Source organism: Corynebacterium halotolerans, from assembly GCF_050107895.1.
GTDB classification, from domain to species: domain Bacteria; phylum Actinomycetota; class Actinomycetes; order Mycobacteriales; family Mycobacteriaceae; genus Corynebacterium; species Corynebacterium halotolerans_B.
Genome location: NZ_JBNILW010000016.1, coordinates 1 through 56,284, shown reverse-complemented (window position 1 = coordinate 56,284; position 56,284 = coordinate 1). Strand labels below are relative to the sequence as shown.

Annotated in this window: 52 protein-coding genes, 1 rRNA gene and 2 pseudogenes (1 of these 55 cut by a window edge); 26 read left to right on the top strand and 29 right to left on the bottom strand. The window is 66.6% G+C overall.

Annotated elements, in window-relative coordinates:
- Positions 1–641, bottom strand: the 5' portion of a protein-coding gene (gene serS / locus ACQCVD_RS13645; RefSeq protein WP_426824325.1) for a serine--tRNA ligase. It extends 619 nt beyond the left edge of the window; the window shows 641 of its 1,260 coding nt (coding positions 1–641); its start codon is at positions 639–641; its stop codon lies beyond the left edge, outside the window.
- Between the two features lie 463 nt (positions 642–1,104).
- On the opposite strand from serS, the gene ACQCVD_RS13640 reads away from it, so the two are divergent.
- The 3 genes from ACQCVD_RS13640 to ACQCVD_RS13630 all read left to right on the top strand — a co-directional run bounded on the left by ACQCVD_RS13640 (position 1,105) and on the right by ACQCVD_RS13630 (position 3,520).
- Entirely contained in the window at positions 1,105–1,947 is an 843-nt protein-coding gene (locus tag ACQCVD_RS13640) for a GntR family transcriptional regulator (RefSeq protein ID WP_426824324.1), read from the top strand.
- 143 nt (positions 1,948–2,090) lie between these two features.
- The gene (locus ACQCVD_RS13635; protein WP_426824323.1) at positions 2,091–3,149 is read left to right on the top strand and encodes a septum formation family protein; all 1,059 of its coding nucleotides are present in this window, start codon (positions 2,091–2,093) and stop codon (positions 3,147–3,149) included.
- A gap of 23 nt (positions 3,150–3,172) precedes the next feature.
- Positions 3,173–3,520 carry a metallopeptidase family protein gene (locus ACQCVD_RS13630; protein ID WP_426824322.1) on the top strand — a complete coding sequence of 116 codons (348 nt, stop codon included), beginning with the start codon at positions 3,173–3,175 and terminating at the stop codon, positions 3,518–3,520.
- 57 nt (positions 3,521–3,577) lie between these two features.
- Here ACQCVD_RS13630 and ACQCVD_RS13625 read toward each other — a convergent pair whose 3' ends face one another.
- The 3 genes from ACQCVD_RS13625 to pheA all read right to left on the bottom strand — a co-directional run bounded on the left by ACQCVD_RS13625 (position 3,578) and on the right by pheA (position 6,448).
- On the bottom strand, positions 3,578–4,672 hold the full coding sequence (locus ACQCVD_RS13625) for an alpha/beta hydrolase (protein ID WP_426824321.1): 1,095 nt from the start codon (positions 4,670–4,672) through the stop codon (positions 3,578–3,580).
- Positions 4,673–4,820: 148 nt separating this feature from the next.
- On the bottom strand, positions 4,821–5,501 hold the full coding sequence (locus ACQCVD_RS13620) for a histidine phosphatase family protein (protein WP_426824320.1): 681 nt from the start codon (positions 5,499–5,501) through the stop codon (positions 4,821–4,823).
- A gap of 5 nt (positions 5,502–5,506) precedes the next feature.
- Positions 5,507–6,448 (bottom strand): prephenate dehydratase, encoded by a 942-nt coding sequence (pheA, locus tag ACQCVD_RS13615; RefSeq protein WP_426824319.1) that lies wholly within the window; start codon positions 6,446–6,448, stop codon positions 5,507–5,509.
- Positions 6,449–6,505: 57 nt separating this feature from the next.
- Between pheA and ACQCVD_RS13610 the strand changes: the two genes are divergently transcribed.
- From ACQCVD_RS13610 to ACQCVD_RS13595, 4 genes are all read left to right on the top strand, one after another.
- Positions 6,506–7,753, top strand: coding sequence for an amidase (locus ACQCVD_RS13610; RefSeq protein ID WP_426824318.1), 1,248 nt, complete (start codon positions 6,506–6,508; stop codon positions 7,751–7,753).
- Positions 7,750–8,508, top strand: coding sequence for a CPBP family intramembrane glutamic endopeptidase (locus ACQCVD_RS13605; RefSeq protein ID WP_426824317.1), 759 nt, complete (start codon positions 7,750–7,752; stop codon positions 8,506–8,508). The genes ACQCVD_RS13610 and ACQCVD_RS13605 overlap by 4 nt, the downstream gene beginning before the upstream one ends.
- Before the next feature lie 81 nt (positions 8,509–8,589).
- Complete coding sequence (locus tag ACQCVD_RS13600) at positions 8,590–10,020, top strand: LCP family protein (RefSeq protein WP_426824316.1); 1,431 nt, start codon at positions 8,590–8,592, stop codon at positions 10,018–10,020.
- Between the two features lie 824 nt (positions 10,021–10,844).
- Positions 10,845–11,780, top strand: a complete 936-nt coding sequence (locus tag ACQCVD_RS13595) for a cation diffusion facilitator family transporter (RefSeq protein WP_426824315.1) — start codon at positions 10,845–10,847, stop codon at positions 11,778–11,780.
- An 8-nt stretch (positions 11,781–11,788) separates the two neighbouring features.
- Here the strand turns inward: ACQCVD_RS13595 and ACQCVD_RS13590 are convergent, their stop codons facing one another.
- From ACQCVD_RS13590 to ACQCVD_RS13570, 5 genes are all read right to left on the bottom strand, one after another.
- Positions 11,789–11,974, bottom strand: coding sequence for a hypothetical protein (locus tag ACQCVD_RS13590; protein WP_426824314.1), 186 nt, complete (start codon positions 11,972–11,974; stop codon positions 11,789–11,791).
- Positions 11,975–12,100: 126 nt separating this feature from the next.
- Entirely contained in the window at positions 12,101–13,021 is a 921-nt protein-coding gene (locus ACQCVD_RS13585) for a DUF5926 family protein (protein WP_426824313.1), read from the bottom strand.
- 25 nt (positions 13,022–13,046) lie between these two features.
- Complete coding sequence (locus ACQCVD_RS13580; RefSeq protein ID WP_426824312.1) at positions 13,047–13,766, bottom strand: glycerophosphodiester phosphodiesterase; 720 nt, start codon at positions 13,764–13,766, stop codon at positions 13,047–13,049.
- A complete protein-coding gene (locus ACQCVD_RS13575) occupies positions 13,763–15,613 on the bottom strand; it encodes a pyruvate kinase (protein WP_426824311.1) in 1,851 nt (616 codons plus the stop codon). The genes ACQCVD_RS13580 and ACQCVD_RS13575 overlap by 4 nt, the downstream gene beginning before the upstream one ends.
- 131 nt (positions 15,614–15,744) lie before the next feature.
- Positions 15,745–16,701: an L-lactate dehydrogenase gene (locus ACQCVD_RS13570; RefSeq protein ID WP_426824310.1), complete on the bottom strand. Its 957-nt coding sequence runs from the start codon at positions 16,699–16,701 to the stop codon at positions 15,745–15,747.
- Positions 16,702–16,813: 112 nt separating this feature from the next.
- Here ACQCVD_RS13570 and ACQCVD_RS13565 point away from each other — a divergent pair, with 112 nt between their 5' ends.
- The 4 genes from ACQCVD_RS13565 (at position 16,814) to ACQCVD_RS13550 (ending at position 22,030) form a co-directional block, all read left to right on the top strand.
- On the top strand, positions 16,814–17,551 hold the full coding sequence (locus ACQCVD_RS13565; protein ID WP_426824309.1) for a Crp/Fnr family transcriptional regulator: 738 nt from the start codon (positions 16,814–16,816) through the stop codon (positions 17,549–17,551).
- A gap of 113 nt (positions 17,552–17,664) precedes the next feature.
- Positions 17,665–17,901 (top strand): heavy-metal-associated domain-containing protein, encoded by a 237-nt coding sequence (locus tag ACQCVD_RS13560; protein WP_426824308.1) that lies wholly within the window; start codon positions 17,665–17,667, stop codon positions 17,899–17,901.
- 299 nt (positions 17,902–18,200) lie between these two features.
- Positions 18,201–20,066 (top strand): heavy metal translocating P-type ATPase, encoded by a 1,866-nt coding sequence (locus tag ACQCVD_RS13555; protein ID WP_426824307.1) that lies wholly within the window; start codon positions 18,201–18,203, stop codon positions 20,064–20,066.
- A 110-nt stretch (positions 20,067–20,176) separates the two neighbouring features.
- Complete coding sequence (locus ACQCVD_RS13550) at positions 20,177–22,030, top strand: alpha/beta-hydrolase family protein (RefSeq protein ID WP_426824306.1); 1,854 nt, start codon at positions 20,177–20,179, stop codon at positions 22,028–22,030.
- A 106-nt stretch (positions 22,031–22,136) separates the two neighbouring features.
- Here the strand turns inward: ACQCVD_RS13550 and ACQCVD_RS13545 are convergent, their stop codons facing one another.
- Together ACQCVD_RS13545 and ACQCVD_RS13540 are read right to left on the bottom strand one after the other, a co-directional pair.
- On the bottom strand, positions 22,137–22,490 hold the full coding sequence (locus ACQCVD_RS13545) for a WhiB family transcriptional regulator (RefSeq protein ID WP_426824305.1): 354 nt from the start codon (positions 22,488–22,490) through the stop codon (positions 22,137–22,139).
- A 126-nt stretch (positions 22,491–22,616) separates the two neighbouring features.
- Positions 22,617–23,006: a hypothetical protein gene (locus ACQCVD_RS13540; protein WP_426824304.1), complete on the bottom strand. Its 390-nt coding sequence runs from the start codon at positions 23,004–23,006 to the stop codon at positions 22,617–22,619.
- Positions 23,007–23,537: 531 nt separating this feature from the next.
- On the opposite strand from ACQCVD_RS13540, the gene ACQCVD_RS13535 reads away from it, so the two are divergent.
- Positions 23,538–24,782, top strand: coding sequence for a glutaminase (locus ACQCVD_RS13535; protein ID WP_426824303.1), 1,245 nt, complete (start codon positions 23,538–23,540; stop codon positions 24,780–24,782).
- A gap of 160 nt (positions 24,783–24,942) precedes the next feature.
- Here the strand turns inward: ACQCVD_RS13535 and ACQCVD_RS13530 are convergent, their stop codons facing one another.
- Positions 24,943–25,533 (bottom strand): TetR/AcrR family transcriptional regulator, encoded by a 591-nt coding sequence (locus ACQCVD_RS13530; protein ID WP_426824302.1) that lies wholly within the window; start codon positions 25,531–25,533, stop codon positions 24,943–24,945.
- A 283-nt stretch (positions 25,534–25,816) separates the two neighbouring features.
- Here ACQCVD_RS13530 and ACQCVD_RS13525 point away from each other — a divergent pair, with 283 nt between their 5' ends.
- From ACQCVD_RS13525 to ACQCVD_RS13510, 4 genes are all read left to right on the top strand, one after another.
- Positions 25,817–27,235 (top strand): APC family permease, encoded by a 1,419-nt coding sequence (locus tag ACQCVD_RS13525; protein ID WP_426824301.1) that lies wholly within the window; start codon positions 25,817–25,819, stop codon positions 27,233–27,235.
- A gap of 38 nt (positions 27,236–27,273) precedes the next feature.
- Positions 27,274–28,608, top strand: coding sequence for a flavin monoamine oxidase family protein (locus ACQCVD_RS13520; protein WP_426824299.1), 1,335 nt, complete (start codon positions 27,274–27,276; stop codon positions 28,606–28,608).
- Positions 28,609–28,705: 97 nt separating this feature from the next.
- Entirely contained in the window at positions 28,706–29,440 is a 735-nt protein-coding gene (locus ACQCVD_RS13515; protein ID WP_426824298.1) for an AAA family ATPase, read from the top strand.
- A complete protein-coding gene (locus ACQCVD_RS13510; RefSeq protein WP_426824297.1) occupies positions 29,437–30,177 on the top strand; it encodes an AAA family ATPase in 741 nt (246 codons plus the stop codon). Before ACQCVD_RS13515 ends, ACQCVD_RS13510 begins: the two co-directional genes overlap by 4 nt.
- A 113-nt stretch (positions 30,178–30,290) precedes the next feature.
- Here the strand turns inward: ACQCVD_RS13510 and ACQCVD_RS13505 are convergent, their stop codons facing one another.
- The 3 genes from ACQCVD_RS13505 to msrA all read right to left on the bottom strand — a co-directional run bounded on the left by ACQCVD_RS13505 (position 30,291) and on the right by msrA (position 33,869).
- Positions 30,291–31,280 carry an LLM class flavin-dependent oxidoreductase gene (locus ACQCVD_RS13505; RefSeq protein ID WP_426824296.1) on the bottom strand — a complete coding sequence of 330 codons (990 nt, stop codon included), beginning with the start codon at positions 31,278–31,280 and terminating at the stop codon, positions 30,291–30,293.
- Between the two features lie 82 nt (positions 31,281–31,362).
- Positions 31,363–33,057 (bottom strand): alkaline phosphatase D family protein, encoded by a 1,695-nt coding sequence (locus ACQCVD_RS13500; RefSeq protein WP_426824295.1) that lies wholly within the window; start codon positions 33,055–33,057, stop codon positions 31,363–31,365.
- 137 nt (positions 33,058–33,194) lie between these two features.
- Entirely contained in the window at positions 33,195–33,869 is a 675-nt protein-coding gene (gene msrA, locus ACQCVD_RS13495) for a peptide-methionine (S)-S-oxide reductase MsrA (RefSeq protein WP_426824294.1), read from the bottom strand.
- 257 nt (positions 33,870–34,126) lie between these two features.
- Here msrA and ACQCVD_RS13490 point away from each other — a divergent pair, with 257 nt between their 5' ends.
- The 3 genes from ACQCVD_RS13490 to ACQCVD_RS13480 all read left to right on the top strand — a co-directional run bounded on the left by ACQCVD_RS13490 (position 34,127) and on the right by ACQCVD_RS13480 (position 36,847).
- Positions 34,127–34,732: a superoxide dismutase gene (locus ACQCVD_RS13490; RefSeq protein WP_426824293.1), complete on the top strand. Its 606-nt coding sequence runs from the start codon at positions 34,127–34,129 to the stop codon at positions 34,730–34,732.
- Positions 34,733–35,277: 545 nt separating this feature from the next.
- Entirely contained in the window at positions 35,278–35,937 is a 660-nt protein-coding gene (locus ACQCVD_RS13485) for a M23 family metallopeptidase (protein WP_426824292.1), read from the top strand.
- Between the two features lie 172 nt (positions 35,938–36,109).
- Complete coding sequence (locus tag ACQCVD_RS13480) at positions 36,110–36,847, top strand: M23 family metallopeptidase (protein ID WP_426824291.1); 738 nt, start codon at positions 36,110–36,112, stop codon at positions 36,845–36,847.
- Positions 36,848–36,862: 15 nt separating this feature from the next.
- Here the strand turns inward: ACQCVD_RS13480 and ACQCVD_RS13475 are convergent, their stop codons facing one another.
- Positions 36,863–37,459 (bottom strand): LURP-one-related/scramblase family protein, encoded by a 597-nt coding sequence (locus tag ACQCVD_RS13475; RefSeq protein ID WP_426824290.1) that lies wholly within the window; start codon positions 37,457–37,459, stop codon positions 36,863–36,865.
- A 64-nt stretch (positions 37,460–37,523) separates the two neighbouring features.
- The gene (locus ACQCVD_RS13470) at positions 37,524–38,486 is read right to left on the bottom strand and encodes a LysR family transcriptional regulator (RefSeq protein ID WP_426824289.1); all 963 of its coding nucleotides are present in this window, start codon (positions 38,484–38,486) and stop codon (positions 37,524–37,526) included.
- 70 nt (positions 38,487–38,556) lie between these two features.
- Between ACQCVD_RS13470 and ACQCVD_RS13465 the strand changes: the two genes are divergently transcribed.
- Complete coding sequence (locus ACQCVD_RS13465; protein ID WP_426824287.1) at positions 38,557–39,840, top strand: MFS transporter; 1,284 nt, start codon at positions 38,557–38,559, stop codon at positions 39,838–39,840.
- A 65-nt stretch (positions 39,841–39,905) separates the two neighbouring features.
- Positions 39,906–41,684, top strand: coding sequence for a cupredoxin domain-containing protein (locus ACQCVD_RS13460; protein WP_426824286.1), 1,779 nt, complete (start codon positions 39,906–39,908; stop codon positions 41,682–41,684).
- A gap of 13 nt (positions 41,685–41,697) precedes the next feature.
- Here ACQCVD_RS13460 and ACQCVD_RS13455 read toward each other — a convergent pair whose 3' ends face one another.
- The gene (locus tag ACQCVD_RS13455; RefSeq protein ID WP_426824285.1) at positions 41,698–43,209 is read right to left on the bottom strand and encodes a TM0106 family RecB-like putative nuclease; all 1,512 of its coding nucleotides are present in this window, start codon (positions 43,207–43,209) and stop codon (positions 41,698–41,700) included.
- A 138-nt stretch (positions 43,210–43,347) separates the two neighbouring features.
- Here ACQCVD_RS13455 and ACQCVD_RS13450 point away from each other — a divergent pair, with 138 nt between their 5' ends.
- On the top strand, positions 43,348–43,986 hold the full coding sequence (locus ACQCVD_RS13450) for a DUF6474 family protein (RefSeq protein WP_426824284.1): 639 nt from the start codon (positions 43,348–43,350) through the stop codon (positions 43,984–43,986).
- 662 nt (positions 43,987–44,648) lie between these two features.
- Here ACQCVD_RS13450 and ACQCVD_RS13445 read toward each other — a convergent pair.
- Positions 44,649–44,879, bottom strand: a pseudogene (locus ACQCVD_RS13445) (transposase family protein); the annotation flags it as partial.
- Between the two features lie 135 nt (positions 44,880–45,014).
- On the opposite strand from ACQCVD_RS13445, the pseudogene ACQCVD_RS13440 reads away from it, so the two are divergent.
- Positions 45,015–46,351 (top strand): annotated as a pseudogene (locus ACQCVD_RS13440) (ISL3 family transposase).
- Here ACQCVD_RS13440 and ACQCVD_RS13435 read toward each other — a convergent pair.
- On the bottom strand, positions 46,304–46,924 hold the full coding sequence (locus tag ACQCVD_RS13435) for a transposase family protein (RefSeq protein WP_426824283.1): 621 nt from the start codon (positions 46,922–46,924) through the stop codon (positions 46,304–46,306). The pseudogene ACQCVD_RS13440 and the gene ACQCVD_RS13435 sit on opposite strands and share 48 nt — an antisense overlap.
- A gap of 449 nt (positions 46,925–47,373) precedes the next feature.
- Between ACQCVD_RS13435 and ACQCVD_RS13430 the strand changes: the two genes are divergently transcribed.
- A complete protein-coding gene (locus ACQCVD_RS13430) occupies positions 47,374–47,709 on the top strand; it encodes a histone-like nucleoid-structuring protein Lsr2 (RefSeq protein ID WP_426824282.1) in 336 nt (111 codons plus the stop codon).
- Positions 47,710–47,781: 72 nt separating this feature from the next.
- Here ACQCVD_RS13430 and ACQCVD_RS13425 read toward each other — a convergent pair whose 3' ends face one another.
- The 4 genes from ACQCVD_RS13425 to ACQCVD_RS13410 all read right to left on the bottom strand — a co-directional run bounded on the left by ACQCVD_RS13425 (position 47,782) and on the right by ACQCVD_RS13410 (position 50,936).
- Complete coding sequence (locus ACQCVD_RS13425) at positions 47,782–48,420, bottom strand: response regulator (protein WP_426824281.1); 639 nt, start codon at positions 48,418–48,420, stop codon at positions 47,782–47,784.
- 135 nt (positions 48,421–48,555) lie between these two features.
- On the bottom strand, positions 48,556–49,845 hold the full coding sequence (locus ACQCVD_RS13420; protein ID WP_426824280.1) for a sensor histidine kinase: 1,290 nt from the start codon (positions 49,843–49,845) through the stop codon (positions 48,556–48,558).
- Positions 49,846–49,934: 89 nt separating this feature from the next.
- A complete protein-coding gene (locus tag ACQCVD_RS13415) occupies positions 49,935–50,087 on the bottom strand; it encodes a hypothetical protein (RefSeq protein WP_426824279.1) in 153 nt (50 codons plus the stop codon).
- Positions 50,088–50,936, bottom strand: coding sequence for a class E sortase (locus tag ACQCVD_RS13410; protein WP_426824278.1), 849 nt, complete (start codon positions 50,934–50,936; stop codon positions 50,088–50,090). It lies immediately after the preceding gene.
- A gap of 178 nt (positions 50,937–51,114) precedes the next feature.
- On the opposite strand from ACQCVD_RS13410, the gene yidC reads away from it, so the two are divergent.
- Complete coding sequence (gene yidC / locus ACQCVD_RS13405) at positions 51,115–52,380, top strand: membrane protein insertase YidC (protein WP_426824277.1); 1,266 nt, start codon at positions 51,115–51,117, stop codon at positions 52,378–52,380.
- On the opposite strand, the gene ACQCVD_RS13400 is transcribed toward yidC, so the two are convergent.
- From ACQCVD_RS13400 to ACQCVD_RS13385, 4 genes are all read right to left on the bottom strand, one after another.
- A complete protein-coding gene (locus ACQCVD_RS13400; RefSeq protein WP_426824276.1) occupies positions 52,368–52,994 on the bottom strand; it encodes a TetR/AcrR family transcriptional regulator in 627 nt (208 codons plus the stop codon). The genes yidC and ACQCVD_RS13400 overlap by 13 nt on opposite strands.
- A gap of 216 nt (positions 52,995–53,210) precedes the next feature.
- Positions 53,211–53,471, bottom strand: a complete 261-nt coding sequence (locus ACQCVD_RS13395; protein WP_426824275.1) for a GlsB/YeaQ/YmgE family stress response membrane protein — start codon at positions 53,469–53,471, stop codon at positions 53,211–53,213.
- Positions 53,472–53,668: 197 nt separating this feature from the next.
- Positions 53,669–54,571, bottom strand: coding sequence for a universal stress protein (locus ACQCVD_RS13390; RefSeq protein ID WP_426824274.1), 903 nt, complete (start codon positions 54,569–54,571; stop codon positions 53,669–53,671).
- A gap of 299 nt (positions 54,572–54,870) precedes the next feature.
- Positions 54,871–55,017 (bottom strand): hypothetical protein, encoded by a 147-nt coding sequence (locus ACQCVD_RS13385; RefSeq protein WP_426824273.1) that lies wholly within the window; start codon positions 55,015–55,017, stop codon positions 54,871–54,873.
- On the opposite strand from ACQCVD_RS13385, the gene ACQCVD_RS13380 reads away from it, so the two are divergent.
- Positions 55,016–56,005 carry a pseudouridine synthase gene (locus ACQCVD_RS13380; protein ID WP_426824272.1) on the top strand — a complete coding sequence of 330 codons (990 nt, stop codon included), beginning with the start codon at positions 55,016–55,018 and terminating at the stop codon, positions 56,003–56,005. The two genes, ACQCVD_RS13385 and ACQCVD_RS13380, sit on opposite strands and share 2 nt — an antisense overlap.
- Positions 56,006–56,173: 168 nt before the next feature.
- Here the strand turns inward: ACQCVD_RS13380 and rrf are convergent.
- Positions 56,174–56,284 (bottom strand): 5S ribosomal RNA (gene rrf / locus ACQCVD_RS13375); the annotation flags it as partial.

Sequence of the window (56,284 nt, the reverse complement as noted above, 5' to 3'; positions counted from 1 at the left end):
TAGATCTCCTCGGAGTGCTCGCCCAGGAAGCCGGTGCCCTGCATGACCTCCGGTCGTACCAGCACCGGCGGGATCATCAGCTGGAAGCCGGCGGCACGCGCCTTCTGGGCGGCCAGGGTCAGCATGCCCAGCTGCAGGAAGGCACCGTCACCGGTGAGGTAGTAGAACCGCGCGCCGGAGACCTTCGTGCCGCGCTTCATGTCGATCAGGCCGAGGGATTCACCGAGTTCGAGGTGGTCCTTGGGCTCGAAGTCGAAGGTGGTGGGCTCGCCGACGTGCTCGAGGACCACGAAGTCATCCTCGCCACCGGCGGGCGCCCCCGCCACGACGTTGCTGAGCTTCATCTGCAGCTCATTGACCCGCTGTTCGGCCTCGTCCTGGGCTGCCTCAGCGGCCTTGACCTTGGCCTTGAGCTCATTGGACCCCTCCAGCAGAACGGGACGCTCCTCCGGCGAGGCCTGCCCGATCTTCTTGCCGAAGGCCTTCTGCTCGGCACGTAGGTCATCGGCAGACTTGATCGCCCCGCGACGGGACTCGTCGGCGGACAACAGCTGATCGACCAGCTGCGGATCCTCGCCACGGGTTTCCTGGGAGGCGCGGACTACGTCGGGGTTTTCGCGGAGGAATTTCAGATCAATCACACATGCAGCCTACCGCGCGGCATATGACGCTGTCCCGCTGACGGGGGATTATCCGCGGCGTGTCGCGGATGGGCCGGGGCGCTCGCCCACTCCGGCAGAATCACGGTTGTCGGGTAGGTAGCGGCTACTGCCGGTTTGTAGGCTCAGGCAGGGGACAATTGTCCGGTTTCCGCTACCTGCCCGACAAAGCCCCAGAAAACCGCTCCCCCGCAGCTGACAAGGACCACAAAGAGCTGACCCCACGGCCGGCAAGATCACGGTTGTCGGGTAGGTAGCGGCTACTGCCGGTTTGTGGGCTCAGGCAGGGGACAATTGCCCGGTTTCCGCTACCTACCCGACAAAGCCGCCGAAAACCGCTCCCCCGCAGCCAACAAGGCCACACAGAACCCACTCCCCCACAGCCGACAGAATCGAAAGCCCCACACCCTGGTGTGGTCATAACCAGCCCGGTAAAGTCCGGGGTATGCCTGTCCCCGCCTCATCACCCCAGTCCACCGGAAGGCCCGGGAATTCCAGCAGGCCCGGACCGGTCACCGCCGCGGTTCCGGAGGATGATCCCGAGCGTCCGCCGCTGCCCGTCGCAGAGCTGTCCGCCGGGCCGAAGCCGAAGCACCAGCAGTTGCGGGAGATCCTGGACGAGTACTGCGCCACCCAACTGGTCCCCGGTGACCTGCTGCCCGGGGAGCGGGTCCTGGAGGAGGCCTACGGAGTCAGCCGGATCACGGTGCGCCGGGCCATCGGGGACCTGGTGGCCAGTGGGCGACTGACCAGGGCCCGGGGCAAGGGCACCTTCGTGGCGCCCAACCCGTTGGTGTCCCGGCTGCACCTGGCGTCCTTCAGCTCCGAGATGCAGGCCCAGGACGTCTCCGCCAGCAGCCAGATCCTGCTCTCGGAACGGGCTCCCACTCCGGAGGCGGTCCAGGAGTTCTTCGGCTGCGGCCCGCAGGACCAGCACATTCACCTGCGTCGGCTCCGATTGGGGGACGGCAGCCCCTATTCCATCGATGACGCCTGGTACAACGCGGAGTTCGCGCCCGGACTCCTGGAAAATGACGTCTACAACTCGGTGTACTCCATTCTGGAGGAGGACTATGAGCTGCCGATCACGGACGCCGACCAGACCGTCACGGCCATCGCCGCGGATGCGGTCAGCGCTGAGTTGCTGGGGGTTCCCGTCGGTTATCCGCTGTTGCGCATCGTCCGGCACTCCCGTTCCCGGGACCGGGCCATTGAGTGGTGCAACTCGATCTACCGGACGGACCGGTACCATCTCGAGACGAAGGTGACGCGCGCCCTCGATACTTAGGCCGCATCGTTTAACGTCATAACCACGTAACCGTCACACCACTGAAGCAGTTCCGTCACGACTCCGGCGTTCACCTCTGCCCGCGCCCACTCCCGCCCGGGCAGGTGGCAATCCGGATTCTGTCGCGGCAAGATGGGTTCATCATGACAACCTCACAGTCCTGGCGCTCCGCCGTCGCCATCCGCACCAGCCTGGTCGCCGCCCTCGCTGCGACGGTGGCGCTCGGCGCGTACTCCTTCTTCTCGGACGCCACCGAAGGAAGCAACGGCGCCAACGGCACGTCGACGAGCACCACCAGCTCGACGGCCACCGAGGTCGCCCCTTTCACCACCGCGGACGTCGGCTCCTGCCTGACCTGGGACGTCGCCGGGGACGGCACGGTGAGCAATTTCGAGCAGACGGACTGCAACAACGAGCACCGCTTCGAGGTCTCCGCCCGGGAGGACCTGGCCACCTACCCCGGCTCCGAGTTCGGTCCGGAGGCGGAGGCCCCGGACCTGACCCGGCAGGCGCAGCTGCGGGAGGAACTGTGCCAGACGGCGACGGTCCGCTACCTGGACGGCAGCTTCGACCCGCTGGGCAAGTACTCCATCGCCCCGATCCTGCCGCCGGCGGAAGCCTGGGCCGCCGGCGACCGCACGATGCTGTGCGGGGTGCAGGCCACCGACGGCACCGGCAACCCGGTACTCACCGTCGGCCATGCCGCGGAGCAGGACCAGGCCCGCGTCGCCGAGGCCGGGCAGTGCGTGTTCTTCGACACCGCCCGCGCCCCGCACATCGTGGACTGTGCCGAGGACCACCACCTGGAGACCACACGCATCGTGGATGTGCGTGAGAACTTCCCCGATACCTACCCCAGCGTGGAGGAGCAGGACGAGCACCTCAGTGAGGTGTGCACCACCGCCGCGATCGAGTACCTGGGTGATGAGGACGCCCTGTCCCGTTCGACGCTGCAGCCCTACTGGTCCACCCTGTCGGAGTCCTCCTGGAACGCCGGCAGCCATTCCGTGAACTGTTCGCTGATGTCGCCGCACCCCGAGGGTGGTTTCTCGGTGTTGTCGGGTTCCGCCACCGGGGAGTTCACCATTGACGGTGCCCCGCCGGCGGAGCCGGAGGACCGCGAGCCCCAGAGCGCACCGGGTGTCCCGGGCAACGACGGCGCTCTCCCGGGTGCCACCGAGGCCCCCATCCCCCAGCTGTAGAAGGAGGCCCGAGACTTCCCGCCATGGTCCACGTCAGTGAGGAGCGCTTCGACGAGATGGTCGACGACGCCCTCGATGAGATTCCCGACGAGTTTCTCCCGCACATGCGCAATATCGTCATCCTGGTGCGCGACCGCAACGAGGAGGAGCCCAGCCTGCTGGGATTGTACGAGGGGGTCTCGTTGACCACCCGCACCTTCGACCACTCCGGGTTCCTGCCGGACGCGATCTCCATCTACAAGGGCGCGCTCGAGGAGTTCTGCCAGACGGAGGAGCAGCTGGCCGCCGAGGTCCGCGTCACCGTCCTCCATGAGGTCGGGCACTATTTCGGCATGTCGGAGGAGCATCTCCACCGCCTCGGCTGGGGTTAGGGCCCCGCTTGACGACGCCCCGACGGCCCCGGCTGGTCAGCCGGGGCCGGCTGTGCGCTACTCCAGGCCCAGGCCCAGGCCACGGGCGAGGGTGGGCCAGGACTGGTCCAGATCCTCGAGCCAGTAGCTCCAGGAGTGGGTGCCGGTTTCGCGGAAGTTCCACTCGGCGGGGATGCCCTCAGCATCCAGCTTCGCCTTCAGGTTGTGGGTGCACCAGTTGGTGGCGGCCTCGATGATGCCACCCTCGATCTGCAGCTGGGCGGTGCCCACGGAGGCGGCCAGCGGGTCCATGCCGTTACGGATGTAGTAGCCCGGCATGTCGTACTCGCCGGCCATACCGGAGGCGTTGGAGATGTACAGCTCGGTGCCGCGCAGCCCCGCGGCGTGCACCAGGGCGTCGTTGTCGCGGTTGTGCTGGCTACCCAGCGGGCCGAGCATCTGCGCGGCGGTGGCGCCACCGCGGTTGACGGTGATGTCGGCGAACTTGTAGGACGCCGGGTCGGAGGTGGCGGCGCAGCCGGAGAAGGAGCCGACGGCGTCATAGAAGCCGGGGTTGTGGCCGGCGAACAGCAGCGAGGAGGTCGCGGACATGGAGAAGCCCACGACGGCGCGGCGGTCATTGGCCTGCAGGTGCTCCTCGATGGGGCCGGGCAGTTCCTGGGTCAGGAAGGTCTCCCACTTCTGCGGGCCCTTCAGGTAGCTGCCGTTGGGATCTTCGGCCCAGTCCATGTAGTAGCTGAAGGCACCGGCCTGCGGGATGACCACGTTCACGCCCCTGCCGGCGTAGAAGTCCACGACGTCACCGGAGGTGATCCAGTCCATGTTCTGCTCGGCGCCGCCGGCGCCGTTGAGCAGGTAGAGAGTCGGGGCGTTCGGCTCGCCCGCGGGGATCACGGCCAGCGGGATCTCCCGGTCCATGGCCGGCGAGAAGGCACTCAGCTGCTGCACCCGGTCATCGTTTTCCGTCAACTGCAGCCACTTCCGGGAGTTCTCGGTGATGGTGGCGTTGAGCTCGCTGATCGTCGCCTGATCAGCACCATCCGCCACCTCGGCGGGGGTGACCTCAGCGGCGACGGCCGCGGCGGGAGCGAGGAGAGTACTGACGGCGAGAGTGAGAGCAGCGATGGCGGTGCTGCGACGGCGACGATTCATGAGCGGATCCTGATTCCTGGTCAACTGGCCTAAGCACTGCCCTGGGTGGGGCACAGATGCTTTTCATTCCATGCTCATGCTAACGGTTCCCGCCGCGTTTTACCCTGCCGACCTTGTTTCCGCTGGGTAACCACCCCAAATGGGGATGTCAAATCTGCTGACGGTCCAGATCCGACCAGCGCACCATCTCCCACTGCCCGAAATCCGCCTCCCCCGGCTTGAGCACGATGTAGCGGCAGTTGGCCAGGTAACCGGCGAACGCGAAGTCCCCGTCCACCCCGGTGGCGTAGGTGGCGATCGTGCGGATCGCGGTGCCGTGGCTGACCACCACCACGTCCCGGTCCCCCGCGATGGCCGGGCGAAGCTCCTCCAGCACGGGCCGGAAGCGGTCAATGACGTTCTGCGTGGTCTCCCCGCCGGGCAGCTGGGCGTCGAGTTCGCGTTCCAGCTGCCGACGCAGCACCTGGGCGTAGATGCGGTGGGCGGTCTCGTCGTTCTGCCCCTCATAGTCCCCGGCGAAGGCCTCGTGGATGCCGGAGCGGACGTCGATCCGCACGGTGCCCGGGGTCAGCCCCGCGGCACGTTCGAAGCCGGCGGTGGCCAGCAGGGCGGTCTGCTGGGCGCGCAAGGCGATCGAGCTGACCACCCCGGCCAGCCGTCCCGTGTGGCCGTTGCCGGCGCCCAGGTACTCGGCGAGCTCCGCGCCGACTTCACTGGCCTGCTGCCGGCCGAGGTTGGTCAGTTCCGCGCCGGGCGGCCGGGTGTCAAAGACGTGGTCGACGTTGCTGAAGGTCTGTCCGTGCCGGAGAAGAATGATTCTGCCGCTCATGGAAGCTACTGGTTGTCCTTTCCCTCGCGGGCGTTGTTCACCCACTGCGAGGCCTGTTCGAGGCGGGCGAGGTCAGTGGCCAGTCTATCCTCGCCACCGTCGCCCGTCGCGGCGGGCCAGGAGCCCAGGAACTCCAGGTGATCGGTGCGCAGCCACAGGGCGCGCAGGGCCTCGGCGAGGGGGAGGTCCTCGATGTGGCCGAGCAGGTCCACGTGGAACTTGTAGGTGCCGAAGACCCGGCGCGTGGGGCGGGATTCGATGCGGGTCAGGTCCACCCCGCGGTGGGCGAACTCGGTGAGCGCGCCGACCAGGGTGCCGGGCTCGTGGGGCAGCGTGAAGACCACGGAGGTGCGGTCATTGCCCGTGCGCTGCGTGGGCACGCCGCGCGGCCCGACGGCCACGAAGCGGGTACGGGCCCCGTCGAAGTCGGCGATATTGGTGGCGATGGTCTCCAGCCCGAAGATCTCGGCGGCGCGGTGCGGGGCGGCGGCGGCGTCGACCTCACCTGCGGCCACGGCCTCCGCAGCGGCCGCGTTGGAGGAGGCGGACACGTACCCCGCCTGCGGGATATTCTCCTCCGCCCAGCTCTTGACCTGCTGGTAGCCGACCGGGTGCGTGGACAGGGTCCGCACGTCAGCGGCCCGGGTGCCGGGCCGGACCATGATGGAAAACGCGATGTCCAAGTCCACCTCACGGTAGATCTGGACGCCGGGGGCGGAGGTCAACGCATCGAAGGTGGGGGTCACGGGGCCGTCGACGGAGTTCTCGATGGCCACGCAGGCGAAGTCCGCGCTGCCGTCCCGCACGGCGTCGAGCGCCGCCGCCGGGCTGGCCACGGGCAGCGGAGTGACCTCCCCGCTGCCGTAGACGCCGGTCATGGCCAGCTTCAGCAGGGCGTCCTCGGTGAAGGTCCCGGCAGGCCCCAGGAAGGCGACGGTCGTAGTCATGGGCTCAGCATATCGGGCACCGGTGACACTGCGCCGGGGAAGGTTAGGGTGGTGGCCATGACCCACGCCCCCGACAGCGCGGTGGACACCGTGCGTGCCTTCGCGGAACGGATCGCCGGGCTTTCCCCGGAAGAACACGGCTTCACCCATCTGGCCCTGGATCAGGCGATGGCACGGGCGGAGCAACTGGATACCGTGCCGGTAGAGCGCCGCGGGCGGCTGCACGGGCTGCTGCTGCCGATCAAGGACCTCACGGAGGTCGCCGGCATGCCCACCAGCTACGGCTCCGCGCACCGGGTGACCATGTCCACCGAATCCGCTCCGGTGGTGACCAAGCTGCTCGCGCAGGGGGTGATCATCCCCGGCAAGACCGCCGCCCCGGAACTGGGGATGACCGGTTACACCGAGCCGGTGGGCCTGCCCGCCCCGGAGAACCCCCGCTACCCCGGGCAGCGCCGGACCCCGGGTGGTTCCTCGGGCGGGGCGGCGGTGGCGGTGGGCCGCGGGCTGGTCGACGTCGCGCACGCCTCCGATGGCGGCGGCTCCATCCGGATCCCGGCGGCGGCCTGCGGCCTGGTCGGCTTCAAGCAGTCGCATGCGGCCGTCGGTGGCGCGCTCAGCGTGCAGGGCGTGCTCACCCGTTCGGTAGCCACCACCGCCGCGCTGCACCAGATCGACCCGGCAGCACCGGCGGCTCTGGCCGACCTGCGGATCGGGGTGTTGCGTGAGCCGCTGCTCGCGGACACCACCGTGGCACCGGAGCGGCGGGCGGTACTCGACCGGGCCGCCGATCTGTTGTCCGACGCCGGTTACCGTCTCAGCACGCTCAGCGCCGCAGACCTGGACGCGGCGGGACTGTTCCACTGCTTCCGGAAGGTCTTCTCCGCCAAGGTGGCGAACGTGGCCGACCCGGTCAGCCCGATCGTGGGCTGGTGCCGCGAGTTCGGCCGGGGCGAGCCCCCGTACGCGGAGATCGCCCGGCTGGAGGGATCGGCCCGGGAGGTGGCCCGCGCCTTCGACGTGGACGTGCTGCTCAGCCCCTACCTGGCCTGGGATCCACCCCGGGTCGGATTCTTCTCCGGACATCCGCCCGCCGAGGACTTCGAGTGGCAGACGAAGTGGTCCCCCTGGGGGTCGCTGTGCAACATGACGGGCGCGCCGGCGATCAGCCTGCCGGCGACGAGCGCCGGCGGAAACACGGTGGACCTGCAGCTCGCGGGCGTCCAGGTGGGCAACTCCCGCATCCTGGGCCTGGCCACCCAGCTCGAGCAGCTGCTGACCCCGGCGCGGGCGGACGCGCGATGAGTACGGCGGCGTCGATAAGCGCGGTGACCCCCAAACGGCGGCTGTGGCAGGAGATCCTCATCGTCCTGGTGGTCACCTTCGGGGTCTCCGGGGTGCGTGCGCTGCTGCGGCTGATCGACGGGCTGCTGGCGGAGCCGGCGCTCAATGAACAGCAGGTGGTGCTCAACGCCCCGCAGTCGGAGCTTCCCTGGCTGGACCTCTCCCTGCAGTTGTGCTCGGCGGCGGTGCTGTTCGGCTACGGCGCGCTGGCGCTGTTCCTGCTGGCCGGCGACGGGATCCGCATGCGCGCATTCGGGTGGCGGGACATGGCCTGGGGTGCTGGTCTGGCGGCGCTGATCGGGTTGCCCGGCCTGGGGCTGTACGTCACGGCGGTGCAGCTGGGCTGGTCGCGGCAGGTGGTGCCCACCACCTTCGAGCACCTCTGGTTCGAGGTGCCGATCCTGCTGTTGTGGTCGCTGGCCAACGCCTTCGGCGAGGAGATCGTGGTGGTGGCCTGGCTGATGACCCGGTTGCGGCAGGTCGGGTGGGCGTTGCCCGCGGTCATCCTGTTCTCGTCGGTGCTGCGCGGCAGTTACCATCTCTACCAGGGGGTTTCGGCCGGGTTCGGCAATATCGTAATGGGGCTCGTGTTCTGCTGGTTCCACCACCGCACCGGCCGGGTCTGGCCCCTGGTGATCGCGCACTTCCTCATCGACGCGGTGGCCTTCGTGGGCTACTCCGCGATCGGCGGCGACTTGAGTTTCCTCGGGCTATAACCCCACGGGTGGGGCAGGTACACCTAACACGCGCCAGAAGCTCTCACTCCGGCCACAGTTCCAGGGTCTAATGTGTGACGCATGGATTCACCAGGACGCGACGAACGCCGCACCGGAAAACCGCCGCGGGACCCACGGTCCCCAGGGGGTTTCCGGGCGTCCCCGACCGGCGGCCAGGACGACATCGCCCGCGATTCCCAGGGCCGGCCGATCGTCGACCGGTTCGGCCGACCCGTCCGCAACCGGCCCCGGCAGGCTCCCGGCGTACCGCAGAAACCGGCCCGACCACGTCGGGTGGACAGTCCCACCCGCACCGGTTCTTTCCGACGGGCCCGGCGGGAGCAGCGCCCGGACGGAGCAGCTGGTGCCGCCGCAGGAGGTGCCGGCGCTGGTTCGACGCCGCAGCACACGCGTTTCGAAGCCGCTGGTGCGCAGGCCCCGCCCCCACAGCCGGAGCGCCCGCGGCAGTACTTTCCGCCGCAGCAGCCACCACGGCAGCAGCCTCCCCAGCAGCCGGGCGAGCCTGCTCCGGTCCCGCCGGGGCGTCGGCGGGGCAGTTCCATTCCGTCGCGGCGCTCCGGCCCGCGCGAACCCCGGCCCCCGCGGCCGCGGCGCCGGTTCGGGTGTTTCCGGCCCGTGCTGTGGGTACTGGCCATCTTCCTGGTGTTCACCCTCGTCCTCACGCTGTGGGCCGATTCGAAGCTCAACCGCGTGGAGGCCACGCCGGAGGAGCAGATCTCCGATACCGCCGGCACCAACTGGCTGCTCGTCGGTTCCGACTCCCGACAGGGACTGAGTGAGGAGGAGATCGCCGAACTGGGCGTGGGCGGAGACATCGGTGTGGGCCGCACGGACACGGTGATGCTGCTGCACATCCCGCTGACCGGTTCCGCACGCCTGGTGTCCCTGCCGCGTGACTCGTACGTGGAGGTCCCCGGCTATGGCATGGACAAACTCAACTCCGCCTTCACCTACGGGGGGCCACAGCTGCTGACCGAGACGGTGGAGGGCGCCACCGGTCTGCAGGTCGACCACTACGCGGAGATCGGAATGGGAGGTCTAGCCAGCATCGTCAATTCCACCGGCGGGATCGAGATGTGCGTGGACGAGCCGATCAACGACCCCCTGGCGGGCCTGGACGTGCAGGCCGGATGCCAGGAGTTCGACGGCGCGACCGCCCTGGGCTACGTGCGCACCCGCGCCACGGCGCTGGGTGACCTGGACCGGGTGGAGCGCCAGCGCGAGTTCTTCGCGGCCCTGCTGGACAAGGTGACCAGCCCCAGCACGCTACTCAACCCGTTCCGCCTGGTGCCGCTGATCTCTGACACGGCGTCCACCTTCACCGTGGGCAAGGGCGACCACGTGTGGCATCTGGCGCGGGTGGCCCTGGCGATGCGCTCCGGAGTGGAGACCGAAACCGTGCCCTTCTCCGGATTCGCGGACTACGCCGTAGGCAACGTGGTGATCTGGGACGATGCCGCTGCCGAGGAGCTGTTCAGCTCCATGCGGTGAGACCGGGGTTGTGCGGAGAGTCGTTCGGGATTGTGCGGAGCTGTCGTTTAGGTAGCGGCTACTGCCGGATTGAGCTCTCCCCGGCGGGACAATTGCCCGATACCCGCTACCTACCCGACACGGCATTTATCCTAGGGCCGGAATCGGCCCTACCCGACAGGAGCTATGCCGCCCTTGAAGATCAAGAGACCGTGCCCTTCTCCGGAATCGCGGACTACGCCGCGGGCAACGTGGTGATCCGGGACGACGCAGCGGCCGAAGAACCGTTCAGCTCCATGCGGTGAGGCCGGGGTTGTTCGGAGGGTTGTGCGGAGGGTTGTTCGGGGTTGTCGTTTAGGTAGCGGCTACTGCCAGATTGAGCTCTCCCCGGCGAGACAATTGCCCGATACCCGCTACCTACCCGACACCGCTTTTAACCTACTGCCGGAATCCGCCCTACCCGACAGGAGCTATGCCGCCCCTGAAGATCAGGGGCACGGCCTGGCTACCCAGCGTCATGATCGCTGCCAGCGAGCTCAGCAGAAACGCGGGTGAGCTGACGAAGCAGACCGGAACTCGACATGATGATGCGCACTTAGGGCGATGTCCGGACAGGAATATTCGAATCCACAAGCGTTACTGGGTAACCGACCTGCACGCTGGGCAAATGCCCATGGCCTCCTATCTTGGGGAAGTCGCTCCTGACAGTTGCGCGCTTTGCATCTATGCTCGCGGTAACAGCTGATTCAGCTCTCAAACCATGACTTTTCCTGATGATGGGAGCCCTGGTGAACTCCCCGCGAGCGACACACCAAGAAAACCTGCCGGAGGCACAACGGAAGGCGTTGAAAGCAGCGGTCCTGCTCTCCTGGCTGACCATTGCCTATCTACTCATTGACGTTGTGGTGCTGTTCCTGATCAAGGGCAATTCGCAGGCGATGCAGGCGGCGTGGGTGCAGGATGTTCTCGCCCTCGTGCCACCGGTGGTGTTTCTGATCGGCAGCCGGGTCTCCGCCCGGCGGGCCACCACCAAGCACCCGTACGGCTTCCACCAGTTCATGGATGTCGCCCATTTCCTGGCCGCGGCCTCACTGCTGGCGTTCGGTGGTTTCCTCCTGGGCCAATCCGCCATGTCTCTGCTGAGCGGACAGCCACCCGGCATCGGTTTGTTCTCCCTCTTCGGCTTCGAGCTCTGGCAGGGCTGGGTGATGATCGCGGTCATGGCCATCGGTGTCGTCCCGCCGCTGATCCTCGGCCGGAAGAAGATGAGGCCCGCACAGCTGCTGCACAACCAGGTGCTCTACACCGACAGCAAGATGAACAAGGCCGACTGGCTGTCCTCGCTCGCGACCATCGTGGGTGTGTCCGGCGTGGGGCTCGGAATCTGGTGGGCTGATGCCGTGGCTGCCATCATCATTTCGCTGGATATTCTGTGGGACGGTCTCCGGAATCTCCGGGCGTCCCTTTCCGCGCTGACCGATTCCATCCCCGTCAAGATGGACACCGGTGACCGGCATCCGCTCCCGCAGCAGATCAACCGCACCCTCAGCGAACTGGACTGGGTGAAGGAGGCCGGCTGCCGGGTCCGGGGAGAAGGCCAGGTTTTCCACATCGAGGCCTTCATCATCCCGGAGGATCCCCAGGAAACCCCCATCCACGATCTCATCGAGGCCCGCAAGCGGTGCCTGGCCCTGGACTGGAAGATCAACGACGTCGTGGTGGTGCCGGTGGAGGAGCTGCCCTCGACGCTGCAGACCGATGTGGCGCCCGCTTCCTGGTAGCGGCAACGTCAGCTGCTGGGCTGTTCCCCCAGCAACCGGTCCAGAATCCCCCGCTCGTCCCGCCACCATCTGGCGATCTCGAGTTCCCCGCCCCGTGGAATAATCACGTCGCAGCCCAGACCCGCGGGGTGCACGCGCTCCATCGAGTAGGCCATGTCGCAGGCGGAGTGCACCTTTCCCAGGGCCTCTGTCACCCCACCTACCCGGCAAGCGCCCCTCAGCCCACGCACAACGGGCGGAGATCCAACATAAAACCCCGTCCGGCACGCACCAGCAGGCACGCGCCGAACGGGGTCGAAACCAACCACGCCGGCAGAGAATTACCGGATGGTCACCTGACGGGACTTGATGTTCTCCAGCTGCTTGCGCTCGTCGGCGCTCAGCTGTGCATCATTGTCCAGCTCGGTCACCAGCGCCTGGTTGACGCGGGCCAGTTCCTCGCCGTAGGAATCATGGGAGACTTCCGGGTCCAGGTCGAAGACGGGGACCACGGTGCCGTGGGTACGGAACACACCGGCGAACTTGGTGTCCCCGCCGAGGTTCAGTTCGCCGCGGGCGGCCACCCGTGCCAGGGCCTCGAGCAGGGCAGGTTCGTCAGTTTCGGGGCGGACCCACCGGAGGTGAGCCTTGCCACCGCCCGGGTTCACCCACCACAGGGAACCGGGGACGTCGGCGGTGACCCGGCGCGAGGGCACCACGGCGTCGTTGGCGGCCTGCAGGCTCGCGGTGACCTGCGGGTCCACGGTCGTGCCCTCCGGGATCCACCAGGCGAAGTCATCGGCCTCGGTGACCTCCAGGGTGGCCTCGGTGTCCAGCAGCTCCTTGAGCTCCGGCTGGCTGCCGTCGGCGGCGGTGGAACCCAGCGAATCGCCGGGACCGGCCTGCTTCACCCAGTCGAGGGCGTAGGCCAGATCGCGGCCGGGATTCTGGGAGTGGTTGTTGACCTGGAGGGCGACGAAGGCGGCGCCACCGTCGGCGTCGTCACGCACCAGGGCGGCACCGGCGCCGGGCAGCACGGTGGCCACGTAGACGTCGCGGTCAAATCCCGTCACCGGCAGCTTCGCGTACGCCGAGGGAACGAATTCCTGCAACGCGATGAGGTCAGTCTCCATCGCGAACCCGGCGTAGGGACGCGGATCCTTCTCCAGGGCGGCGCGCTCGGCGGCACGGGCGGCGAGCTTGGCCTGGCGGCGGCTCATGCCCTCGGGCAGATCCTCGTTCTTCTTGTTCTTCTTTGCCATGCCCCCAAGATACCTGGCGGCCGACTCACCTGCGGGCCAGCAGGGCCGCGGCGCGACCGGGAACATTCGTGGCGAGCATGTCCACCCCCATGTCGCGGGCCCAGCGGATGTCGGAGGCGCGGTCCACCGTCCACATGTAGGTGGGCAGGCCGAAGCTGCCGATCATCCCCGGATTCTTCCGCGCCCGGTCCAGGGAGATGCCCAGTCCGGTGGGCTGCCCCACGAAGTTGGGCACGGGATTCAGCCAACGTTCCCAGTGGCGGCGGAGGTGGATGCGGTCGATCTGCGGGGCGATCTCACGCATCCGGGTGATCGAGGCGGCGGAGAAGCTGATGAGGTGCACCCGCGGATCGTGGAGCAGACCGTGGTACTTCAGGCGCAGCACCACCTGTTCCTCCAGCATGCGGGCGAAGCGCAGCGGATGTTTGGTCTCGATGTAGATGTGGCGGTCATCGTAGGCGCGCACCATCTCCAGCAGCTCATCGAGGGTGAGCACCTGCTGTGGGCGCAGGGGGGTGCCGAAGTTGTAGCGGCGCAGCTGTGCCAGCGAGCGCTCGGAGACCCGGCCCCGACCGGTGGACACCCGGTCAATGACGGGGTCGTGGATGCACACGGCCACGCCGTCGCTGGTCAGGCGGACATCGGTCTCCACCCCGTGAATGTCCAGTTCGAGGGCTTTTTCGAAGGCGATCTCGGTCAGTTCGGGGTAGAGCGACGACAGCCCGCGGTGGGCTATCACCTTCACCGTTGCTGGTCCCAGCTGTTGATCTTGCGCAGCAGCATCCGGTTCTTGCGCTGCGAGGCGCCGAGTTTCTCCGACATGGAGTTCAGGATACGGATGGCGTCGGTGATGTGCGGGCCCTTGTTCAGCATGACGGCCTCGGCGCGCAGGGCGTAGGCGGCGTCGGTGATCTCCGCCCGGGAAGGCAACCCCGACTTCGCGAGGTTCTCCAGCACCTGGGTGGCCATGATGGTGGGCACGTGCGCGGCCTCCGCCATCGCCATGATGTGGCGCGGGACCTCTGCCATGCGCTCGAAGCCGAGTTCCACGGCCAGGTCACCGCGCGCGATCATCACGCCCAGGTTGGCGTGCTGCATGCCGGCCAGCAGGACCTCGGGCAGGTTCTCGTAGGCGGGGATCGTCTCGATCTTGAGCACGATACCGAGGTTGCGCACCCGCTCCGGGTCATCGGCCTCCGCGGCGACCTCCTCCAGGTTGTCCAGCAGGAAACGCACGTCCTCGGCGTCACGGATGAAGGAGACGTCCGCGATATCGGCGTGACGGGCCACGAAACGCAGGTGGGAGACGTCCTCCGACGTCAGGCTGGGCAGCGGCAGGTCGGTCTGCGGCAGGTTGATGCCCTTGTAGGCCTTCAGATTCGTCCCGCCCGGCTGGGCACGGGTGATGTTCAGTTCCACCTCGCGGTGGCCGAACTCGTCCAGACGCTTATCGACGGCCCGGGCCGCGATCGCCCCGTCATCGAAGAGGACATCCTCGCCGACGCTGATCGCCTCGAGCGCCTCCGGCAGGATGCAGCTGATCTTCGGGGTCGGCGCAGTCGGGTCCCCGGGGGCCTGGTCCGTGGTCAGCACCAGACGGTCGCCGATGTGCAGCTTCAGTTTCTGCTCGATCGGCGGGATGCCACGCGCTCGGGTCTTTTCGTAGTCATGCTCCAGCAGGGTGCCGTTGGACAGGTAGGCGTTCTGGTCGCCCTCGGCGAGCACCGCGCCGTCGTCAAGTGTGACCACGGTGAACTCGCGGCGGGAGTCGCGGACGTCGACCAGCGTGATCACCGAGCCCTCGACCAGCTTCGCGTACCACTCCGGGTCCACCTGCACGGGCAGGGCGGCGCGGCCCGGCAGCTCCGGCAGCGGCGGGGCCGGCTTGTTGTCCGGGTAGAGCCACAGCTTCGCCGGTGAGGTGACCTCCCCGGCCTTGGTACGGGTGACCCGGGCCCGGGCGACCTCCGGGCCGTCGGCGATCGCGCCGGTGCGCACCTTCGGCCCGGCCAGATCCATGGCGATGCGCACCTGACGGGCCGCCTCCCGGGCGGCGGCCCGGACGTTGTCGATCATGGCCTTCCACGCGTGCTCGTCATCGTGGGCGCAGTTGATGCGCGCCAGATCCATGCCGGCGGCGACGAAGTCCCGGACCAGATCCGGGTCGGTGGCCGCCTCACTGGGCAGGGTTACCATGATGCGGGAGTGGGTGTTCTCATCAGTCGCGCCCAGCAACGTGGTGGCGTGCTCCTCCAGCACCTCATCAGCCAGGGCGAAGGCATCCTCCGTCCCCTCCCCGGGAATGATGTCCTCCCCCGCGAAGGCGCCGAGGACGTTCCGGGCGGCCTGCAGGCGGGGCCTGACCGAGGGTTCGGTGGTGGTCAACCGGGTCGCCCCGACGTCAGCCAACCCGGCCTGGAGCGGGCGGACGTCCCGGGTACGCAGGTGCGCGTAATGCACCAGGTTCTCCGCCCCGCCGCGGTGGGTCGGAGCCACGGCGGCGATCTGCTCCGCATAGCGTTCGGTCTCCGCGTCGAGTGCGCGGAGCAGGCCATCGACCTGCGTGATCATTTCCCGGATCCTGGTGTCCACGGTGTGTCCAACGCCCTTCGTGTCGAGGTCTGCGATGTCAGTCCTGCCTGCGGACCACTGTCTTCATATTGTGCCCGCGTTCCCCGGTTTCGGCATCCTGGATTGCGCCAGGGCGCAGGGCCGGCGGTGGGCTACCGGTCCGGGGAGAAGAAGCGCTCCCGGATCCCGCGCAGGGTGTCCGCGGAGTGGGTGAAGCGCGCCATCTCGTGCCCGCTGAGCTCGAGTTCCACCACACGCCGGATCCCCCGGCGGTTGATGATCGCCGGGGTCCCGGTGTAGATGTCCTCCTGCCCGTACTGCCCGTCCAGATACGCCGACACGGGCAGCGCCACGTCCTGGTTCTGGACGATGGCACGGGTGATCCTGGCCAGCCCCATGCCGATTCCGTAGGAGGTGGAGCCCTTGGCGTCGATGATGCGGTATGCAGCGTCGCGGGTCTCCTCGAAGATCTGCTCCAGCCGGCCCTCCAGTTCCGGATCCTTCTCCAGCATCCGCCGTAGGGGCACCCCGGCGATCGTGGCCGAGGAGAGCACCGGCAGCTCGGTGTCGCCATGTTCGCCGATGATGTAGGCGTGGATGGAACTGGGTGCGACCTCATAGAGTTCGCCCAGCATGTAGCGGAAGCGGGCGGAATCCAGCACGGTCCCGGAGCCGATCACACGGTGGTGGTCGATCCCGGAAAAGCGCCAGGTGGCATAGGAGAGCACGTCCACCGGGTTGGCGGCCACGAGGAAGATCCCGTCAAAACCGACGGCCATGACCTGGCCGACCACCGACCTGGTGATCGCCACGTTCTTGTCCACCAGCTGCAGCCGGGTCTCCCCCGGCTGCTGGGCGGCACCGGCACACAGCACCACGATCGCGGCGTCCTCGCAGTCCGCGTAGGTTCCCTCCGTGACCCGGGTGCGCGAACCCGCCCAGACCACTCCGTGGTTGAGGTCCATGACATTGCCGCGCAGCTTCTTCTCGTCGATGTCGATGATCGCCAGATGGTCCACCGTGCCCTGGTTGACCAGTGCGTAGGCGTAGGCCACACCCACGTCCCCGGCGCCGATGAGCACCACCTTGTTTCCCACGGTCGTCTTCATGCCGCTGCTCCTGCAGGTCGGTGAGTTGTGGTGTTCAGTATTGCCGATCCTGCCCGGCGGCGCCGGAGGAAGCACGGCTGGCACGGCGGTCGGGTTGCGATACGCTGGGCGCATGTCCAGCAATCCGGTCCGCCAGAGCTGCGCTGCACCCCATCACTGCCCGATGGAGGTGCGGATGCAGGTCCTGGCGCGTTCGCCGCTGACCCGGGAGCTGAGTCCGGAGGACCACCGTGATTTCAATCGGCACCTCAGTGCGTGGGCCTGGGCCGAGGACGAACCCATCCTGCTTGCCGGGCAGGAAGCCGCGGGCAGCTACCTGCTCGCCTCCGGTCGCGCCCGGATCACCCGGGACACTGTCGACGGCCGTGAGATCACCGTCGACATCGCTGCCCCCGGTGACATCATCGGGCCGGTCCACACCGCCCCCGCTCCGGTGGCCGACTCCGCCTGGGCGATGGAGACCACCTGTGCGCTCTATCTGCCGGCGGAATCCCTGGCGCAGATCGTGGACAAGTACCCGCAGGTGGCCCTGGGGATAATGCGGCTGCAGCAGGAGGGACTCGCCAGTTCCCGGGGAAGCAGGATCGCGCAGAGCACCACGACCGTCGAGCAGCGGGTGGCCGGGGTCCTCCAGCAGCTGGAACGCAAGTTCGGTCAGCAGCGTTCCGACGGGACCAGCCTCCTGCAGGTCCGCCTGCGCCGGGACGACATCGCCGGGATGGCCGGCACCACCCTGGAGTCCGCATCCCGGACGATGTCGAGGATGAAGAAACAGGGTGTGATCGACTCCGGCCGCGAATGGATCGCGGTCGTCGACCCGGCGGGACTGGCTGAGCTGGCCTCTCAGTAGGGTCTCGGTGGTTTTCTGTTATTTGATCCAGGTCAAGGAGTTGTGGGCCACCCAGTCTTAACGTGAGAAGTGTCAGGAAGGTACCACCACGATGAGAAAGGACCTGATCAGCCATGACCGCCCCGGCCACCCTGAAAAACACCACCCTCCGTTCCGATGAGTTCTCCTGCCCGAGCTGTGTCAACAAGATCGAGACCAAGCTCAACGGTCTGAATGGCGTGGAGTCCGCCGAGGTGAAGTTCTCCTCCGGCCGAATCCTGGTCACCCACGACCCCGCCACGGTGAGTGTGCGCGACCTGGTCGACGCGGTGGCGGAGGTGGGCTACACCGCGAAACCCTCGGCGATCTAGGTGCTTGAGCACCCAGCTGGCTGAGCACCGGAATCCACCCGGACCATCTGGTCCGGGTGGATTCCGTGTTTCCGGTGTGCTGGGCGGGACAACCGAGGGGCAACTGAGGAGGCAACCGGCTGTGGGGCCCGGTGCCGGGAACCTGCACCGGGCCAACGCGGTTGACGCAGCCCCTCCACCATCACCACAGGTGAGAGCAGATTCCGGTTGTTTGATCCACGTCAAGGAAGTCCCCCCGGAACCGCCCTAACGTCAGAAGTGTCAAACACACCGAGCCACACTTCTGAAGGGACATCACCGTGAAAACCTGGCAGACCTGGGGCGTCGTCGGCGTCTCAGGTGCACTGATCATCCTGTCCTGGATCACCAGGTCCGATTTGCTCATGCTCGCCGCCGCCGTGGTGGCGGGCTGGCAGATCGCCGTCTCCGCCATCCAGGCCCTGCGCATCCGCATGATCTCGATCGACCTGCTGGTCATCGTCGCCGCCGTCGGTGCGCTGTTCATCAACAACTACTGGGAATCTGCAGCCGTGACCTTCCTCTTCGCCCTCGGCAAGGCATTGGAGAAGGCCACCATGAACCGCACCCGCAAGGCGCTGTCGGATCTGGTGGCGGCGGCACCGGAAACCGCCACCGTCCTGCGCGACGGCGAACCCGAGACCGTGGAGATCTGGGAGCTGGTGCCCGGCGACATCGTGCTGGTCAAAAACGGCGAACAGATCCCCGTAGACGGCCGGGTAGTCTCCGGCCACGGTGGCGTGGACGAAGCGACGATCACCGGTGAGTCCGTCCCCGCCGAGAAGAATGAAGACACGGAAGTCTTCGCCGGTACCTGGCTGCGCTCCGGTGTGCTGCGGGTGGCGGCCATCGGCATCGGTGCCGACTCCACCCTGGCCAAGATCGTCCACCGTGTCGAGGACGCCCAGGATGACAAGGCCCGGGCCCAGACCTTTCTGGAGAAGTTCTCCCGGTACTACACCCCGGGCGTGATGGTCGCCGCACTGCTGGCCGGACTGCTGACCTGGAACGTGGAACTGGCCCTGACGCTGCTGGTCATCGCCTGCCCCGGCGCGCTGGTCATCTCGATTCCGGTCTCGATCGTCGCGGGCATCGGCCGGGCGGCCAAGGACGGCGTGCTCATCAAGGGCGGCGAGTACCTGGAGACCTCCGCCAGAGTCGACACGGTGGTCGTGGACAAGACCGGCACCCTGACCAACGGCAGACCCGAGTTGACCGAGGTGGACGTGCTCGATCCCGGTTACAGCGCCGACGAGGTCCTGGAACTGGCCGCCCGCGCGGAGACCGCCTCCGAGCATCCCCTGGCCGAGGCAGTCATCCGCGGCGCGGTGGACCGGGGACTGGCGGCCACGATGGTGGAGACGGCCGAGCCGGTGGTTGGCAGGGGGATCCGCGCCCGGGTCGACGGCCGCGACGTCACCGTCGGTTCCGCTGAGCTGCTCGACCACGTCCCGGACGTATCCCGCGTCCTCGAGCTGAACGGTCAGGGCAAGACCGCGATGTATGTGGGGGTGGACGGTCGCGCCATCGGCATCGTCACGGTCGCGGACACCATCCGTACCGACGCCCCAGCGGCAGTGGAGGCGCTCCACGACAACGACATCAGGGTCATCATGGCCACCGGTGACGCCCGGCGGGTGGCGGAGAGTATCGCCGCGCAGCTCGGCGTCGACGAGGTCCGGGCGGAGCTGCTGCCGGAGGACAAACTGGTCATCGTCAGGGAGCTGCAGGCGCAGGGGCGCACGGTGGCGATGGTCGGCGACGGGGTCAACGACACTCCGGCCCTGGCGCAGGCTGATATCGGGGTGGCGATGGGTGCCGCCGGTTCTCCCGCCGCCATCGAGACCGCCGACATCGCGCTCATGGCCGACCGGTTGCCCCGGCTGCCCTACGCGCTGGAGCTGGCCCGGCGCACGGTGCGGACCATGCGGGTCAACATCACGATCGCCTTGGCCACCGTCGCGGTCCTGCTTGCCGGAGTGCTGGTGGGTGGGGTGACCATGTCGATCGGCATGCTCGTCCACGAGGCCTCGGTGCTGCTGGTCATCGGCATCGCGATGCTGCTCCTGCGGCCCACCCTGGCGCGGAGTGCAGCCCGGGGCGTCGCCAAGCCCGGCGCGGCACACCCGGTGGCCACCAGGGCATGACCGGACGCCCCTCCCACCGGAGCGTGTCGACGCCCCGGTGGGATCGGCCGTGCCCGTACGCCACCCCGGATAGCCTGCGCCCACGCCGGGTTTCTGCCAGAATCGCGCTTATGCCCGAACCGCGCCGTTTCCTTCTCCCCGCCTCGCTGCGCAGCGGCGCACTGCGGGCGGGCATCGGCGCCCTGAAGACGGTGGTGGCGGTGCTGGATGTGGCCGCCGACATCGCCCCCGGCCTGCGGATCACCCGGCGGCACCGCATCCCCCGGAACTTGGGGGCGGGCATTTTGGGGGCGGAGATCATCTCCTGGGTGGCGCTGTCCCCCTCGTTATTGCCACGACGCTGGTGGGCCACCGCCGCCAATGTCGCGGTCTGCCAGGCCGTCGGGCACGCCACCTTTGCCGGCGCGAGTTGGCTGGGCGCGAAGATCCCCGCCGTCAGGGGCATGCAGCTGCGCACCGGGCTGACCACGGCCTCGCGCAATTCCACGCACCTGCTGATCGCGGCAGTCACCGCCGCAGCCACCGTCCGCAGTCTGCAGAGTCAGCAGCGTCATGCCGCCCTGATCAACGCCACGCGCACCCGCGGCTACCGCGAGGGCATGACCGGCCTTGCCGCCGGCACCGCCGGCTACGGTCTCCTGCTGCTGCTCGGCGAAAGCGCCCAGTACGCCACCGACCGCGCGGGTGGGCTGCTGGCCCGGTTCATGCCGGGTTGGCTGGGGTGGCCCCTCGCCACGGGAGCACTCGGCTACCTGGTGGCCCTGCTCAGTGACCGGGTGCTGCTCAAACGCATCATCGCGGACATCACCAAGAACGCCGAGGAGCTCAACGAGGTGGTGTTCGCCGGCACCAGCCAGCCCCGGGAACCCGAACGTTCCGGCAGCCCCCGTTCCCTGGAGCCCTGGCGCGCCCTCGGCTCCCAGGGCCGGGCGATGATGTCCGGTGGACCGCGGGCCCGCGACATCGCCGAGGTCACCCGCATGCCGCTGCAGGACGTGCATGAACCGATCCGGATTTTCGCGGGCCTGGTGCCCGGCCGCAGTCTGGAGGCCACGGTCGAGGTGGTGCTGGCGGAGATGGACCGCACCGGCGCCTTCCAGCGCGACATCCTGATCCTCCAGACCTCCACCGGCACCGGTTGGATCACCGACTGGGGCATGGCCGCCGTGGAATTCCTGACCGGCGGAAACTGCGCCACGATGTCCCTGCAGTACTCCTACATCACCAGTGCCGTCAGTTATTATCTGGACCGCGAGCCACCCATCAAGGCCGCCACGGCGCTGATCGGCAAGGTCCTCGAGCGGCTGCAGAGCCTCCCGGACCCGCCGAAGGTCTACGTCGCCGGGGAGTCACTCGGCGCCTATGGCACGGCGGCCGCCTTCGAGGACCTGGCGGATCTGCTGGCGCGTACCGACGGCGCGGTGCTCACCGGGGCGCCGCACTTCACCAGTCTGATCCGGACACTGACCCAGGAACGCGACGGCGGTTCCCCGGAGCGGCTGCCGGTGGTAGACGGGGGCCGCCACGTGCGTTTCGTGGCACATCCCAGCCACCTGTACCACGACTACGCCGGCCTTCCCTACCGCCACGAGTGGCGGCATCCGCGGGTGATCATCGGCCAGCATGCCTCGGACCCGGTGGTCTGGTGGACACCGGCACTGTTCTACAAGCGCCCGGACTGGCTGCGCGAGGTCGGCTCCCGGGGACGTTCGGCGCCGAGCTCCATGCACCTGGACGTACTGCCCAGTCTGCGGTGGTTCCCCTTCGTCACGGCCTGGCAGATCGGCCTGGACCTGCTGATGTCCACCAAGACACAGGGACTGCACGGCCACAACTACTACGGGGAGTTCCTGCCCTACTGGGCGGCGGTCCTGGGTACGCGCGACGGCGTGCCCGTGCAGTTGGACCCGGGCCTGGAGCGCCGGGCCGTCGAGTGGATCGAGACACACCGGGTGAAGCGGTAGGTGGGATGTCTACCGGGGACGGCCACGGCGTCGGCAGGCGTGCCGCGCAGGTAGCTGTGAGTGCGCCGGCCATGGACTCTCAGTGGCCGGGGCGCGGTGTCCGGGGTTAAATACCGACGAGCTCACCGTTGACGGTGAGGTGGTCCGCCCAGTTGTCGATGTGGGAGTGTTTCCGCAGCAGCGCACGACGCTGACGTTCGGTCAACCCACCCCAGACGCCGAATTCCTCCCGGTTATCCAGGGCGGTCACCAGACAGTGGTTCCGTACGCGGCAAGGTCGGCAGATCGCGGCGGCGCTGCGCTGTTGCGCACCCTTCACGAAAAGTGCGTCCGGATCCACCTGCCGGCACGTGGCCTGGGTGACCCATTCTTCCCGGTCAAGAGGTATCTCCTCATTACCGCTGGGCCTCGGCCCCTGCCACACAGGAGCAGTATGCTGCTGGTCAAGATAGAGCGACATGGTCTTCGTTATTCTCCTCTGTGAATCGGAACCAGATGTTGTTTTCATTTCCGTCACACTGGGCCTTCGATGGCCCCACTTCCCCTCGGTCCCGAGAGGTCCGCCCAGTGGATGTCCCGTGAAGTTTCACGGGCGTTGGGGCTCGTGTGCGAGTTGTTGCGCATAGGTCAAGTCGATGGTGAGGATCGTGCCGATGTCCCGGAAAGTCAGCCCCTTCGCGCACAGCTCAAGGACAGCCTCACGAATGCCCTCCTGTGCCTGGCGGCCGGGCCGCCGTGCCTGCTCGGTGAAGTCCCTGAGGTGACCGACAGACTCGGCGTCAACCTCTGGAAGGACCAGCACCAACACCTCCTCGGAGTCATCCATCGCCGCGCCCGGGAAATTCACCAGACCCGATGTGACCGCCGTGGGTACCTGCTCCAGGAGGCGGGCCGTGGCCACCAGTCCCGTCACTTCATCGACGGTGCTGGTCCACCGCCCATCATTCCAGCGGGGTCGGGCAGTATAAATTCTCATGGTTTTCCTCTTGGCAGGGGTTCAGGGGGAGGGGAAGGACTGTCACGTGTTCCCTGGGCCCCTGATCTCCGGAGCGGGAATGATGTGATGTATTGTTGCTCGCGTCAACAATGGTGTTTCCTGAAAGAAAGTACCTCGGCCGCCGAAGATTACTCAAGGGTTTACCGGGGGAAATAGAAGATCCGGCTTCGCAGTCCCCCGGAAACCAGGGGCGCCAAATACATCGGGGCCGCTACCTCATCCCCCGGAGTCTGGGCGCGACGCACCCCATTCCACCTGCGGGAATGAAGAGAAGACGGAGAGCGGACGCTACCGCCCATCCACACCAGGAGATACGGTGCGGATCCCCATTCGGGGGTGCCCGTTCAGGATCGTGGCCCTTGCCGAGGGCCACAAAGGACGGTTGCGAGAGCCAGCGAAGGCCGCTCCCATACGGAGTCCCCGCAACGGAAACCCGCATAGCCCGGCCAAGGGATCCCGCTAGACTTACCGTAGAACTGACCACGGCCAGTGAGAGGCGCCCCCTCCGACGTGAAGACCCCCATTTCCGATTTCCTCGATCCGGTCCTCGATGGCGTCCGCGACATCCATGATGGAGAGGTCGTCGAGGGTCTGCCCGAGCGCGTCACCTCCGACCCCGAGTGGTTGAGCGCCGCGGTCTGCACGGTGTCCGGCAACATCTACAGCGCCGGGGACCACGACCTCGAGTTCACGATGCAGTCCATCTCCAAATCCTTCGTCTACGCCCTGGCCCTCCGGGAGCTGGGCCGGGACAAGGTATTCGAGACGGCGGGCATGGAGCCCTCCGGGGAATCGTTCAACGAGTTATCCCTGGGGAGGCAGAACCGTCCCATGAATCCGCTGATCAACGCCGGAGCGATCGCGGTCAATCAGCTGATCAACGGGGAGCACTCCAGCGTGGCAGACCGGGTGGAAAGGATCCGGGAATTCCTCTCTGACCTGGCAGGGCGGGAGCTGAAGATCAACGAGGCGGTCGCCGATTCCGAGTTCGACAACGCCGACAACAATCTCGCGATCGCCCACATGCTGCGCAGTCACGGCATCATTTCCGATGACGCCCGGGAGGCGGTGCTCAGCTACACCCGGCAGTGCTCGGTTGAGGTCACCGTGCGGGATCTGGCCGTAATGTCCGCGACGCTCGCCAACGGTGGTACACAACCGGTCACGGGTGAGAAGATCCTGAGCCGGGACGTCTGCCGGCTCACCTTGTCGGTGATGAGCTCCGCCGGCATGTATGACGCTTCCGGGCGCTGGATGGCCACCGTGGGCATCCCCGCCAAATCAGGCATCACCGGCGGGTTGATCGGCACATTGCCGGGGCAACTCGGCCTCGCCACCATGTCCCCGCGCCTGGACCAGCAGGGAAACAGCGTGCGCGGGGTGAAGATCTTCGAGCGGTTCTCGGAGGAGATGGGGCTACACCTGATGGAGCCGGACCCGTGGGGAACCAACGCGGTGCGCTCCATCGAAACCCACGGTGAGGACGTCATCATCAGCCTGCAGGGGACAGTCAACTTCGCCTCGGCGGAGAAGATTCTCGACGATCTCTCCCACCGCGATTTCACCGGCCGCCGCCTCATCCTCGATGTCTCACATACCGCGGGGTTCCACCGGATGAGCCGCAAGATGGTCAAGGAAGGCCTGCGCCGCTTCCGCGAAGACGGGTTTGCGGTCGCCATCTACGATCCCGGGGGAATGATCGGGGACTTCGAGTTCTCCGACGGTACTCACGCCGGCACCATTGATCACCGCTGACTCTCATTGTCCGCAGGCCGAACAGTGATCGTCCCTCTCCGCCTGCAGGGCCCGTTCCGCACGGCGGGCGGAAGCTTTGGCTGTCGGGGCAGTGGCTACCCCGCCCGGGGGAACTCCGGTGGAGATGCAACCGGGCCACCCGAAGCAGTTCTTCTTCCGCTCAACCCTGAAGCAGATCCAGGTACCCCTCCAGATGATCACGCAGGTTTTCGGGACTGAAACCAGCTGGATCCATGACGGCGGTGACCTGCGATCCCTGCAGGAAACCAAGCATGACGCCGGCGATGCTTCCCGCATTGAGGCCGGGGCGTAGATCACCGTCGGCCCCGGCTTCTTCGAGTGCCCGCAAGATCCGGTCCCGCCACCGGTCCGTCGCCTTCGCGACAAGCTGCGATCTGTCGGAATCCCGCGCGGCGGCTTCCCAAAACGACACCACGATGCGTGCCTCGTCCCGCAGGTAGGCGCTCACGGGCAAGATCTCCAGACACAACGAGCGCAGGAACGCCAGTCCCCGCAGTCCCTGCGTCGCCCGGTCGATGCGCGCCTCGGTGAGCTCGAAGACATGGTTGTAGGTCGCTTCCAGAAGGTCCGCCTTGGTGGGAAAGTACGGCTTCAAAGCCCCGTTGGCGTAACCGGCCTCCTGAGCGATTTCACGCATCGTGGCGCCGGAGAGTCCCCGGCGAGCAATGACCTGCCAGGTAGCCTCCACCAATTCACGTCGGCGCTGGTTATGGTCCACGATTTTCGGCATCTGCTCTTCTCCATCACGGGTATTGAGCCGATATTACCGGCAATCTGATGCAGCCCGACCAGTCATTCATCCGCCAACCCAATGAGAAAACCCTGCCGACCCCTTGCCAGGACGGTCACCGCGGTTTAATCTCTACGCTAGTAGAAATTAAAGTGACTGCGATCACGTGCGGGAACAAAATCCAATTCCATCACCCAAGGAGTGCAGGTCCATGCATGAACATCCCCCTCAGAATCAGACTTCACTCAGACGCGGGAAGCTCTCTACCGCTGCACTCGTCTTCATGATCATCGCCGCCTCCGCCCCCTTGACGGTCCTCGCCGGCGGCGCACCCACCAACTATGCCGTCGCTGGCCTGCTGGGCGTGCCCACCGGCTACCTGGTGCTCGGCCTGATCCTGGTCTTCTTCGCCGTGGGCTATGGCCGCATGGCCAGCAAGATCCAGAACTCGGGAGCCTTCTACGTCTACATCGCGCGAGGGCTGGGGCTGCGTCAGGGCATCGCCGGCGCCATTCTCGCCCTGGTCTCCTACAACCTGATGCAGATCGGCCTCTACGGCCTGTTCGGCTTCTCTGCAGCCAATGCAGTCGCCTCGCTGACCGGCCTCACCGTCCCGTGGTGGCTGCTGGGCGCAGTCGGTTGGCTGCTCGTCGCTTTCCTCGGCATGAACAGCATCGACTTTTCGGCGAAGGTGCTCGGCGTCATCGTGACCCTCGAGTTCCTCGTGGTCATCGTGTTCTCCGGTACAGCGCTGCTGAATTCCCCGGAAGGTGTCAGCACCAGTGGCTGGCAGCCGGACCAGTTCTTCACCCCCGGCATCGGTGTCCTGTTGGCTTTCACCATGGCGGCGTTCATGGGATTTGAATCCGGCGCCATCTACTCGGAAGAAGCCAAGGATCCCGAGCGCACCGTGCCGCGCGCGACCTATATCGCAGTTGCCGTCATCGCCTTGTTCTACGCCTTCTCCGCATGGGCACTCCAGACGGGGGTCGGCCCGGGCCACATCGTCGAGGAGTCACAGGCCCTTGGTCCAGATCTGGTGTTCGCCTGGCTCGCCGAGTTCAGCCCGGTGGCGTCGAACATCGCCAGCCTGCTGTTCGTCACCAGCCTGTTCGCCGCGCTGATTGCCTTCCACAACGCAGCCGCCCGGTACTTCTTCTCCCTGGGCCGCTCCGGCGTACTTCCCGCCGCTTTCGGCACATCAGGAAAATCGGGGGCGCCGGTGGGCGGCTCAATCGCCCAGTCGGTACTGGGGGCCACCGTCGTCACCGCTTTCGCATTCGTTGGGCAACACTCCGAGCTCAGGGAGCTCTTCCCGGTCATGACCTTGTTCACCTGGTTCACCAACGCGGCCGCCTTCGGCCTCACCTTCCTGGTCGCCGCCACCAGCTTCGCGGTCATGGTCTGGGCGAACCGCCACCACCCTGAATACCACGTCTTCGCCCGTACTATTGCGCCGGTCATCGCCGGAATCGGCATGGCAGCGGTGACGGTACTCATCCTGATGAACTTCGATCTCATGATGGAGTCCGAGGACCCGCTCATGATCTGGATCATGCCCGCGATCATCATCGGCTCCGGCGTGATCGGTCTGATCTGGGGAGAAGTACTGATCCGTCGCGGAACCGGCACCCTGCACGCGATAAGCGGGACCGAACCAACTGAGCAAGCCGTGGCCACGCCACTGTCAACAGGAAACTGACTTCACTCCAGACCCTCCAGGAAAGGTAACTCTCCACCATGTCCAACAAGAAGATCGTCATCATCGGCGCCGGCTTCGCCGGCCTCGTCGCAGCACGCGAGCTGCAGACCGCCGGCATCGAATACGAAGTCCTCGAGGCCAAGGACCGCATCGGCGGCCGGGCGTGGACCGAGGAGCGCATGGGCCGCCCCCTCGAGCTCGGGGCCACCTGGGTCCACTGGTTCCAGGCCCACATCTGGACCGAGATCATGCGCTATGGCCAACGCAAGGAGATCGAGACCTCTCCAGCCGGCAACGACGCCCATTGGATCACTGCCGGCAAGGTCATCCGGGGCTCAGAAGCTGACATCGATGACAAGCTGACCGCAGCCATGCGTGCCACCTACGAGGGCAATGACGAGTACTTCCCGAACCCCTACGACCCGCTGTGGGTCATGTCGGACGATTTCGACGGCCCGGCGGAGGTCCGCGAGAGATTCCTCGCGGACGACCAGAAGAACGCCATTGACCTGGTAACGGAGGCCGGATTCGACCAGGAAACCATCGACCTCGTCGATGCATTCTGGTGCGCCGGGTACATCGGGGATCCGTACACCGGCTCCGCACTCATGGCCAAACAGTGGGGCGCCCTCTCGGATAACCGTTACCAGGTGATGGAGGACATCACCCTCAAGTGGAAGCTCAAGAACGGCATGCAGTCGCTGTACCACGGCATCGCCGGAGACCTGACGGGCCCGCTCCGGCTGGAGACCCCGGTGGCTAAGGTCGAACACCACAACACCGGCGCCACCGTCACCACCGCACAGGGGGAAACCATCGAGGCCGCCGCGGTCATCTGCACCGTGCCCGTGGGCGCACTCGGGAACATCGAGTTCTCCCCGGCATTACCGGACAAGGTGCAACAGGTGGTCCACGACAAATGGAACTCCCAGGGCGCCAAGATCTGGATCAAGGTCAAGGGACACCACCGTTTCCTGGGGTACGCCCCCAAGCCCGCCAAGATCTCGATCCTGCGTTCGGAGTACTTCATGGACGATGACACCACCATCCTCGTGGGATTCGGCCATGACAACACCATCATCGACCTCAACTCCGTCGAGGACGCCCAGGCGGTCGTCGACCAGTGGCGCGATGACCTGGAAGTCATGGACACCACCGGCCATGACTGGGTCGCCGACAAATGGGCGGGGCAGGCCTGGGGCACTCTGCGGAAGGGCCAGTTCACCGAAGGGTGGAACCTCTTCGATGAGATCGGCTCCCAGCTGTACTTCGCCGGCTCCGATTACGCATACGGCTGGCGCGGCGTGTGCGTCGACGGGGCTCTGGAAAAGGGCATGACCACGGCCCGCAAGATCATCAACGATCTGAAGTAGTCCTCGCACCCCACCGCGCCGCCCGTCCCTTCAGGTCCCGCGCGGAGGGGCCCGGCACTGCGCCCGCCGAGCGGCCGACTCCCCTAAGCTACCCACCGTGTTCCTCTCCGCCGCGCGTCTCGACGTCCCGCCCCGGGACCTGCCCACCTACCTGGGCGGCCTGCCGGTGGTGCAGGCGCTGGCCACGGAGCCGCTGGAGTTCACTGCCCCGGTCACGGTGCTCACGGGGGAGAACGGCGCAGGTAAATCCACGCTCGTCGAGGCGCTGGCCGTGGGCATGGGTCTCAATCCCGAGGGCGGTTCCCGCCACGCCCGCTTCGCCAGCCTGGACAGCGGGAAGTCGGTGTCTCCCCTGCACGAATCGCTGCTCCTGACCCGCGCCCGCAACCCCCGCGACGCCTTTTTTCTGCGGGGCGAGACCTTCTACAACGTCGCCGGCTACTACGCCGGACTCGGACCGCCACCGGTCGGCAGCCCACGCATGGACGATCTGCTCCAGATGAGCCACGGGCAGTCGCTGATGGCCCTGATCGAGCGCCGCTTCCACACCGCCGGCCTGTTCTTCCTCGACGAGCCCGAAGCCGGCCTGTCCATGCTCCGCCAACTCGAGCTGCTGGGAACACTCTTCCATCTCACCGAAGCCGGATCCCAGGCCATCATGACCACCCATTCCCCGGTGCTCATGGCCATCCCGGGAGCCCAACTCCTGGAGATCTCCGGGGAGGGGGTCCGCCCCCGGGACTTCGAGGACACCGAGGCGGTGCGGGCGGCCCGGGAGTTCGTCGCCGACCCGGCCGGCACCGCCGCTTTCCTCACCGGGGAGGAGACATGACGCATCCTGGCCCCTTCCTCCACGGCTACCACCTCTTTGACCCGCCGCGTACCGACGCCCCCGTGCCCGGCTGGGTCCGTCAGGTGCCGGCGTTCCGGGCGCTGCAAAACGCCGGGCGGTTGCCCCTGGGCCAGCCGATCACGCTGCTGACGGGCGAGAACGGCGTCGGCAAGTCCACGTTGCTGGAGGGCATCGCGGTCAGTTCCAACTTCAACGTCCAGGGCGGGCCGTTCGGCGCCCGCGCGGGTAGCCGGAATAATCCGCTGCGCCACCTGGCCACGGTCATCCGGAGCAACCGGGCGATGGACGGCTACTTCCTGCGGGCTGAATCCCATTTCAACGTGGCCACGGAATACGGCGACAGTGCGCCCGGGGTGGTAGACCTGCACGAGATGTCGCACGGCGAGGCCGTGATGCAGGTGGTGCAGGAGTCCTTCCACGGCGGTGGTCTCTACCTGCTGGATGAGCCGGAGTCGGGCCTGTCCATGATCCGGCAGATGACCCTGCTGGCGGAACTGTACCGTGTGGCCGCCGAAGGCGGGCAGCTGGTCATCGCCACGCACTCCCCCGTGCTGCTGGCCCTTCCCGGCGCGGTGATCTGGGAGTTCACCGCGGAGGGGGACATGCAGCGGCACTCCGGGGTCACCGGCACCACCGCGTTCCGGGCGCTCCGGGACTTTCTGGCGGATCCGGCGGGCATCGCCGAGTTCATGGTCGAGGTGACGGAACGGGACTAAGAACAGCTCCCACAGCTGCGCACCACGGCCCATGTCCCCGGAAGGATCAGTGACCGGGCACGAACCACCGAGCCACCCATCCCGGCCACATCGCGCCGGGTGGAAATCGCCGGCTAGAACCAGGCCTCGGCCAGCAGCTCCAGGGAGCGGTTCCGCACGGCAGGATCAAACGCGTAGGTGACGGTGATCAGTTCATCGGCGCCGGTACGCTCCACGAATTCCTCCAGCTGTCCCTTGACGGTCTGCTGGGTACCCACGGCGCTGATCCGCAGCATCGAGTTGTCCCGGTTGCCGTGGCCGGGCAGGCTGGCCGGATCCACCGGCGGCTGGAGCGGTCGGGGCCGGCCGCTGTGGAGATCCAGGAACATCTGCTCCAGGGTGGTGAATTCCCGTTCCGCCTCGGCGCCGGTGTCGGCGACCATGACGTTGATGCCGGCCATCACGTAGGGCTGCTCAATCTGTGCGGTGGGTGACTCGGTGGTGAAGGACTCCCGGTACACCTGGATGGCGTCGTCGATCTGGTCGGGTGCGAAATGCGAGGCCAGGGAGAACGGCAGCCCCAGCTGCCCGGCGATGGACGCCCCGTTGACCGTCGAGCCCAACACCCAGATGGGCACGTTGGTTCCGGCCGAGGCGGACGACAGGACCGGCAGGCTGTGGGCCTTGCCCTCCTCGCCGAACCAGCCCTGCAGGTCATAGATGTTCTGGGCGAACGCCTGCGGTTCCGCAGAGGAACGGGCCAGGGCCTGGGCGGTCATCTGGTCCGTGCCCGGCGCGCGGCCCAGCCCCAGATCGATCCGGTCGCCGTGGATATTGGCGATGGTGCCGTACTGCTCGGCGACCATCAACGGTGCGTGGTTGGGCAGCATGACCCCGCCGGACCCCAACCGGATCCGCTCCGTGACGGCGGCGGCCTGGGAGATCAGGAGCGCGGTGGCGCTGGAGGCCAGGTTCGGGGTGTTGTGGTGCTCGGCGAACCACAGGCGGTGATAACCCAGCTGATCGGCCAGACGGGCGGACTCCATGGAGGCGGCGATGCCTTCCCGGGCGGTGCCGCCGGAGGAGATGGAGACCAGATCAAGAATGCTCAATGGGACAGACACAACGATGTTCCTTAACTACTTCAACGGCAATACGTACCCATCAAGCGCAACAACACCCGGGGCGATACATTCCTGGCCTCCCTCACAGCCGGATGCGTGCCCCGTCATAGTGCAGCCGTGGTCCGGCCAGCACCGCAGAACCGGCCTCGCCGATGTCCGCCACGCGGCGCCAGCTCATCTCCGCGGCGTCTTCCGTGAGGGTCAGCAGGCTGTAGCCATGGGCGTCCAGATCCACGTGGTGGATGTGCGGGTTGTGGTGGCGCACGTGCACCTCGGCGGCCTGGCTGAGCGGATTGTCCTCGTGGAGTTTCAGCTGGTCGTCGATATTGGGGGCGGTCACGGAGCTGCACACCAGTTCCGCGGCGATGACCTTCCCCTCGTGTTCCACGGTGGTGGCCCACTCGGAGTGGATGTCGCCGGTGAGGAACACCGTGCGCCCGGCCGGGTGTTCCGTGGCCAGCTGTTCCAGCAGCCGCCGCCGGTCGACGGCGTAGCCGTCCCACTGGTCCACGTTGACCGGGGTGCCGGCGGCCCCGGGACCGAGCAGTTCGCGCAAGGGGGATTTCACCGCCTCCTCCAGGTACATCAGATTCAGCGGCGAGATCATCACGGAGGTGCCGATGAGGTTCCAGGTGGTCGCCGCGGTACTCAGCCGGCTGGACAGCCAGGAGAATTGTTCGGAGCCCATGATGGTGCGCTCCGGGTTCGTGCGGGCCAGCGGGTGATGCAGGCCCGGGGCGCTGCGGTAGCTACGGAGATCGAGCATCTGGAGTTCGGCGAGTCGGCCGAAGCGCAGGCTGCGGTAGATGTGGCCGCCCCGGGACGGGCTTGTGCCCTGCACCGGCAGCCACTCCAGGTAGGCGCGCATGGCGGCCGCCCGGCGGGTACCCCAGTCGCCGTCGGGCACCCCGTGGTTTTCCGCGCCCCCGGCCCAGGCGTCGTTCGCGATCTCGTGGTCGTCCCAGATGACCACCCAGGGGGCGGCGGCGTGCGCGGCCTGGAGCTGGTCGTCGCGCCGGTAATGGCCGTGGCGGGAGCGGTAGTCGGCCAGGGTGCGCAGCTGCCAGGCGGGGACATGGCTCCTGACCACGCCGTGTTTTCCGGCGTAGTCCCCGCTGGCGTACTCGTAGAGGTAGTCCCCCATGTGCACCACCACGTCCACCTCGCCGCGCCGGGCGGCCGCCGCGATGTCGGCGTAGGCGGCGAAGTGGCCGGACTCGTAGTTGGCGCAGGACGTCACCGCCAGCCGCAGCTGATCGGGGTGGGAGTCCATGGCAGGCGCCGTACTCGTGCGGCCGACCCGTGAGGTATGCCCTGTGAAGGGCCCGCCCAGCACGCGGAAGCGGTAGTAGTACACCTGTGCCGGTTGCAGTCCCCGGGCGTCCACGTGGACGGTGTGGTCACTGTCTGCCGTGGCGGTCACCTCGCCCCGGGACACCGGGCCGGAAAATTCCGGGTGCGTGGCGATCTCCCAGCCCAGACGTACCGGCCGCCCGACGCCGGAGCCGGGGCTCGCGGCAGGCTCCGGGGTCACGCGGGTCCACAGCACGACGGCCGTGGGCAGCGGGTCCCCGGAGGCCACACCATGCGGGAAGGGGCCGGATTCGCGCAGGTCCGACAGTTCGGACCCGTGGCGTTGCGGCTCCGCCGGGTCGGGAGGGCCGCCGAACTCAGCGGCGACGGCCCGGCTCAGGGAGCCGGGGACGGCAGCTGTCGCCCCCAGCGCGAGTGTGCCGCGCAGCAGGGCCCGCCGCGACAGCCAGGAATCACCGGTCATTCCCGTGATTGTCCCGCCGCAGGCCGGCGCCCGGCGGCGCGACACGGGTTCGTTCACTCAAGGTTCATGCGGGGTTCACAGGAACCTGGCGACGTCGGCCGCGGTGGCGCAGCGCGACGTCGTCACGCGGACGGGGCTCAGGCGGGCACGGGGCCGCAGGCGACGCCGGTGGAGTGGTGCGGGCAGTAGCCGCCCGGCACCTTCTGCAGGTACTGCTGGTGCTCGTCCTCGGCGAGGAAGTACTCCCCGGAGGGGGTCTCCGCCAGCGGCTTGATCTCCGTGGTGATCTCGCCGTAACCGTGTTCGGCGAGCTTGGCGGCGTAGTGGTCGACGATCCTGCGGATCTGCTCGGCCTCCGCTGCGGCGTCGGGACCGGTGGTGTAGAACGCGGAGCGGTACTGTGTGCCCACGTCATTGCCCTGACGGTAGCCCTGGGTGGGGTCGTGGTTCTCCAGCGCGGTGACCACCAGCTGTTCCAGGGAGACCCGGGCCGGGTCATAGACCACCTCGACGGCTTCGGTGTGGTTGGTGCGGCCGCTGCAGACCTCCCGGTAGGTGGGGTTCTGGGTGACGCCGCCCGCGTAACCGACGGAGGTGCCCTCCACCCCCTCGGTCTGCCAGTAGATCCGCTCCACGCCCCAGAAGCAGCCGATGGCGATGATCACCGAGCGCTGGTGCTCCTCCCAGGGGCCGGTGAGCGGGGTGCCGAGCACGGTGTGCGGCTTCGGGGCCGGCAGGACCGGGTGACGCCCACCCTTCAGGGCATCCTCCTCGGCCACCAGTTCAGGATTCATCGGGAACAGCCATGCCATGATTCCAGCTCCTTTCGCGGAAGTCTCACTACTACAACAGTCATCCCTCCCTCATTATTCCCGGCTTTTCCGCTGCATACGACAGGCGCATGCCGAACGGCGAGAGTGGGCACGCAAGTTGACCCCATCAGACTCACCTATCGGATTATTTTCATTGCCGATCCGACAACTTTGCCTATCATGGGGGTCAGCGCGGTGGTGCGGCGCCGGGGACGGCGGACACCTACCGCGGACGACTTAAACGAAAGGAACTCAACATGGCTGTCTACGAACTGCCCGAACTCGATTACGCTTACGACGCTCTTGAGCCCCACATCTCCGCTGAGATCATGGAGCTGCACCACTCCAAGCACCACGCCACCTACGTCGCCGGCGCCAACGCCGCGCTGGAGGCCCTGGAGGCAGAGCGCAACGGCGAGGCCAACGCCGACAAGGTCCGCGCACTGTCCAAGAACCTGGCGTTCAACCTGGGTGGCCACACCAACCACTCCATCTTCTGGAAGAACCTGTCCCCCAACGGCGGCGGCGAGCCGACGGGTGAGCTGGCCGAGGCCATCAACCGTGACTTCGGTTCCTTCGACAAGTTCAAGGCCCACTTCTCCGCTGCCGCCACCGGTCTGCAGGGCTCCGGCTGGGCCGTTCTGGGCTACGATCACATCGCCGGTCGTCTGATCATCGAGCAGATGACCGACCAGCAGGGCAACATCTCCATCGATTTCACCCCGCTGCTGATGCTGGACATGTGGGAGCACGCCTTCTACCTGCAGTACAAGAACGTCAAGGCCGACTACGTCAAGGCCGTCTGGAACGTCTTCAACTGGGAGGACGTCGCCGAGCGTTTCGCCAAGGCCTCCAGCCACTAAGAGCGTCCGCCACGGTCTGCTTCCAGGGCTGCTGACTCAGCCCGTACGCACCACGCCTGCCCCTGTCGGGGCGGGCGTTTTCGCGTTCCCGGCCCAAGGCGGATTCCGCCGACGGAGGAGCATTTCGCCGCGGGACCGGGCCATCCCCCGCCGCCCCCACCAGTCACACCAATAACATCCATCCCAACATTAACGCAGGTTACGGGCTTACAGGGACATGAGAACGGGTCGAAAGTGGCTCCCGCGCCGCCTGAACCGCACGATTTTCTGTGTGTTACGACACCATTTCCCCGCACCCGTCCCGACGTGATAACCGGCCCGGAACAGGCAAATAAACTGATCGCCTTCCCGAATCGGAGCAGCACAGGAGGAATTTTCACCCGACACCCCCGGCCACCCCACATCACCAACGGGCCAACCCGGACATCCCCTTCCCCCTCCCTTTGGGGTTGCCAACACCCGTTCGGGTCAATATCGTGAGCCCGCAGATCACGGATTGATAACGAAACTGTCACGTTACGACAGCCCGATTGGAGAAGGACACCATGAGCAACACCATCGACAAGCCCGAGACTGTGGGTCGCAAGAAGCGCATCGCCCGGCGCGTGGGCATCGGTGCCCTCCTGGTCGGCATCTCCGCCTCCACCGGCGTCGGCACCGCGGCCGCCCAGGACTGGCAGGCTCCCGACGCCCAGGACTGGCAGACCGCCAACGACCTCTACGAGGCAGGCAGCAACCTCGTCTCCTCCGGCAGCTCCGCCGGCGTGCTGCAGAACATCGCCACCGGCGACTACGGCAACCTCGGCGAGGTGGCCTCCCCGTCCGTCGTCAAACCGGCAGAGGGCACCTTCACCTCCGGCTACGGCCCGCGCTGGGGCTCCTTCCACTCCGGCATCGACATCGCCAACTCCCTGGGCACCCCGATCAAGGCGGTCATGTCCGGAAACGTCATCTCCTCCGGCCCCGCCTCCGGGTACGGCAACTGGATCCGCATCCAGCACGACGACGGCTCGGTCTCCGTCTACGGCCACATGCAGTCGCTCTACGTCGGCGTCGGTGAGCGCGTCTCCGCGGGCCAGACCATCGCCGGCATGGGCTCCGAGGGCTTCTCCACCGGTTCCCACCTGCACTTCGAGATCCACCCCGACGGCAGCACCCCGGTGGACCCGCAGCCCTGGCTGGCCCAGCACGGCATCTACCTCTAATCCGAACGGCCGGCATTCGCCCCGGCCAGTTTGGGTGATCCGGCAACATTTCTTGCCCGCACACCCCGGAACGCGCTACCGTGTCACCCGTTGAATAACGAAACCATCACAGTAGTGATATCCCGGTAACACCAGATGCGAGGCCGACAATATTCGGCGGGAAAGAAGGATGATGTTCAAGAACACTCAGGGGAACGGGGGCGGCAGGCACCGGAAGGTCGGCGGCCAAGCCCTGAGTGGCAGGAACATCGGCCTCGCCGCGCTGGCGGCCGGAGTGGTGTCCACCGCCGGTGTCGGCGGTGCCGCCGCGGCAGCGGTGACCGCGCAGAACGTGCCGACCGGTTCGACCGACACCGCCACCGTGGATTACACCCCCGTGGCCGACGCCGCCAGCACCAGCTCCTCGGCGGGCCTGGCCCCGCAGATCCTGCCGATCGCCGAATACAAACCGGTGATGGACGCAGAGGAGCACCTGAACAAGGTGGTCCAGTACAACGACGAGCGGCTCGCCGCCACTCTCGGCCCGAAGGTGGTCAAGCCCGCCCAGGGCACCTACACCTCCGGCTTCGAGATGCGCTGGGGCACCTTCCACGCCGGCGTGGACATCGCCAACGCCGCCGGCACCCCGATCGTCGCCGCCATGGACGGCGTGGTCATCAATTCCGGCCCGGCCTCCGGCTTCGGTCAGTGGATCCGTATCCAGCACGACGACGGCACCATCACCGTCTACGGCCACATGAACACCCTGGACGTGGCCGTGGGCGAGCATGTCACCGCCGGCCAGCAGATCGCCGGCATGGGAAGCCAGGGCTTCTCCACCGGCGACCACCTGCATTTCGAGGTGCACCCGGCAGGCAGCGCCGCCATCGATCCCGTTCCCTGGCTCCAGGAACGCGGCATCATCCTCTGACCCTGCCGCGGGAAATCAGTTCTTCTCGTCCTTGGCCCGGATCAGATCGAGAGCCACCACCCCGCCGATGACCGCGGCCCTGAGGTGGTGCGGCACCCCTGCCTCGAACTGCAGCGCATACTGACTGTGCCCGAGCAGCCCGCGGCCCAGCCCGGCCCACTTCCGGGACACCCGCGCCGGTATCCGCTCCCCGACCCGGAATTCGAAGTCGAAGTCCCAGATGCTGCCGTGCAGCTCCACCACGGTGCCGTCCGCCAGGTGCATGTCCACCTGGCGGCGGAAGAAGGTGAAGCGTTTGCGCAGGTGCGCCAGCGGCTGTCCGGTGGCGTCGGCGAGCTCATAGGTGTCCCGACCGAAGTTCACGGTGTCCTCGACCGACAGCACCGCCCGGCCATCGGCCTCCGTGACGTGCAGGGAACGGCTACCCAGGAGGAACCGTGCGGCCGCCGAACCGGTCGTCTGGATCACGCCCACCACCTCACCCTGCTGGTTCATGATGTCGAAATTGTTGCTCATGATTCCGGTGACCTGCTGCATGATCAGGGTGTCCTCCTCCAGCAGCGAGGGCCGCGACGGCAGGTGGTGGGGATCGGGGTGATTCGGTGTCGTCATGTGCCAGATTGTGCCCGTCCCCTCCGGCGTGGGCCACCGGGGCACACCTGCTGTGGCGGGAACGTTATAGTTCCCCGCCCCCGTTCCACGGTGCTCCGGTGGCTCCGCCGACCGTCTCCTGCTCGACGATGAAACGGCGGAACTGGTTGACCGGTGGCGCTGCTGCCGCGTCCCGGCGCCAGACCACACCGAGTTCGCGGCGGGCCGGCGGTTCCAGCGGGCGCAGCACCACTCCTGTGGGAGCCAGGTAGGGATCGTTCATCGGCAGCAGAGCCACGCCGAGGCCGGCGCTGACCAGTCCCGCCACGGTGGACAGTTCCATGGACTCGAAGACGAAGTCGGGCTGCAGGTCGGCCTGCTGCAGCAGCTCGTCCAGGAGCAGCCGGGTGCCGTAACCCGGCCGCATGGCGATGAAGTCTTCCTCGCCCACCTGCTCCAGGGACACCGGCACCGGCCCGGCGGCAGCCAACGGGTGGTCCTCGGGAAAGGCGATCGCCAGCGGCTGACTGCACAGCTCCGCCCAGCCGAGCGGGGAACCTGCCGCGCCGGCGCCCACCGGGCGGGGCCCGACCAGGGCGAGGTCCGCGTCGTCGGCAAGCACCCGCTCCGCCAGCGGACGCGCGGCGTCCTGGTGGAGCACGAAATTCACGTGCGGGTGCACGCTGCGGTAGGAGCGCAACAGCCCGGGCACCAGCCAGGTCCCCAGGGAGTGCATGAAATCCAGGCGCACGGTGCCCTGTTCCGGATCCATGAGGCGGTGCACCTTGACCGTGCCGTCCCGGAGTTGGTCGAGGACGGCCACCGCGTGCGGCAGGAAGGCCCGGCCGCGGGCATTCAACCGGAGCCGACGTCCCGTCCGCTCGAAGAGGCCGGCACCCACCTGTGCCTCCACGCGGGCGACGCGGCGGCTCAGCGAGGGCTGGGAGATCCCCAGCTCGGCGGCCGAGGCGGTCAGATGGCCACTGCCGGCCACAGCGACGAAACCCGCCAGGTCGGCGGACGACAGTTCCCTCACGGCGTCTCCCATGCATCAGATGAATTGCTTTCTGCTATTTCTGTCATTTTACTAATGACGGGGCTCGGGGCACCATGAAGCCATGGCTGCAGCAACCGGCACCTCCCCGACGCCCTCCGCCTCCCCTCCGCCGGCACAGGGGCTGCGGCGGGACCAGCGGGACTACCGACGCGCCACGGTGGCCACCCTCGCCGCCGGCCTGGCCTCCTTCAACGCCATGTACCTCACCCAGGCGATGCTGCCCACGCTCGTCGGCCAGCTGGGGATGAGCCCGACCGGTTCCGCCCTGACCGTGTCCGCGACCACCGGCATGCTGGCACTGTGCATCGTGCCGGCCTCGATCCTGTCCGAGCGCTTCGGCCGCGGGCGGGTGCTCATCCTCTCCGCACTGCTGGGCACCCTCCTCGGGCTGCTCCTGCCCTTCGTCGCGTCCGGAACCACCCTGATCCTGCTGCGGGGGCTGCAGGGCGCGCTGATCGCCGGTGTCCCGGCCGTGGCGATGACCTGGCTGAGCGAGGAGGTGGATCCCCGCGACCTGGGCCGGGCGATGGGCACCTACGTGGCGGGCACAACCGTCGGTGGATTGAGCGGCCGACTCATCCCCGCGGGTGTCCTGGAGTTCTCCGACTGGCGTTGGGCGGTCGGGCTCAGCGCCCTCGTGGCCGTCGGCTTCGCGGTCCTGCTCACCATCCTGCTGCCGAAACAGAAACACTTCACCCCGAAGTCCATCCGGCCGAGGGCGGAACTTGCCGCCATGTCCGGGCACTGGCGCAATCCCCGGCTGGCCGCGCTGTTTCTCATCGCCTTTCTGGCCATGGGCACCTTCGTCTCCCTGTACAACTTCCTGGGCTTCCGGCTGATGGAGGAGTTCGGGCTCAGCGAGGGACTGGTGGGCCTGGTCTTCGTGCTCTACCTGGCTGGCACCTGGAGCTCCGCCCGGGTGGGCAGCTGGAATGACAGGTTCGGCCGGGGCACCACGATGCTCACGGCAGCGTTGACGATGCTCGCGGCCCTGGCGCTGAGCGCGGTGCCCAGCCTGGTGGCCACGCTGGTCGCACTGCTCGTGTTCACGGCTGCGTTCTTCACCATCCACTCCTCCGCCTCCGGCTGGGTCGGGCTGATCGCCACCACCCACCGCGCCGAAGGTTCCAGCATGTACTTGTTCTGCTATTACCTGGGATCTTCCCTGTTGGGTTGGGTCTCGGGCTTTTTCTTCACCGGCCTGGGCTGGCACGGCATGCTGGTCTGGCTGGGTGGGATTCTGCTGTCCCTGGTCGCGGTGGTCGCCTTCCTGGCCCGGCGCGACGTCCCGCTCGACGCCCGCCCGGCTGCTGGCGCCACCGACCCGGCCCCGGACCGTCCCTGAGCCCTGCGGCGCCTTCCTTTTCCCCGACTTTGCCCGGGCTATTTGCCGGGACTAGGTTCAAGGATATGAACCAGCAGTCCAGCCCCGCCGGAGAACCCGCCGGAGCAGCCGCCCCCGCCGACGGTGAGCCGGCCGCCCGTTCCGGGCGGAACTCCGACCGCCGCAGCTGGCACCGCAGGGCCAGTCGACCGGTGACTGTCTGGTTGGTCCTGCTCGTGATCGCCGGCCTGATCCACCCGGTGATCCCGGAGTACCGCTGGGTGCTCATCCATCTGTTCACCCTCGGCGCGGTGACCAACTCCATCGTCCTGTGGTCCCAGCACTTCACCGAGAAATTCCTGGGACAGCGCCTGCCCGACGCCGCCCGGCCCCGGCAGTTGCTGCGCATCCGCCTCCTGAACGCCGGCATCGTGCTGACCCTGCTCGGACAGACCACCGGCGGGGTCTGGGAGAGATCGTGGCTCCTCACCCAGGCGGGCGCCGCAGTCATTTCGGTGCTGCTGCTCTGGCACGCGGTGGCGCTGGCGGGGCAGTTCTTCCGGGCGGAGCGGGCCCGGCGGTTCCGGGCCGCGGTGCTCGCCTACGTGGCCAGCGCCCTGTGCCTGCCGGTGGGGGCGGTCTTCGGCGCGGTACTGGCGATGGGGCCGGGAGCAGGCTGGCAGGAACGTCTCCTACTGGGCCACCTGGTGGTCAATGTCCTGGGTTTCATCGGCCTGGCGGCCGTCGGCTCGTTGGCGGTGCTCTTCCCCACGATCTGGCGGACCCGGGCCGGCCGCGACCGTACCGCCGGGGCCGTGGCACTGCTGCTGGCCGGGCTGATCGCGACCACCGTCGGGGCACTGCTCGATCACGGCACCATCGCGGGCGCGGGCCTGCTGGTCTATGTCGTCGGCTGGATCCTCGCCGCTCTTCCCTGGGTGGGCAATGTTCTCGCCGTGTGCCGGGATCCCCGGGACCGGATCAGCTTCGCGGCGGTCTCGGTGGCACTGGCTCCGCTGTGGTTGATCGGCACCCTGCTCCAACTCGCGGTGCGGGCCCTGCTCGCCGGGGAGCAGCTGGCCCAGGTGCCGTTGCCGAGCATCCCGTTGCTGGTCGGTTTCGCCGCGCAGCTGCTGATCGGGGTGATGAGCCAGCTGCTGCCCGCCACCATCGGTGGCGGTGCTGGCGCGGTGCGCACCGCGATGGTCGAACTCAACCGCGCCGCCCTGTTCCGCGCCACCCTGGTCAATCTGGGGCTGGCGATCTGGCTGGCCAGTGACTATTCCTGGTTGAAGGTGGTCATGTCGGTGCTGTCCATCGGTGCCCTGGTGGCGTTCCTGCCACTGGTGGCGCGGGGAGTGCGCGCCCAGGTGAAGGTGTTGCGCAGACAACGGGAACCGGTGCCCGCGCCAGCGGAGCCACGGCCGGCGACCGGGCAGATCACCGCCGCGATCGCCGTGGTGGCGTTGATCCTCGCGCTCTTCGGTGGCCTGCACGGTCCCGGTTCGCCCGGCCCCACCGACACCGCGGTGAGCACCGGCGCGGGCGACGAGAACGTCACCGAGGTCACCGTCGTGGCGGGGGACCTGGTCTTCGAGCCCGCCCAGGTGAGCGTGCCCGCCGGCAACCGGCTGCTCATCACCCTGCGCAACGAGGACACCATCGCCCATGATCTCCGGCTGGAGAACGGAGTCCGTTCCGGGCGGCTGGTGCCCGGACAAGAGATGCGTCTCGACGCCGGGATCATCACCGCAGACGTCAACGGCTGGTGCACCATCGCCGGCCACCACGCCCAAGGCATGACCTTCGACGTCCTGGCGGCCACGCCGACGGACGCCGGACCGGAGACGACGGACACCCGGTAGGGCACCCCGCCCCTCAGCCGGCGGGGTCGAAACCCGGCAGGATCGGGGTTCCCGGAGCGCCCGCGGTCAGCCAGTCCCGCACGGCGGCGGTGGCCCGGCAATCGTCGCCGTTATAGCTGAGCAACTGGGCCCGGGCCCGGTCGGCGGCCGCCTGGTCCGGGCCCATCGCCACGCGGTAGGCGTGGACGGACTGCTCTCCGTCGAAACCCGCTTCATCCCAGCTGAATCCGGCCGCCGGGGCGACGATCTTCAATCCCAGACCGGCGGGGCCGGCCAGCTGGCGGCGCACCACCTGGAACATGTCGGTCCATTCCGCTGCGGCGATGAACTCCCTGACCTCGGCTTCTGCCGGCACGCTCACCCCGTCGAAGGTCCGTCCGGCGAAGCGGCGGGCGCTGGTGAGCAGCCAGTGGTTCTCCCCGTGGGCCGAATAGCAGTACGCGGCGAAGCTCCGCCCGGCTTCCCGCGCCTGCCGACGCGTGGTGGACAACCAGTCCCAGAAATGGGCGAAGTTCGCCGCCTCCGCGTCGCCGCCCAGCTCCCCCCACGTAACGAACGGCCGGTAGATGTCACCGTCGAATGCTCCCCAGAGGTAGGCCCCCTGATCCAGATAGGCCTCAACGTCGATGTCGATCTCCACGTCGGCCCGTGGGGCGGTGATGCTCTCCCGCCGCCGCAGCACGGGAACCTGTTCCCGGAACGCCCACGCCAGCGCGGAGGGTTCGCCGAGCCGGGCGTCGATCAGCCCCTGCACGGTGGTGATCCCCTGCTCCCGGAAGGACCGGGCACGGTCGCCGGGCAGAAAGAGGCTGATGTCATCGGCGGCTGACAGCTCCGGGGCGCAGTAGCGCCAGAACCGGCAGCTGTCGCATTCCTTGACCCGTCGGGGCCCCGGAGGCGGGGGCACGGTCAGGGCGTTGTCCAGGGCGCGCTGGTGCGTGGCGGTCTCCGCCAGGAACACCTTGGCGCGGTCCTGGCCGACCACCCCGCCCCACCCGGAATCCAGCCCGACCGTCGCCAGGGCGCGGGCGGCCAGGGACAGGCGGTAACCGTCGATGGCGTGGTGGCGTTGCTGGTAGGGCACGGTGGAGGGTTTCGCCAGGCCGAGTCGGGCCGTGGAGATCGCCGGCATCTCGGAGCCCTCCCGGCGGCGGGCGACGCGGTGGTTGCTGACCATCACCGGCAGGTAGTCGCCGTCGCGCAGCCGGGCCAGCGCATCCACCCGCACGTGCCAGTCGTTCCCGGCGGAGGTGCCCCGGAACACCGCCCCGGTGATCAGGTTCGCGCCAGCGGCCAACGCCTCGAGCGTGTCGAACTCCGCGGCCGGACCCGCCGGGACGTCGATACGCAGGAAGCGTTTGGGATCACCGATCGCCGGAGCCACCGGCAGCAGCGCATGGATCTCAGCGCGGGCAGCGGCGAAACGTTCGGCACGGCGCTGGCTGGCATCAGTCGGTGCCGTGTCCGGGTGACGCCGGCGCTGTACGAGGCGGTAACGACAGCCCACCAGATCCGCAGGTTGCAATTCCGTTTCATTGATGTTGGGCCCCACAATGGCCCCAGCCTATTCCACGACAACAGGTAATGTTGAATCCGACTGAACGCTTCACAGAAGACGTCGATCACTGTACGAACTGCACAAGCTGGGAGTTGGACGGAAAACATGGGCATTCTCGAGTCAATCCGGAAACGCCGCGCAAAGACCAAGGCGGAGATCAAGGCAGCAAAGTCGCGGGCCAAGACCGAGGCCAAGGAATCCGCCAAGCTTGATCTCCGGCGCGCCAAGCTGCTGGCCAAGCAGGAGAACAACCTTCTCAAGGCGGAGCAGAAGGGACTCAAGTCCAAGCGGAAGCACGAGCGGAAGCAGGCGGAAACGGAACTGGCCAAGATCAAGGAAGGCAAGTTCAACAAGAACAAGGTGAACCGGTGGATCGGCGCCAGCCGTCTCCTGGTGCCGGTCCTGCTCCCGGTGGCGTACAAGGCAGTGACCGCCACCAAGGAGAAGTTCACCGAAGCCCGTGCCCACCAGATCGGCGTGACCTCCGATGAACTGGCCCGCTTCTCCGGACACGGCGCCCCGATCAAGGCCCGCATGCAGGGCATCCGCCACACCCTGGAAGAGTCCAAGGACCTGACTCCGGGCTTCGTCCGTGACGCCGAGGACCGGCTGGAAGAACTCGGTACCGCCGTGGACAACGCGGAGTACATGACACCGGAGCAGCGCCAGCGCGCCCACAGTTCCATCAACCGCGACATCGATCTCCTGGTCAACCAGATCCAGGAATCCCTGACCCGCCGCTAGCACGGGGCAGAAGCTCCGCCGAGCGCCGGTGCGGGGTCGTGAGGGGAATGCCGGCTGAGAGCATGGGGGTGCTCTCGGGGAGTCGGGGGAGTGCGGATTCTGGGTATTCCGTGTTTCATGGCGCGCCTACATTTTGTGGTGCGGCCACGCGGGCGCTACCGCGCCAGCCAGAGGAACCCGGGGAGTGTCAGCACCCTCTCCGGTAGACTGCGCCGGCCATAGCGCCCCGTCCGGTACCAACCCCGGTCTGCGCTGACTCTCCCACCTGTTGCCGCCCATCCCAGTTCACCGGGAAGACCCTCATTTCCTACGGCATTTCCGCACCACTTCGATCCCCCCTGAAACACCAGGGAGGGGACAACCCCACAATCCTTCCGCAGTCCCTCACCACCGATTTTCGCCACCGCTCACCGAACCCTCCGGAAAAGGGCACACGAATGTCCCAGAGCCCGATTGGAGCAGACCGGCAGCAATCCCGGACAATTCTCAATTCCGCACAAAACCTGGTCACCACCAATGGAGCCACTCATTTAAGTGATTACTTATTTAATTGGCCGGCCGCGAAGCGCATGGAGGAGTCAGGTCACCCCTCATAATCGGAGGACAGTGGTACACCTGAATCCCGGAATTTGAACCATGGAGAAATAGAACGGGAGGCTTATTCATAGGCCGTTGTAGAACATCATTCCGATGATTGCTCGGATGACGTTTGTGAAGTCCTTGATCGGGCGGCGATATCTGGTTTTAAGGATGTGCCAGTTCTTCAGGTGTGCGTTCACTCGCTCGATGACGGCCCGGTAGCTGTTGACCTGTCGGTTGTAGTCTTTGTCTTCTTCAGTCAGGCTGCCGTTTTTAGGTTTCCGGATCGGGTGCGTGCAGCTCCATCCGATGTAGCCTTTGTCGGCTCTTCAGGATTCAGGGTGCGTAGGTAGGTAAAACCCGGGCGAGAAGGAGCCACTACATATAGGGGTACCCCGGTGATAGATGATGAAGGTGTCTAAGCCACACCAAACTATCCCGAGGTACCTGTGTCCAAGCCTACCGGCGACCTGATCGCTGACGTTATCTGCCGCACCGCCGAATTGGGGGTGACTATCACCGGAGCCGGCGTCGACGACGCGGACAACACCGTGATCACGGCCCAGGCCCTGGACTACAACGAACACTGCCCGGACTGTGGGTTCCCCGGCAGGCTGCGCGATCACACTATCCGCAGGCTGATCGACCGGCCCATCGCCGGGTACCCGACCCGGTTGCGAATCCAGGTACCCCGCCTGCGGTGTGGCAACGACACCTGTACCAGGAAGATCTTCACCGCCCGGCTGTGCTGTGCTGAGTCCAGGTCCAAGATGACCACCAGACTAGAGACCTGGATCGTCAAACGGATCGTGACCGACCAGATGTCCGTGTCCGCCGTCGCCCGGGCCCTGGGCGTGGGGTGGCAGCTGGTCAACGACACCGCGCTGGCCTACTGCCGGGCGCTGACGGTGGACGATCCCGACCACCTGGCCGGGGTCACGGTAATTGGTGTCGATGAGCACAAGTGGAAACACCGCCGCGGTCAGGGTGAGGCCAGCTTCGTGACCGTGATCGTGGATCTGACCCCGATCGTGAACACCCCACCCGGTGTCAAGCCTGGCCAAGCGCGATTGATCGACATGGTCGCCGGCCGGTCCAAGCAGGTACTCAAGGACTGGCTTGAACAGCGTGACCAGGACTTCCGTGACTCCCGTCCAGGTCGTGGCGATGGATGGGTTCACCGGTTATGCCAACGCCATCCACGAAGCCCTCCCAGAGGCAACGACGGTGATGGACCCGTTCCACGTCGTGGCGCTGGCCGGGGACAAGCTGACTACGTGTCGCCAACGAGTCCAACATCAGGTCACCGGTCGTCGCGGGCGTAGCAAGGATCCGCTGTATAAGTCACGACGGGCCCTGTTGACCAGGGTCGGGTTGCTGACTGATAAGCAGCGGGAACGCCTTGAGGTGTTGTTTGACGATGCGGATGACACCTACATCGCCGTCGAGGTCACCTACGACGTCTACCAGCAGATCATCGCCATCTATGAGCAGAAAGACCAGAAGCTGGCGTCGTTCGCGTTCGAGAGGTTGATCGAGAAGATCAGCACGACACTACCACCGGGACTCAAAGAACTCGGCGAGCTCGGTCGTACACTGAAACGCCGACGAGATGACGTCCTGGCGTACTTCAAGCACCGGGCATCCAACGGACCGGTCGAGGCGATCAACGGTCGGCTGGAACACCTCCGTGGGATTGCACTAGGGTTCCGCAACCTCGACCACTACATCTTGGTAGTCATTGTTGCACTCCGGCGGACTCCGGAAACTCGTCAACGCACTCTAAATCCTGAAGAGCCCCTTTGTCGGCGGTGACGTTCCAGGACTGCCCTTCGGGGGCGGGGAATTCAGACTCCCGGATGCACCGGAGGTCGTGCCAGGACCCGGGTTTCGGGTCGGAGACCCACATCAGGTGTCCGTCGAGATCACAGGCGACCTGGAGGGTGAGCCCGGTGGTCTTGTGTTTCCCCGAGTAGAGGTCGTGGTGGTCTCTCCAGTCCCAGCAGGTCACCAGGGTGCCATCGACCACGAGTGTGCCGGCAAAGGTCTGGAAGTCTGCGGGAGTGGGCCGGTGTTTCTCGAGCAGGCCAGCGATCAGGTCGGTGAAGGTGCTGATGATGCGGGAGACGGTGGGCTGGGAGACGCGGTAGGTTGTGGCGAGTGCTTGTTCGGTGCGGTTTTCGCTGAGGTAGTCCAGGGTCAGCAGGACACGGTCTTCCACGGTCAGAGTGCGCTGGCCGTAGGGCACATCGGCGAGCTGGTCGCAGTGCTCGATGGTCTCGATCAGGCCGAGTAGTTGTGTGTCATTTAGTGGGGCCGTAGTCTTGGTGGTGGGACTGTTTGTTGGGTTTTTCTTCACACATTAATCGAAACAGGCAGTCCCTTTTTATGCGTTCACGACACGCCACACGAGCGGCGATCGGACTGGGAGCGCTAAACCCCTATGAATAAGCCTCCGGGGTCAGGACAATACTTCCGGGATAACCGATACTTATCCGGGGATATTTGGACCAAGAAGGTTTCCTTTACCGGAGCAGAGCCGCATATTAGCTTCCAAGTGCGCTGCCAGCTTTTTCAGATACTCTAAAGGAACGACTAATTCATTAAACAGGGACAATTTCCAGGATTGCCATATCCACCCCTGGAAATGTACAATTTGTGCACTATCGGGACCATTCCGGAGTAATAGAATGTCTTAAGATCGGGAGGATCCATATCCCGTTTCAAAAGTAAACCAATACCTCCTTATCGGCCCAGGGAAACAACAACAATTTCACAAAAGTCGGTAACCCCGCATCAGGAGAACTCATGGCACGTCGCGAAGTCACGCAGTATTTCGATGATCTAGACAGCACCCCACTCGGCGAGGAGGATCTGCACATCGTGCGATTCGGATTTGAGGGAACGGACTACATCCTCGATCTCTCGGAGCAGAATGCCCAGAAATTTCAGCAACTGATGGAGCCTTACGTCAAGGCCGCCCGGAAGATGTCCACCCCGAAGGCTCCGCGGCGCGAGAGCGTCAGCACCCGCGGCAATTCCCGCGCCATCCGGCAGTGGGCCCAGGAACAGGGCATGAAGATCGCCAACCGCGGCAAGATCCCGCACGAGATCATCGACGCCTACCACAAGGCCCACGCCTGAGACGGCCAGCGCGTGCCTGATTGCCGGGCGGTCCGGTTAGCCGGACCGTCCGTTTTTCAGTTCATCCGCTGGCTAGAGCACGCCCAGCTCACGGGCAGAGGCTACCGCCGAGGTCCGGGAACGGACCCCCAACTTGTCATAGATGTGGACCAGGTGGGATTTCACGGTCGCCTCACTCAGCAGCAGCACCCGGCCGATCTCCCGGTTCGAGGCCCCGCCGGCGACCAACTTGAGCACCTCCAGCTCCCGGGGCGTCAGGGAGGTCCGTGGAGTGCGCACCCGCGTCATCAGCTTGTCCGCCACGATCGGGGAGAGCGCCGAATCCCCCTCCGCGGTGGAACGCACCGCAGCCAGCAGCTCCGTGGGTGGGGCGTCCTTGAGCAGGTACCCCACCGCCCCCGCCTCGATCGCGCCCAGGATATCCGCGTCCGTGTCGTAGTTGGTGACCACCAGGACCTTCGGCGGGTTACTCATCGAGCTGAGGATCTTCGCGGTCGCCTCGGCTCCGGTCATCACCTGGGTGCCCTGAGGGCCCGCGCCGAACCGCAGATCCATCAGTATGACATCGATGCCGCCGGCCTGGGCGGCTGAGATGGCCGCTTCGGCGGTGGCGACCTCGCCGACCACCTCAACGTCCTCGGCGCTTTCCAGCACCGCCCGCAACCCGAGACGGACGATCTCATGGTCGTCGGCGAGTAACACGCGGATCATGCTGACTGAGCTCCTTTTCCCGGTGGCGGCGATCAGCCGCCAGGTCTGTGGCTATTACCTTATCTGTTGCCCCCTCCCGGAATCACGCACCGGGGCCCGTCCGTGTTGAGCCATCAGGGCCGGAAATCCCCACGATCAGAACCCTTCCGGGAAAGATTCCGCGGCGACGCCGTCATCCGGTTCCGCGGTGGAGCGCGGCAGGGCCACCGAGATCGCTGTTCCGGCCCCCGGCGCGGACTCCACCTCCAGCACCCCGCCCAGTTCTTCGGCACGCTGGCGCATCGCGGCCAGCCCCACGTGGCCGAGGCCGGCGGGCCGGTTGGCCACGTCGGCGGGGTCGAAGCCGCAGCCGTCGTCCACGACGTCGAGACGCACCTCATCCACCCCGTAGGACAGGCTGATCCGGCAGCGCACGGCAGCCGCGTGGGTCACCACATTCGCCACCGCCCCCTGGGCGATGCGCAGCAACGCCGCCTCCTCCTTCATCGCGAGCTGCCGGTTCGCGCCATCCACGTCCACCTCGATGTCCAGGCCGCTGGCCGCGCCGTGGTTCGCGGCGATGCGCTGGAGCGCGCCGTCGAGGGAGGCCGTGGAAAGCGCGGCGGGCTGCAGAGCGGCGATCATGGCGCGCGCCTCGCTCAGGTTCTCGGCTGCGGTGCTGCGCGCCAGCCGGATGCGTTCCAGCGGGGCGGCCCGGTCGGCGTCACTGAGTGGGGAATCGGTGAGCTCGCTCTCCGCCACGTGCAGCAGCATCTGGATGCTGGACAGCCCCTGGGCGAGCGTGTCATGGATCTCGTGGGCGATGCGCTGGCGTTCGGCGACCACGCCGGCGGCGTGCTGGGTCTCCGCGAGCTCGGAGCGGGTGGCCATCAGCTGGTCGATCAGGTCCTGGCGCTCGCGGTTGGCACGGGCGAGTTTGGTGAACGCGTAGTTGATGGCCAGGGTGACCAGAGCAGACACGCCCGGTCCCATCACCCCGCCCACGGTCAGTCCCGCAGGCACCTGCGTCAGGATGGCCACCGCCGTGGTCACCACCACGGCGACCACTCCCCCGATCCCGCCGATGATCTGCAGGTAGAGGAAGAACAGCGGGAACACCAGGTAGACCGCGACGGGCCCGACCGGCAACTGGAACACCCAGAGCACCGTCAGGGCGGTGACCCACGCCAGCTGGGCCTTCTGTCCCCACTGGTTCCACCACATGGCACCGAAGAAGTAGGTGAAGGCGAACAGCGAGCACAGGACGAGGTTGATAACCGCCGCGGACAGCGGCAGCCGCACCGAGACCCCCAGGGCCACGACCAGCAGCACCGAGGTCAGCACGTGGATGCCGCTGCGCAGGCTGATCTCCCCGCCGAACTCACGGGCACGGACTTCGTCTCCCCCACCGGGGGCCGGTGCGGCGGGGTCTGGGCTGGATTGCATGGCTCGTACCTTACCCAGTGCGGCGCCGCTGCCTGCCGCTTAACGACGCCGCGTCCCGCGGGTCCGCTCCCCCGCAGCGGCGGGCACTGTCAGACCGACACATCCGAGTACGGCATCAGGTCGGACACCCACGGGAAGATGACCTCCATCAACAGCAGGAACACCGCCGCCGCCACCACGACGGTGATGATCATCTTCACGGGCCACGGGCCGGGCAGGCTGCGCCAGAACCACAGGTACATCTAGTTTTCCTCCAGTACAGCCGGGCGGGCGGCGCTGCCGTGGTCCTTCAGGGCGGAGTCGACCAGCATCGCGTGCACGATCATCCGCTCGGTGTTGGAGAACTCCGGGTGGCAGGTGGTCAGCGTGAGCAACGCGTCCGGCTCCTCACCGGCGGACACGGTGTCACCGGGCACCGGGGCGATCACCCCGATATCCTCCGGAACGGTGATGTGCCGCCCGGCCACGGCCCCGTACCTGCCGGTGGCGATCTCCTCGGTCTGCTCCGGGGTGAAGCACTCCGCCGCCGCGGTGCGACGCCCGCTCCCGGATTCGTCGACGGGCAGTATCCGGTAGGTTTCCCAGGAGGTCTGGGTCTCCACGACGATTGCGTCGCAGACCTGCAGCTGCCCCAGATCATTGAAGGGGGCACCCTTGCCGATGCGGTGCCCGGCCACCGCGAAGTTGCCGGGCTGCCCCGGCAGCTGCGTCTCCGGGTAGTGCCCCGGACCGGTCCGCAGCTCGGTCTCCCCGGTGCCCTCCACCACGGCGTAGCGGTAATCGGGCCCCAGGGCGGGGATGTACATCGCGGCGAATGCCTCGCCGGGAGCCGGATCCGGGGCCGGCAGCGGGGCGTCGGCAGCCGGTTCCGTCCTGCTTTCCCAGTGCTGTGCCAGCTCCTGCCGGGCCTCGGCCTGCCGCCGCGCGGCGTCGAGGTTGGACCAGAAGGCCTCATAGAACGCGAAGAGCAGGGCCAGCACCCCGGCCGTCACCAGGATCTCCCCGAGTATCCGGGAGAACCGGGCCGGCCGGCGGCGCTCCCTGCACCGCCGATGCGGGCGGAGCGGCTGCGCGGTGTCGGCGCGGTTCATGGACGTCCTCCGGCGGGGCACCACCTGTCCGGCCGGGCGATCGGCCGGTTCGTGGGCGGGGGTAAGGGCACAGTACGATCTGCACCATAACCCTAACCGTCCCGGGCCTGCCGCCGGCATCTGCGCGATACGCGCCTACCCCCAAGGCGGGCTCCCGATCAGGAAGGTGGATCGGCCCGTGTTGCTGGACCTCTTCGTCTACCCGGTCTCCGGTGTCCTGAAGCTCTGGCACCTGCTGCTCCACGACGTGTTCAATCTCGACGACTCGGCGGCCTGGGTGCTCTCAGTGTTCGGCCTGGTGGTCGTCGTCCGTGGGCTCATCGCCCCGTTCTCCCTGATCCAGGCCCGCTCGGGCCGGACCTCGGCGTTGATGCGGCCGGCGATGCGGGCGCTGGAGGCCGAACACCGCACCAGGACGGACAAGGAGTCCGTCGCGGAATACCAGGAGAAGCGCAAGGCGCTCCAGGAAGAGTACGGCTACCGGCCCGCTGCCGGCTGCATTCCGCCGCTGATTCAGCTGCCGGTGTTCATCGGCCTCTACCGCTTCCTCCTGCTCATGGCCCGACCCACCGAAGGTCTGGGCGCCACCGAGCACGACCCCATCGGTTTCCTGTCCTCCGGGGAGGTCACCGCCTTCCTCGACGGCCGGATCTTCGGGGTGCCCCTGCCGGCCTATGTGGCCATGACCGCCGAGCAGCACGCCCAACTGGGAACCACCCGCGGCGATGTGCTGAGCGTTGTTCTGCCCCTGCTGGTGACCGCGATCTTGTTCACCACCCTGAACTTCGGTCTATCCATGTACCGCAATTCGCTCACTCTGGACTGGGACTCCAAGCTCGCTCGCGGGTTGAGCCGTTTCCTGGTGATCCTGTTCATCGCCGTGCCGATCCTGTTGATCACCCTCGCTCTCAACGGCCCACTGCCTGCTGCGATCGTGTTCTACTGGGTGGCCAACAACCTCTGGACGCTGACCCAGTCCGCTGTCATCCACTTCAAGGTGGAGCGGGAACTGCCGCTGACCGAGGAACACCATGAGCTCCGCCGCAACGGTCGGGCCGCGCACAAGGAGCGCCGCCGGGACACCAGGAAGCAGAAGTCCTGGGAGAAGCGGATGAAGCGTCAGGCCCGCCGGCAGCCGGAACGTCGGGCGGAGATCCAGGCGGAACTGGCGGCCCACGCCACGGCCCTGGAGGAAGCCGAGGCGGCGGAGAAGGCGGAGAACAAGCGTCTGAAGAAGGAGAAGTCCCGGGCCCGGATCGCACTGCAGCGGGAGCGGACGGCGCAGCGCCGGGCCGAGAAGGAAGCGAAGAAGGCGGGCGGGCGCCCGAAGGAGACACCCTCCGAAGGGGATGCCGCAGACCCGGACAACGCCGATAAACATGGCGGAGAAGACACCGGGGAGACCTGGAAGACCGGAAAGCCGCAGTCCGATCAGATGGAGTAGTCCGGCGGCGGCGCGGACAGCAGCTGCCGGGCCAGGTCCTTAGCGGTTTCCAGGGGCGCCGTGCTCTTGATGAGTCGTGCCCCGGCCAGCCCACCATCCAGGAAGAGCAACAGCTGATCAGCCTGGGTGGAACTCGGGTAACCGTTCCTGGCGGTCAGCAGCTCCGTCATGGTCTGGTGGCACCAGCGGCGGTGCGCCATGACAGCGGCGATGATGCCGTGCTCTGTCTCGGTTTCGGGACGGGGGTACTCCACCGCCGCGTTCTGGAAGTAGGAACCGCGGAAATCCTTGGCGGGCTCTTCCGCCAGGCACTGATCGAAGAAGGCGAGCAACTTCTCACCTGGATCGGTCAACTCCCGGGTGCGTTCCTGCCAGTCCTCCCGCCATTTCCGGTCCAGCTCCTCCAGGTAGGCGATGACCAGTGCATCCTTGGAACCAAACAGCGAGTACAACGATGCCTTGGCCACGTCCGCCTCACGCAGTACCCGGTCGATGCCGATCACCCGGATCCCCTCGGTGGTGAAGAGATTGGTCGCGCTGTCGAGCAGTCGCTGGCGAGGGCTCGGTCGGTTACGGCGCCGACCCGCGGACTTGGGCTTGCTGCTCCCGGCCATGTCCTGTCATGTCCTTCCCTGATTCTGGTGTGTGCGGTCAACCGCGGCGTAGCCTTCTGGCCTCGTCCCGGATGAACTCAACCTCCAATATAGACAAACCGGTATGTTCTTATCGAACCGGATCCATCGCAGGAAGTGAAAAGCCGCCCCGCCGGTAGCGCTACCGGCGGGGCGACCTGCAGTTTTAAGGAGTGGTGGGGCTAACTGACGGGGCGTCTATTTACGTACGACCAGACGCACCAGCGTCAGCAGGATCACTGCGCCCACCAGACAGGTGATGAAGCTGAAGATGATTCCAGCACCTTCGACATCAACGCCGAAGAGACTGAGCAGCCAGCCACCCAGGAGGCCGCCGACGACACCGACCACGATATTGAGCAGGATGCCCTGCTGGGCGTCAGTGCCCTTGATCTTCGAGGCGATCCAGCCAGCGATACCGCCGATGATGATCCAACCGATGATTCCAAGTCCAAGCATGTTCTGTCTCCTCACTCTAAGAGGTTCGAGTCAATCCAATTTCGGACAACCCGTCGGCGCATTTCGCCGACGACCTCAACCCCAGGTTTACCCGTAAGTGAAGGTACATGCATCCGCTGTTATGGAATCGCTGCCAAAAAGCAACCTCCGCCACAGGTCGTGACCTGCGGCGGAGGGGTCCACCGGAAACCAGACTATTATTGCCCGTTCTCCGGCCGAACCACCATCATCGGGCAGGGGGCGGACTGCAGCAGAGCACGCGAGGTGGAACCGAGCAGCATGCCCCGGAAGCCGCCGCGACCGTGGGAGCCGACGATCAGCAGCTGGGCGCCCTCGGACTGTTCGACCAGGGCACGAACCGGACGGTCCCGGGTGATGACCTTCTTGACCGGAACGTTCGAGTGCTGCTCAATCAGCGGCTGCAGGCGCTCAGACAGGAGCTCGGACTGCTCCCGCTCGACCTCCTCCCACTGCTGCTGGGCGGCCGAGAGTCCGGCGAGGGAGGCCTGCACCTGCATGTCCATCCAGGTGTGGACAGCGATTAGTTCACAGCCCCGGGCCTCTGCCTCAGCGAACGCGAACTCGGTGGCCCGCTGGGAGACCTCGGAACCATCGACACCGACAACTACCGGGCCGTACTTGGTGTCCTCGTTGACGGGATTATCATCGCGCACGACGACCACAGGGCAGGAAGCGTGGCTGACAACGGCAGCCGAGACCGACCCCATCACCATGCCGGACAGGCCACCGAGACCGCGGGACCCCATGACGATCATGGTCACGTCGCGGGACATGTCGAGCAGCATGTCGATGGGGCTGCCCTCAGCGATCGTGTGGCCGATCTTCAGCTCTGGAGCAACCTCATGGGCGATGCTGCGGGCTTCCTCGACCTTCTCCATGGTTTCGGCCTGGAGGTCATCGAAGAGCTCCTGCGGGGGCACCATGCCCTCGGCGTAGAGGAACTGCGGCATGGTGTAGCTGGAGGCCAGTCGGAGCGGAATGCCCCGCTTGTTCGCGGTGTTGGCTGCCCACCGGACAGCCACCTGCGACGCCACTGAGCCGTCTACCGCGACGACTACGATGTCTTCCTTCGTGGTCATGATGTATGCGACCTTTCTCGTTCGATCCATTGCACGGTGTGGCCGTGTGCTCTACTTCTCAAATCCCACGGTTTCCGTCTCGTCCTCATTGTATCCCGACACCGGTCACATTCTCCGCGAGTAGCAGAAACAACCCGAAAAATTCACCCCTTGTCCGTCCTGCTGCAATTGACAGTGGGACGGACAAGGGGTGAGCGAGATCCTGCTACGGTAATCGATGTTCTACATGGCATTTCTCAGAATGCCACTCACGGTGGCGGGACCAGATAAAGCAGATTTTATATATTTCAAGGTTTCATTTAGTCCGGGATGTCAACCGGGCTAGCCGGATCCGCATTCGACGGATAGGACAGGTTGTAGAGGACCTCGCCAATGCTGGCGATCACGGCACCGATGCCATCTGAGAAAAACTCGATAACCGGAGCAAGGATTTCATCAAAGTTCATGGTCAAAAGATTAGTACAACGGCGCGGAAAAAACCCGCCGCTGCCCATCCGGGACGGACTCAATGCCTCCCGGGTGCGCTTGCCCCTCGATTCCACCCCTGTTACAGCCCGGGAATTCGTGGATCATCTCATCGCCTCCCAGCGTCATCGACACATTGATGATGACCAAAAGGCACTCGACGCCCGCTTCCTGGCCGGTGAGGTGGTGGACAATCTGGGCCGAGCGATCGGTCCTGAGGAAGTGCTCGAGCCCGGCACCGACATCTGGTTCTACCGGGTTCCCGCCGAAGAGCCCCACGTTCCCTTTGAGTGCGTCATCCTCCACCGGGACGACAACCTGCTTGTGGTGGACAAGCCCTCCTACCTGGCCACGATGCCCCGCGGGCGGCACATCACCGAGACCGCTCTGGTCCGGATGCGCCGACAGACGGGAATTCAACAGCTCTCGCCGGCACACCGCCTGGACCGTCTCACCTCTGGCGTGCTCGTCTTTACCGCGCGTCCAGAGGTCCGTGGAGCTTATCAGACCCTATTCGCCCGTCGGGAGGCCATGAAGACCTACCGCGCAATCGCCGACTTTGACGCTGACCTCGTCCCCCACGAGGAACCTATTGTCTGGGAATCACGGATGGAGAAGACTCCCGGGTACATCAAGGGTGAAATTGTTCCGGGTGAGCCGAACGCCCGGACCCTACTGGTGTCCGCGGAACCTGTCGATGATGCGGATCAGGCACGGCTGGAGGCCATTCACGGCCCATTGCCGCGCCAAGGGCACTATGTACTCAAGCCAGAAACCGGGAAGACCCACCAGCTCCGACTGCACATGTGGGCCGCCGGCGTCCCGATCCTGGGAGACCCCGTTTATCCCCGCGTCTACAGCGAGGAAGAGGAAGACATGAGCGTCCCGATGCATCTGAACGCCTGGGAATTGTCATTCACCGATCCTCTGTCGGGTGAACAACGGACATTCCGGTCAGGCTTGATCTAAGCATCCGGCGGGCCAGCCCCAGCGAGCCCGCAAGGATCTAACAAGCCTCTACCCCGGTAAGCGGCGCCTCGGGGGGCTTGGTCCCCACACCAGGGACACGAAAGCAGTCTGGCCCCCGGGCCCCCACCACAACGCGGGGCCACGAGGGCCAGACACATGAAGTTAAAAGGTTGGCGGCAACCTACTCTCCCACACCCTCCCAGGTGCAGTACCATCAGCGCAAACAGGCTTAGCTTCCGGGTTCGGAACGGGACCGGGCGTGACCCTGCCGCAATAAAC

Bases quoted from the DNA above. Each gene is read 5' to 3' on its own strand.
- ACQCVD_RS13625 (WP_426824321.1), bottom strand. From the start codon at position 4,672: ATGAATCGTCGCCGTCGCAGCACCGCCATCGCTGCTCTCACTCTCGCC.
- ACQCVD_RS13635 (WP_426824323.1), top strand. From the start codon at position 2,091: ATGACAACCTCACAGTCCTGGCGCTCCGCCGTCGCCATCCGCACCAGC.
- ACQCVD_RS13530 (WP_426824302.1), bottom strand. From the start codon at position 25,533: ATGCCGAAAATCGTGGACCATAACCAGCGCCGACGTGAATTGGTGGAG.
- ACQCVD_RS13560 (WP_426824308.1), top strand. From the start codon at position 17,665: ATGACCGCCCCGGCCACCCTGAAAAACACCACCCTCCGTTCCGATGAG.
- ACQCVD_RS13480 (WP_426824291.1), top strand. From the start codon at position 36,110: ATGTTCAAGAACACTCAGGGGAACGGGGGCGGCAGGCACCGGAAGGTC.
- ACQCVD_RS13475 (WP_426824290.1), bottom strand. From the start codon at position 37,459: ATGACGACACCGAATCACCCCGATCCCCACCACCTGCCGTCGCGGCCC.
- ACQCVD_RS13640 (WP_426824324.1), top strand. From the start codon at position 1,105: ATGCCTGTCCCCGCCTCATCACCCCAGTCCACCGGAAGGCCCGGGAAT.
- ACQCVD_RS13485 (WP_426824292.1), top strand. From the start codon at position 35,278: ATGAGCAACACCATCGACAAGCCCGAGACTGTGGGTCGCAAGAAGCGC.
- ACQCVD_RS13450 (WP_426824284.1), top strand. From the start codon at position 43,348: ATGGGCATTCTCGAGTCAATCCGGAAACGCCGCGCAAAGACCAAGGCG.
- ACQCVD_RS13420 (WP_426824280.1), bottom strand. From the start codon at position 49,845: ATGCAATCCAGCCCAGACCCCGCCGCACCGGCCCCCGGTGGGGGAGAC.
- ACQCVD_RS13525 (WP_426824301.1), top strand. From the start codon at position 25,817: ATGATCATCGCCGCCTCCGCCCCCTTGACGGTCCTCGCCGGCGGCGCA.
- ACQCVD_RS13545 (WP_426824305.1), bottom strand. From the start codon at position 22,490: ATGTCGCTCTATCTTGACCAGCAGCATACTGCTCCTGTGTGGCAGGGG.
- ACQCVD_RS13395 (WP_426824275.1), bottom strand. From the start codon at position 53,471: ATGCTTGGACTTGGAATCATCGGTTGGATCATCATCGGCGGTATCGCT.
- ACQCVD_RS13520 (WP_426824299.1), top strand. From the start codon at position 27,274: ATGTCCAACAAGAAGATCGTCATCATCGGCGCCGGCTTCGCCGGCCTC.
- ACQCVD_RS13585 (WP_426824313.1), bottom strand. From the start codon at position 13,021: ATGGCAAAGAAGAACAAGAAGAACGAGGATCTGCCCGAGGGCATGAGC.
- ACQCVD_RS13430 (WP_426824282.1), top strand. From the start codon at position 47,374: ATGGCACGTCGCGAAGTCACGCAGTATTTCGATGATCTAGACAGCACC.
- pheA (WP_426824319.1), bottom strand. From the start codon at position 6,448: ATGACTACGACCGTCGCCTTCCTGGGGCCTGCCGGGACCTTCACCGAG.
- ACQCVD_RS13570 (WP_426824310.1), bottom strand. From the start codon at position 16,701: ATGAAGACGACCGTGGGAAACAAGGTGGTGCTCATCGGCGCCGGGGAC.
- ACQCVD_RS13470 (WP_426824289.1), bottom strand. From the start codon at position 38,486: ATGGGAGACGCCGTGAGGGAACTGTCGTCCGCCGACCTGGCGGGTTTC.
- ACQCVD_RS13540 (WP_426824304.1), bottom strand. From the start codon at position 23,006: ATGAGAATTTATACTGCCCGACCCCGCTGGAATGATGGGCGGTGGACC.
- ACQCVD_RS13465 (WP_426824287.1), top strand. From the start codon at position 38,557: ATGGCTGCAGCAACCGGCACCTCCCCGACGCCCTCCGCCTCCCCTCCG.
- msrA (WP_426824294.1), bottom strand. From the start codon at position 33,869: ATGGCATGGCTGTTCCCGATGAATCCTGAACTGGTGGCCGAGGAGGAT.
- ACQCVD_RS13600 (WP_426824316.1), top strand. From the start codon at position 8,590: ATGGATTCACCAGGACGCGACGAACGCCGCACCGGAAAACCGCCGCGG.
- ACQCVD_RS13380 (WP_426824272.1), top strand. From the start codon at position 55,016: ATGGTCAAAAGATTAGTACAACGGCGCGGAAAAAACCCGCCGCTGCCC.
- ACQCVD_RS13500 (WP_426824295.1), bottom strand. From the start codon at position 33,057: ATGACCGGTGATTCCTGGCTGTCGCGGCGGGCCCTGCTGCGCGGCACA.
- ACQCVD_RS13410 (WP_426824278.1), bottom strand. From the start codon at position 50,936: ATGAACCGCGCCGACACCGCGCAGCCGCTCCGCCCGCATCGGCGGTGC.
- ACQCVD_RS13415 (WP_426824279.1), bottom strand. From the start codon at position 50,087: ATGTACCTGTGGTTCTGGCGCAGCCTGCCCGGCCCGTGGCCCGTGAAG.
- ACQCVD_RS13605 (WP_426824317.1), top strand. From the start codon at position 7,750: ATGAGTACGGCGGCGTCGATAAGCGCGGTGACCCCCAAACGGCGGCTG.
- ACQCVD_RS13550 (WP_426824306.1), top strand. From the start codon at position 20,177: ATGCCCGAACCGCGCCGTTTCCTTCTCCCCGCCTCGCTGCGCAGCGGC.
- ACQCVD_RS13460 (WP_426824286.1), top strand. From the start codon at position 39,906: ATGAACCAGCAGTCCAGCCCCGCCGGAGAACCCGCCGGAGCAGCCGCC.
- ACQCVD_RS13390 (WP_426824274.1), bottom strand. From the start codon at position 54,571: ATGACCACGAAGGAAGACATCGTAGTCGTCGCGGTAGACGGCTCAGTG.
- ACQCVD_RS13565 (WP_426824309.1), top strand. From the start codon at position 16,814: ATGTCCAGCAATCCGGTCCGCCAGAGCTGCGCTGCACCCCATCACTGC.
- ACQCVD_RS13400 (WP_426824276.1), bottom strand. From the start codon at position 52,994: ATGGCCGGGAGCAGCAAGCCCAAGTCCGCGGGTCGGCGCCGTAACCGA.
- ACQCVD_RS13425 (WP_426824281.1), bottom strand. From the start codon at position 48,420: ATGATCCGCGTGTTACTCGCCGACGACCATGAGATCGTCCGTCTCGGG.
- ACQCVD_RS13510 (WP_426824297.1), top strand. From the start codon at position 29,437: ATGACGCATCCTGGCCCCTTCCTCCACGGCTACCACCTCTTTGACCCG.
- ACQCVD_RS13630 (WP_426824322.1), top strand. From the start codon at position 3,173: ATGGTCCACGTCAGTGAGGAGCGCTTCGACGAGATGGTCGACGACGCC.
- ACQCVD_RS13385 (WP_426824273.1), bottom strand. From the start codon at position 55,017: ATGAACTTTGATGAAATCCTTGCTCCGGTTATCGAGTTTTTCTCAGAT.
- ACQCVD_RS13490 (WP_426824293.1), top strand. From the start codon at position 34,127: ATGGCTGTCTACGAACTGCCCGAACTCGATTACGCTTACGACGCTCTT.
- ACQCVD_RS13620 (WP_426824320.1), bottom strand. From the start codon at position 5,501: ATGAGCGGCAGAATCATTCTTCTCCGGCACGGACAGACCTTCAGCAAC.
- ACQCVD_RS13610 (WP_426824318.1), top strand. From the start codon at position 6,506: ATGACCCACGCCCCCGACAGCGCGGTGGACACCGTGCGTGCCTTCGCG.